The 56,046-nt window shown below is 69.2% G+C and carries 50 protein-coding genes and 6 pseudogenes (2 of these 56 only partly in view); 34 read left to right on the top strand and 22 right to left on the bottom strand.

The window, feature by feature from the left end; translation table 11 throughout:
• On the bottom strand, positions 1-360 hold the 5' portion of the coding sequence (locus ACZ6I1_RS08565; RefSeq protein WP_469284648.1) for a GNAT family N-acetyltransferase. It extends 171 nt beyond the left edge of the window; the window shows 360 of its 531 coding nt (coding positions 1-360); the start codon lies at positions 358-360; the stop codon falls past the left edge of the window.
• A 147-nt stretch (positions 361-507) separates the two neighbouring features.
• On the opposite strand from ACZ6I1_RS08565, the gene ACZ6I1_RS08570 reads away from it, so the two are divergent.
• Positions 508-1,128, top strand: coding sequence for a hypothetical protein (locus ACZ6I1_RS08570; RefSeq protein WP_469284649.1), 621 nt, complete (start codon positions 508-510; stop codon positions 1,126-1,128).
• 564 nt (positions 1,129-1,692) lie between these two features.
• Here ACZ6I1_RS08570 and ACZ6I1_RS08575 read toward each other — a convergent pair.
• Positions 1,693-2,400, bottom strand: a complete 708-nt coding sequence (locus ACZ6I1_RS08575) for a 2OG-Fe dioxygenase family protein (RefSeq protein ID WP_469284650.1) — start codon at positions 2,398-2,400, stop codon at positions 1,693-1,695.
• Between the two features lie 477 nt (positions 2,401-2,877).
• Here ACZ6I1_RS08575 and ACZ6I1_RS08580 point away from each other — a divergent pair, with 477 nt between their 5' ends.
• Complete coding sequence (locus ACZ6I1_RS08580; RefSeq protein WP_469284651.1) at positions 2,878-5,259, top strand: ATP/GTP-binding protein; 2,382 nt, start codon at positions 2,878-2,880, stop codon at positions 5,257-5,259.
• Between the two features lie 844 nt (positions 5,260-6,103).
• Entirely contained in the window at positions 6,104-6,697 is a 594-nt protein-coding gene (locus ACZ6I1_RS08585) for a hypothetical protein (RefSeq protein WP_469284652.1), read from the top strand.
• 377 nt (positions 6,698-7,074) lie between these two features.
• Here ACZ6I1_RS08585 and ACZ6I1_RS08590 read toward each other — a convergent pair whose 3' ends face one another.
• Positions 7,075-7,341, bottom strand: a complete 267-nt coding sequence (locus ACZ6I1_RS08590; protein WP_469284654.1) for a hypothetical protein — start codon at positions 7,339-7,341, stop codon at positions 7,075-7,077.
• A 287-nt stretch (positions 7,342-7,628) separates the two neighbouring features.
• On the opposite strand from ACZ6I1_RS08590, the gene ACZ6I1_RS08595 reads away from it, so the two are divergent.
• The 5 genes from ACZ6I1_RS08595 (at position 7,629) to ACZ6I1_RS08615 (ending at position 11,837) form a co-directional block, all read left to right on the top strand.
• Positions 7,629-8,060: a CAP domain-containing protein gene (locus ACZ6I1_RS08595; RefSeq protein ID WP_469284656.1), complete on the top strand. Its 432-nt coding sequence runs from the start codon at positions 7,629-7,631 to the stop codon at positions 8,058-8,060.
• Positions 8,061-8,900: 840 nt separating this feature from the next.
• Positions 8,901-10,124, top strand: a complete 1,224-nt coding sequence (locus ACZ6I1_RS08600) for an alpha/beta hydrolase family protein (RefSeq protein WP_469284658.1) — start codon at positions 8,901-8,903, stop codon at positions 10,122-10,124.
• 177 nt (positions 10,125-10,301) lie between these two features.
• A complete protein-coding gene (locus ACZ6I1_RS08605; RefSeq protein WP_469284660.1) occupies positions 10,302-10,607 on the top strand; it encodes a DUF6247 family protein in 306 nt (101 codons plus the stop codon).
• Positions 10,604-10,864 carry a hypothetical protein gene (locus ACZ6I1_RS08610; RefSeq protein WP_469284663.1) on the top strand — a complete coding sequence of 87 codons (261 nt, stop codon included), beginning with the start codon at positions 10,604-10,606 and terminating at the stop codon, positions 10,862-10,864. The genes ACZ6I1_RS08605 and ACZ6I1_RS08610 overlap by 4 nt, the downstream gene beginning before the upstream one ends.
• A gap of 349 nt (positions 10,865-11,213) precedes the next feature.
• Complete coding sequence (locus ACZ6I1_RS08615) at positions 11,214-11,837, top strand: hypothetical protein (RefSeq protein ID WP_469284665.1); 624 nt, start codon at positions 11,214-11,216, stop codon at positions 11,835-11,837.
• A gap of 377 nt (positions 11,838-12,214) precedes the next feature.
• Here the strand turns inward: ACZ6I1_RS08615 and ACZ6I1_RS08620 are convergent, their stop codons facing one another.
• Positions 12,215-12,571, bottom strand: a complete 357-nt coding sequence (locus tag ACZ6I1_RS08620; protein WP_469284667.1) for a hypothetical protein — start codon at positions 12,569-12,571, stop codon at positions 12,215-12,217.
• 669 nt (positions 12,572-13,240) lie between these two features.
• On the opposite strand from ACZ6I1_RS08620, the pseudogene ACZ6I1_RS08625 reads away from it, so the two are divergent.
• The 3 genes and pseudogenes from ACZ6I1_RS08625 to ACZ6I1_RS08635 form a co-directional block, all read left to right on the top strand.
• Positions 13,241-14,179, top strand: a pseudogene (locus ACZ6I1_RS08625) (transposase); the annotation flags it as partial.
• Positions 14,180-14,200: 21 nt separating this feature from the next.
• On the top strand, positions 14,201-14,629 hold the full coding sequence (locus tag ACZ6I1_RS08630) for an ester cyclase (protein ID WP_469284669.1): 429 nt from the start codon (positions 14,201-14,203) through the stop codon (positions 14,627-14,629).
• A gap of 687 nt (positions 14,630-15,316) precedes the next feature.
• The gene (locus ACZ6I1_RS08635) at positions 15,317-16,177 is read left to right on the top strand and encodes an MBL fold metallo-hydrolase (RefSeq protein WP_469284671.1); all 861 of its coding nucleotides are present in this window, start codon (positions 15,317-15,319) and stop codon (positions 16,175-16,177) included.
• A 278-nt stretch (positions 16,178-16,455) separates the two neighbouring features.
• Here the strand turns inward: ACZ6I1_RS08635 and ACZ6I1_RS08640 are convergent, their stop codons facing one another.
• Positions 16,456-17,130 carry a TetR/AcrR family transcriptional regulator gene (locus ACZ6I1_RS08640; protein ID WP_469284958.1) on the bottom strand — a complete coding sequence of 225 codons (675 nt, stop codon included), beginning with the start codon at positions 17,128-17,130 and terminating at the stop codon, positions 16,456-16,458.
• A 245-nt stretch (positions 17,131-17,375) separates the two neighbouring features.
• Here ACZ6I1_RS08640 and ACZ6I1_RS08645 point away from each other — a divergent pair, with 245 nt between their 5' ends.
• The 4 genes and pseudogenes from ACZ6I1_RS08645 to ACZ6I1_RS08660 all read left to right on the top strand — a co-directional run bounded on the left by ACZ6I1_RS08645 (position 17,376) and on the right by ACZ6I1_RS08660 (position 20,115).
• Positions 17,376-18,431 (top strand): serine hydrolase domain-containing protein, encoded by a 1,056-nt coding sequence (locus tag ACZ6I1_RS08645; RefSeq protein ID WP_469284959.1) that lies wholly within the window; start codon positions 17,376-17,378, stop codon positions 18,429-18,431.
• Positions 18,432-18,571: 140 nt separating this feature from the next.
• The gene (locus ACZ6I1_RS08650) at positions 18,572-18,763 is read left to right on the top strand and encodes a hypothetical protein (RefSeq protein ID WP_469284970.1); all 192 of its coding nucleotides are present in this window, start codon (positions 18,572-18,574) and stop codon (positions 18,761-18,763) included.
• A pseudogene (locus ACZ6I1_RS08655) lies at positions 18,757-19,185 on the top strand (LuxR C-terminal-related transcriptional regulator); the annotation flags it as partial. The gene ACZ6I1_RS08650 and the pseudogene ACZ6I1_RS08655, both read left to right, overlap by 7 nt.
• Positions 19,186-19,488: 303 nt before the next feature.
• Entirely contained in the window at positions 19,489-20,115 is a 627-nt protein-coding gene (locus tag ACZ6I1_RS08660) for a hypothetical protein (RefSeq protein ID WP_469284673.1), read from the top strand.
• 832 nt (positions 20,116-20,947) lie between these two features.
• On the opposite strand, the gene ACZ6I1_RS08665 is transcribed toward ACZ6I1_RS08660, so the two are convergent.
• A complete protein-coding gene (locus tag ACZ6I1_RS08665) occupies positions 20,948-21,181 on the bottom strand; it encodes a hypothetical protein (protein ID WP_469284674.1) in 234 nt (77 codons plus the stop codon).
• Between the two features lie 747 nt (positions 21,182-21,928).
• Between ACZ6I1_RS08665 and ACZ6I1_RS08670 the strand changes: the two genes are divergently transcribed.
• Positions 21,929-22,534, top strand: coding sequence for a dihydrofolate reductase family protein (locus ACZ6I1_RS08670; RefSeq protein ID WP_469284676.1), 606 nt, complete (start codon positions 21,929-21,931; stop codon positions 22,532-22,534).
• 189 nt (positions 22,535-22,723) lie between these two features.
• Here ACZ6I1_RS08670 and ACZ6I1_RS08675 read toward each other — a convergent pair whose 3' ends face one another.
• Positions 22,724-23,227 carry a hypothetical protein gene (locus ACZ6I1_RS08675; RefSeq protein ID WP_469284678.1) on the bottom strand — a complete coding sequence of 168 codons (504 nt, stop codon included), beginning with the start codon at positions 23,225-23,227 and terminating at the stop codon, positions 22,724-22,726.
• A 208-nt stretch (positions 23,228-23,435) separates the two neighbouring features.
• Here ACZ6I1_RS08675 and ACZ6I1_RS08680 point away from each other — a divergent pair, with 208 nt between their 5' ends.
• Entirely contained in the window at positions 23,436-23,759 is a 324-nt protein-coding gene (locus ACZ6I1_RS08680) for a hypothetical protein (RefSeq protein ID WP_469284679.1), read from the top strand.
• A 314-nt stretch (positions 23,760-24,073) separates the two neighbouring features.
• On the opposite strand, the gene ACZ6I1_RS08685 is transcribed toward ACZ6I1_RS08680, so the two are convergent.
• Together ACZ6I1_RS08685 and ACZ6I1_RS08690 are read right to left on the bottom strand one after the other, a co-directional pair.
• On the bottom strand, positions 24,074-25,381 hold the full coding sequence (locus ACZ6I1_RS08685; RefSeq protein ID WP_469284681.1) for a M48 family metalloprotease: 1,308 nt from the start codon (positions 25,379-25,381) through the stop codon (positions 24,074-24,076).
• A 1,242-nt stretch (positions 25,382-26,623) separates the two neighbouring features.
• A pseudogene (locus ACZ6I1_RS08690) lies at positions 26,624-27,385 on the bottom strand (collagenase); the annotation flags it as partial.
• Between the two features lie 411 nt (positions 27,386-27,796).
• On the opposite strand from ACZ6I1_RS08690, the gene ACZ6I1_RS08695 reads away from it, so the two are divergent.
• The 3 genes from ACZ6I1_RS08695 (at position 27,797) to ACZ6I1_RS08705 (ending at position 29,666) form a co-directional block, all read left to right on the top strand.
• On the top strand, positions 27,797-27,988 hold the full coding sequence (locus ACZ6I1_RS08695) for a hypothetical protein (RefSeq protein WP_469284683.1): 192 nt from the start codon (positions 27,797-27,799) through the stop codon (positions 27,986-27,988).
• Between the two features lie 416 nt (positions 27,989-28,404).
• Positions 28,405-28,674 carry a barstar family protein gene (locus ACZ6I1_RS08700; RefSeq protein ID WP_469284686.1) on the top strand — a complete coding sequence of 90 codons (270 nt, stop codon included), beginning with the start codon at positions 28,405-28,407 and terminating at the stop codon, positions 28,672-28,674.
• 470 nt (positions 28,675-29,144) lie between these two features.
• The gene (locus ACZ6I1_RS08705) at positions 29,145-29,666 is read left to right on the top strand and encodes a hypothetical protein (protein WP_469284688.1); all 522 of its coding nucleotides are present in this window, start codon (positions 29,145-29,147) and stop codon (positions 29,664-29,666) included.
• 52 nt (positions 29,667-29,718) lie between these two features.
• On the opposite strand, the pseudogene ACZ6I1_RS08710 reads toward ACZ6I1_RS08705, so the two are convergent.
• Positions 29,719-29,840: pseudogene (locus ACZ6I1_RS08710) on the bottom strand (IS5/IS1182 family transposase); the annotation flags it as partial.
• A gap of 113 nt (positions 29,841-29,953) precedes the next feature.
• On the opposite strand from ACZ6I1_RS08710, the pseudogene ACZ6I1_RS08715 reads away from it, so the two are divergent.
• The 3 genes and pseudogenes from ACZ6I1_RS08715 to ACZ6I1_RS08725 form a co-directional block, all read left to right on the top strand.
• Positions 29,954-30,282, top strand: a pseudogene (locus ACZ6I1_RS08715) (hypothetical protein); the annotation flags it as partial.
• Between the two features lie 155 nt (positions 30,283-30,437).
• Positions 30,438-31,112: a hypothetical protein gene (locus ACZ6I1_RS08720; RefSeq protein WP_469284690.1), complete on the top strand. Its 675-nt coding sequence runs from the start codon at positions 30,438-30,440 to the stop codon at positions 31,110-31,112.
• Between the two features lie 728 nt (positions 31,113-31,840).
• The gene (locus ACZ6I1_RS08725) at positions 31,841-31,990 is read left to right on the top strand and encodes a hypothetical protein (protein WP_469284692.1); all 150 of its coding nucleotides are present in this window, start codon (positions 31,841-31,843) and stop codon (positions 31,988-31,990) included.
• 451 nt (positions 31,991-32,441) lie between these two features.
• On the opposite strand, the gene ACZ6I1_RS08730 is transcribed toward ACZ6I1_RS08725, so the two are convergent.
• The gene (locus ACZ6I1_RS08730) at positions 32,442-33,761 is read right to left on the bottom strand and encodes a hypothetical protein (RefSeq protein ID WP_469284694.1); all 1,320 of its coding nucleotides are present in this window, start codon (positions 33,759-33,761) and stop codon (positions 32,442-32,444) included.
• A 553-nt stretch (positions 33,762-34,314) separates the two neighbouring features.
• On the opposite strand from ACZ6I1_RS08730, the gene ACZ6I1_RS08735 reads away from it, so the two are divergent.
• Positions 34,315-34,956, top strand: coding sequence for a carbonic anhydrase (locus ACZ6I1_RS08735; RefSeq protein ID WP_469284696.1), 642 nt, complete (start codon positions 34,315-34,317; stop codon positions 34,954-34,956).
• A 223-nt stretch (positions 34,957-35,179) separates the two neighbouring features.
• Here ACZ6I1_RS08735 and ACZ6I1_RS08740 read toward each other — a convergent pair whose 3' ends face one another.
• Positions 35,180-36,178, bottom strand: a complete 999-nt coding sequence (locus ACZ6I1_RS08740; RefSeq protein WP_469284698.1) for an L-threonylcarbamoyladenylate synthase — start codon at positions 36,176-36,178, stop codon at positions 35,180-35,182.
• Positions 36,179-36,536: 358 nt separating this feature from the next.
• Here ACZ6I1_RS08740 and ACZ6I1_RS08745 point away from each other — a divergent pair, with 358 nt between their 5' ends.
• The gene (locus ACZ6I1_RS08745) at positions 36,537-36,821 is read left to right on the top strand and encodes a hypothetical protein (protein ID WP_469284701.1); all 285 of its coding nucleotides are present in this window, start codon (positions 36,537-36,539) and stop codon (positions 36,819-36,821) included.
• Positions 36,822-36,958: 137 nt separating this feature from the next.
• Here ACZ6I1_RS08745 and ACZ6I1_RS08750 read toward each other — a convergent pair whose 3' ends face one another.
• Positions 36,959-37,399, bottom strand: coding sequence for an ATP-binding protein (locus ACZ6I1_RS08750; protein WP_469284703.1), 441 nt, complete (start codon positions 37,397-37,399; stop codon positions 36,959-36,961).
• A 906-nt stretch (positions 37,400-38,305) separates the two neighbouring features.
• On the opposite strand from ACZ6I1_RS08750, the gene ACZ6I1_RS08755 reads away from it, so the two are divergent.
• Positions 38,306-39,034 carry a YqjF family protein gene (locus tag ACZ6I1_RS08755; RefSeq protein WP_469284705.1) on the top strand — a complete coding sequence of 243 codons (729 nt, stop codon included), beginning with the start codon at positions 38,306-38,308 and terminating at the stop codon, positions 39,032-39,034.
• A gap of 511 nt (positions 39,035-39,545) precedes the next feature.
• Here ACZ6I1_RS08755 and ACZ6I1_RS08760 read toward each other — a convergent pair.
• Positions 39,546-40,979, bottom strand: a complete 1,434-nt coding sequence (locus ACZ6I1_RS08760) for a hypothetical protein (RefSeq protein ID WP_469284707.1) — start codon at positions 40,977-40,979, stop codon at positions 39,546-39,548.
• 137 nt (positions 40,980-41,116) lie between these two features.
• Here ACZ6I1_RS08760 and ACZ6I1_RS08765 point away from each other — a divergent pair, with 137 nt between their 5' ends.
• Positions 41,117-41,440 carry a chitin binding peritrophin-A domain-containing protein gene (locus ACZ6I1_RS08765; RefSeq protein ID WP_469284708.1) on the top strand — a complete coding sequence of 108 codons (324 nt, stop codon included), beginning with the start codon at positions 41,117-41,119 and terminating at the stop codon, positions 41,438-41,440.
• 133 nt (positions 41,441-41,573) lie between these two features.
• On the top strand, positions 41,574-41,783 hold the full coding sequence (locus tag ACZ6I1_RS08770; protein ID WP_469284710.1) for a hypothetical protein: 210 nt from the start codon (positions 41,574-41,576) through the stop codon (positions 41,781-41,783).
• A 580-nt stretch (positions 41,784-42,363) separates the two neighbouring features.
• Here the strand turns inward: ACZ6I1_RS08770 and ACZ6I1_RS08775 are convergent.
• Together ACZ6I1_RS08775 and ACZ6I1_RS08780 are read right to left on the bottom strand one after the other, a co-directional pair.
• Entirely contained in the window at positions 42,364-42,615 is a 252-nt protein-coding gene (locus tag ACZ6I1_RS08775) for a hypothetical protein (RefSeq protein WP_469284713.1), read from the bottom strand.
• Positions 42,612-43,490, bottom strand: a complete 879-nt coding sequence (locus ACZ6I1_RS08780) for an isocitrate lyase/PEP mutase family protein (RefSeq protein WP_469284715.1) — start codon at positions 43,488-43,490, stop codon at positions 42,612-42,614. Before ACZ6I1_RS08780 ends, ACZ6I1_RS08775 begins: the two co-directional genes overlap by 4 nt.
• A gap of 1,151 nt (positions 43,491-44,641) precedes the next feature.
• Here ACZ6I1_RS08780 and ACZ6I1_RS08785 point away from each other — a divergent pair.
• The 3 genes and pseudogenes from ACZ6I1_RS08785 to ACZ6I1_RS08795 all read left to right on the top strand — a co-directional run.
• Complete coding sequence (locus tag ACZ6I1_RS08785) at positions 44,642-44,980, top strand: hypothetical protein (protein ID WP_469284718.1); 339 nt, start codon at positions 44,642-44,644, stop codon at positions 44,978-44,980.
• 351 nt (positions 44,981-45,331) lie between these two features.
• The gene (locus ACZ6I1_RS08790; protein ID WP_469284720.1) at positions 45,332-45,889 is read left to right on the top strand and encodes a hypothetical protein; all 558 of its coding nucleotides are present in this window, start codon (positions 45,332-45,334) and stop codon (positions 45,887-45,889) included.
• A 70-nt stretch (positions 45,890-45,959) separates the two neighbouring features.
• A pseudogene (locus tag ACZ6I1_RS08795) lies at positions 45,960-46,091 on the top strand (HNH endonuclease); the annotation flags it as partial.
• Positions 46,092-46,403: 312 nt separating this feature from the next.
• Here the strand turns inward: ACZ6I1_RS08795 and ACZ6I1_RS08800 are convergent.
• Positions 46,404-47,243 (bottom strand): hypothetical protein, encoded by an 840-nt coding sequence (locus ACZ6I1_RS08800; RefSeq protein ID WP_469284722.1) that lies wholly within the window; start codon positions 47,241-47,243, stop codon positions 46,404-46,406.
• Between the two features lie 906 nt (positions 47,244-48,149).
• Here ACZ6I1_RS08800 and ACZ6I1_RS08805 point away from each other — a divergent pair.
• Positions 48,150-48,719: an SMI1/KNR4 family protein gene (locus ACZ6I1_RS08805; protein ID WP_469284724.1), complete on the top strand. Its 570-nt coding sequence runs from the start codon at positions 48,150-48,152 to the stop codon at positions 48,717-48,719.
• Positions 48,720-49,236: 517 nt separating this feature from the next.
• Here the strand turns inward: ACZ6I1_RS08805 and ACZ6I1_RS08810 are convergent.
• The 3 genes from ACZ6I1_RS08810 to ACZ6I1_RS08820 form a co-directional block, all read right to left on the bottom strand.
• Entirely contained in the window at positions 49,237-49,416 is a 180-nt protein-coding gene (locus ACZ6I1_RS08810; protein WP_469284726.1) for a hypothetical protein, read from the bottom strand.
• A 105-nt stretch (positions 49,417-49,521) separates the two neighbouring features.
• Positions 49,522-50,037 carry a putative immunity protein gene (locus ACZ6I1_RS08815; protein WP_469284728.1) on the bottom strand — a complete coding sequence of 172 codons (516 nt, stop codon included), beginning with the start codon at positions 50,035-50,037 and terminating at the stop codon, positions 49,522-49,524.
• 1,141 nt (positions 50,038-51,178) lie between these two features.
• The gene (locus tag ACZ6I1_RS08820) at positions 51,179-51,541 is read right to left on the bottom strand and encodes a hypothetical protein (RefSeq protein ID WP_469284730.1); all 363 of its coding nucleotides are present in this window, start codon (positions 51,539-51,541) and stop codon (positions 51,179-51,181) included.
• Between the two features lie 1,010 nt (positions 51,542-52,551).
• Here ACZ6I1_RS08820 and ACZ6I1_RS08825 point away from each other — a divergent pair.
• The gene (locus ACZ6I1_RS08825) at positions 52,552-53,220 is read left to right on the top strand and encodes an HAD family hydrolase (protein WP_469284732.1); all 669 of its coding nucleotides are present in this window, start codon (positions 52,552-52,554) and stop codon (positions 53,218-53,220) included.
• 87 nt (positions 53,221-53,307) lie between these two features.
• Positions 53,308-53,784: a GNAT family N-acetyltransferase gene (locus ACZ6I1_RS08830; protein ID WP_469284734.1), complete on the top strand. Its 477-nt coding sequence runs from the start codon at positions 53,308-53,310 to the stop codon at positions 53,782-53,784.
• 135 nt (positions 53,785-53,919) lie between these two features.
• On the opposite strand, the gene ACZ6I1_RS08835 is transcribed toward ACZ6I1_RS08830, so the two are convergent.
• Together ACZ6I1_RS08835 and ACZ6I1_RS08840 are read right to left on the bottom strand one after the other, a co-directional pair.
• Positions 53,920-54,192, bottom strand: a complete 273-nt coding sequence (locus tag ACZ6I1_RS08835; protein ID WP_469284972.1) for a hypothetical protein — start codon at positions 54,190-54,192, stop codon at positions 53,920-53,922.
• A gap of 543 nt (positions 54,193-54,735) precedes the next feature.
• Positions 54,736-56,046, bottom strand: the 3' portion of a protein-coding gene (locus ACZ6I1_RS08840) for an FG-GAP repeat domain-containing protein (RefSeq protein ID WP_469284736.1). Its footprint extends 672 nt past the window's final position; 1,311 of the gene's 1,983 nt are visible here — the last part of the coding sequence; the start codon falls outside the window, past its right edge — the gene reads right to left on this strand; its stop codon occupies positions 54,736-54,738.

Consider the following 56,046-nt stretch of genomic DNA (forward strand, 5'->3'; position numbering starts at 1 on the left):
CCAGCCCCAGTCGCACAGGGCCCGAGCGGCCTCCACCGAGTAGCCACGTCCGCGCTGTTCCTTGACCGCCCAGTAACCGAGTTCCCAGACGCCGCGGCTGATGAGGGTCAGGCAGTACGAGCCGACCAGAGCGCCGGTGTCCTTGCGGAACGCGCCGAGGGTGTAGTCCCTGTCTTCGGCCCACTGAGCGGGCAGCTTCTCGCCGACGAGCTTTGCCGCGTCCGCACGCCGAAACGGCACCGACACCGGGGTGTAGAACTGGATGTCCTCGTCCTGGCAGGCTTCGTACACCGCATCCACGTCGGCAGGCGTGAAGGCCCTCAGCACCAGACGGTCGGTCTCAAGAGTCACGGGATCCATCGCGGCAGTATGACCACCATGACAAGCGGCGACCATCGAATATCCGCCTACGGCACGGTCCGGTAGGCGTGTACGATCCGCGGTTCACGATCCTTGACATCCACAAGCGCGCGGCGGAGCGGCGCCGGGGTAGACCCGCGAGGCACCATGTCGTACGACGGCGCGTTCCTGTGGGGTCCGGCGAACTTCTCCGGACGGCCGCCCGCCCGGCTGGTGGTGGAGGGTGGCGTCCTGGGCGTTGTGACCGCCGGGCTGGTGGAGGGTGCCGTGGTGACGGGCACGCTGACCGGTTTCGACACGGTGGGCTCAGTGGTCGGTGTCGTGGTGGGTCTGGCTGCCGCCTGGTATCTCCTCTCGACGAACGCGGGACGTGCCCTGGTCTGTGCAGTCGCCGTGCTCGGCGGTGTCCTCGCCTGGTGGATACCGGGCCAGACCGCGCAGGCTGTCCTCGCGGCGCGCGGCGAGAGCCGTACGGTCGTGGTGACCGAGGTCCACGTCCACCGCTACGAGGGACGGGATTACGTCAGGAACTCCTGCTCGGTACGCCTTCTCGACGGAACCCCGGTCGCGACCGAAGCCTGGCGCACGTGCGATGCCGCCGCGCGCCCGGGTCGACACCTCACGATGGTCTTCGACCCCAGGGAAGCCGTCCCGCCAACCGACCGGCCCCTGCCTGCCACCACCATTGAGCCCCTCGCGGGAATGGCGGCGGCGACTCTCGCCTTCGCGGCATTGTGCTGCGTCGCGGTGATCCGATCCCAACCGTGACCCGGCAATCACGGCCGACCTGCGACCGCGGACACGGTGACTTCCGAGGGCGTACCGCACCCTTTTCATGCCCAGCCGCGGCATCGACAGCCGGCGGCAGCGCGCGCCATGCCCTACCTTCTGTGCCAGGTGCGGCCAGCCCGCTGGCCGCACCGACGCCGGCGCCGTGTGGGCGGTCGACACCCTCTCGTACGCTGTGGCGGCCGCCCGGGGCTCCGAAGTCGGGTTGAGGGAGCCGCCGGTCTGCCTCCCTGCGCCCGTTCTGCTGTCAGGTTTGTCCTGCCCTTTACGCCTGGGCCGAGCCGGTCGTACAGGAGATGGTCTCCGCCATAGCCGCCATCGCCCACGAGCTGTTGTCCGAGTCGGCGCCGCCGAACTGTCCGCGAGCCGCGCCCTCTACGAGCGACCTGGACCGCCTCACCGAGACCGCACCCCGGCCCGCCAGGGCCCCCGGAAGCGCCACGCACCAGACAAGACATGGGCATCGCGGGTGCGCGGCGTCGTACCGCCACCACGGCCGACCCGCCGCGCCCGATCGTCGCGTCGGTCCTGAACGCGGGCTGGTCAGTAGCGGGCTTCGTAGCTCATCAGGAGCATGTCCCGGTGGCCACCACTGCCCTGGCCGTCCCACGTGACGGGCGTGACGTCGTGGAGGACGCGTGCGTCATCGGCATACAGGGTGTCCAGAGGCTGCGTGAACGTACGACGAGTGAGGAGCGCTCCGCCGGCGCTCCGAATCTCCGTGCAACCACCACCGATGTTCTTCCGGGAGATGTGGTGTACGGCGATGAAGTCGAAGCCGTCCCGGTGTAAACCTTCCGGCGAGGGAAGGCCGACGGTCCCGCGTGATGCGGTGGTGCGCATCATGTGAACGTTGATCGTCCATTCGACAGGCGGCGAACTCAAGCAACTGTCGAACAGTGCCGCATTGCGGTACATGAGGCCGTGCAAGAAGCGATTGCGTACCTGATCCTCCTCGAAAGGGGCGAAGTACCGCACGACGCCTCCCGCCAATTGATTGGCTTCGGCCGATTGGAAGTATCCGGTCACATCGTCCTGCCGGATCCCACCTTCGTCGTTCAACAGGAAGCGTGCGTGTCGCCGTTGCCGGTAGGCCGCGCCGTGCGGGAGATAGAGATCCGTCGGCAAGGCGCTCCAGGCATCGCAGAGCATGCCCATTGCCTGTGCGCACGTGTCGTCCAGGAGAAAGTCGGCCCCGTCGACGAACAGGAACCCCTCGGACCGGATACCGCCCGGCACGTCGGCCTTCACGTGAACACCCGAAGAAGACACCAGCGCAGCCCCCAACCGCTCCCGGACCGCAGAGAATGACAGGCGTGACGCCGCTGCGCAAGGCTCTGTTTTCGGCCTGCCGGCGGCAGAGTTCACAGCGACCTTTGCCGGGACTATCGTGTCCGCAGAGCGGATGCGTCGCCCGGACAGGACGGGGGAAAGATCATTTCTGACAGGGACTTACGCGCGCTGTTCACGTCGAACTCCATCCACCTGGATGCAGTGCAGGTCTTCACCAATCGACAGGACGAACGGCACAGCTTCGACACGGCACTCGCACGCTATCTGTCCCTGATCGACGGATCCTTCCTCGACCCTCAGGACCTGACCAGTCCCCGACGGAACGTGCTCACGTACTACGGCGTCGGAGGTGTCGGGAAGAGCGCCCTCTCACGCCAGTTCGAGCACCGGTGCAGCGGGACGGAGGGTGCGTCCACCGAGTGGCCTCGATCCACCGTGGACTCCGATCGGCTGCACACGGTACGGATCGACCTGTCGCGTGAGCACGGACTCGACTTCGAGACGGTCATGCTCCTGGTCCGTTCGTCACTGTGCTCCATCGGGCAGCCGATGGTGGCTTTCGACCTCGCGTTCGCACGCTACTGGGAGATCGTTCATCCGAACCAGCCGATCGAGAGCCACATCCAGCAGCACGGCATCCTGCGCACGTCCTCGAATGTCCGCAGGCTCCCCGAGCAGTTGCGCGGCGCGCTGACCGAAGCCGTTTCATCGCTCGGCATCCCCGGCCTGAGCACCCTGGCCGGCGGCAGCGTCGAGATCGTCACCGCCTTGCGGGACCGTTCACGGCAGCGCAGCGCATTGGCCCGATGCGCCCGGCTTCCCCATCTCCTGGAAGCGGAAGCCGACCTTGAGACCCTGAGCTACTTTCCGCATCTTCTCGCCTGGGACCTGCACGAGTTGCAGCGCAAGGCGCGCACGGGAGTCGTCGTGTTCATCGACACCTTCGAGGATGCGGCAACCCGGCGCCACCGCGAGGTGGAACGGCTGATGCAGCGGCTGGTCTGGCTCATGCCGAACGTGCTGTTCGTGATCACAGGCCGGAACAGGCTCGACTGGGACGACCCCCACCTCCTCCACCAACTCGACTGGGTGGGCCCTGTCAGCTGGCCGGGTCTCGCCGAGGGACAGACGGCGGAACCCCGACAGCATCTGGTCGGGAACCTCTCCTCCGAGGACTCCGACCGCTATCTGCTGAACCGGGTACGGCAAGGCGGAAACCCCGCCATACCCGAGGACATCAGGAACATGATCAAAGAGCGGTCGCACGGCCTGCCGCTCTACCTGGACCTGTCCGTGATGCGTTTCATCCACCTCTCCAGTGGCACGACCGCACCGACCACCGAGGATTTCGACGCGAGCTTCCCGGCGATAGTCTCCAGGCTCTTCAGGGACCTGCGCGGCGACGAACGGCAGGCCATGCGCGCGGCAAGCATGCTCGACGGGTTCAGCATCGAGATCGTCACCGCAGGCGCCGGCCTGAGCAGCGAAGCAGCCGCACTGCGCCTGACGAACCGCCCCTTCGTCCAATTCGACTCCGCGGCCCAGTGGCCCTTCCACATGCACGCGCTGGTCCGCTCCCTCGTGCGGGATGCCGATCGGGGACTGGACGACTCCTGGAGTACCCGCGACTGGCGCAACGCCGCGCAGCGCATGCTCGACCAGCTCGCCGACACGGCGCGGACGGCACAACGCGCGCACGACAGACGTACCCTCATCAGCTGCCTGAACCAAGGCATGTTGCTGGCCCATGAACACGGTCTTCCGCTCGGCTGGCTCGTCGAAGGGGCCTTCTGGTACGTCGACGACATGACCTGGGAGCCCACGCTCCGCCCACGCATCAGCGGCGTCGATGCCGCCGATCCGGCGATCCCCACGACCCCCGCCCAGGCTCTGGCCAGTGGGCTGGCGGCCGTCGGCGCACGGCAGCGGCAGCCTCGGCAAGCCAGTGCGGAAGCGATCGAGCGGGTTCTGTCGGCAGAACTGCTCGACGGAGACCTTCGTGATCTCCTCCAGTACTTCCATGCCGAATGCCTGCGTGAGCTGCGGCGCCCGGACGAGTCCGAGCAGGCCATGTACGCACTCATGTCCTCCGGTCGGCGGATCGCCAAGACCGCGCTGCGCGGTTACCTGCACATGCTCCGGCAGACCGGCCGGTTCGGGGAGGTGCGGGACCACATCGACGCGCAGGAGCAGGGCGGCGTCTGGCCGCGCATGCTGGCCGACATCTGGTGGCTGCACGCCAGGTTCGACGAGGCGATCCGGGACTTCGACGCTTCGTTGCGGTGGGCGCTCGAGCAGAAGGTTCCCGGGGAGATCGCCATCTCGGCCTCCTCGCTCCACTTCGTGCACGCCTTCGGGGCAGGCACGGTGATCCCCGAGAGCTTCACGGTGGCACGCGGTGTCCTGGAGACGACCAATGTGAGCTGGGCGCGGAGGTTCTCGGCCTGCGCCGGAATTCTGGCGGCAGCAGGTGACGCCTCCGCTGTGCGGGAACGTACCGAGGCGGTCGTGGCCGACTGCGAGCAGTACGGCGTCAACTCCTCGGCGGCCCACGCGGAATTCGCGCGGGCCTTCCACTACGCGGTCGTCGGCGACGAGTCCGGACTCCTGCTGGCCCGGAGCAACGTGCGGGAACGCGTCACCGGGACGGAGTTCGCCTACCTGTGCGAGATCATCGACCTCTGGCTGGGGGAAGCTGCACCGGACGACGGCCTCGCCCGCGCCGACTGGATCGGGGGCGTCGACGCCGTACGGCAGCGATGGCTCGACCTGATTGCGCGCCGCCGAACGAGCACACGGGCCCCCGAGACGCCCTGACCTCGCGGGGCCGGGGCCGCACAACCGGAGCGTCACCGCGCCGTTCCACAGAGCCTTCACGGCCCAGGACCAGGAGTCCGGTCCGGTGCCCTCCCCATCAAAGAAGACATCGCCGGTCAGATCGCGTCCTCGGCGTCGACCGTGCTTGTCCGGTAAAGGAACTCACCGAACGTCCCGCTCGCTGGTTGCACGGCGGAGTTCCTCGCGCCGATACGTCACCAGGCGGCGCCCCGGATCGCAGTCAACCCCGTTGAACGCGAGCGTCTGCCGCCGGAGCAGAAAAATCCGGGGAGGCAAAGTCATACTCCACGACAACGGTACGGCGACCGTCACCGGCCCATAGGCCCAGACGCCGTCGGTGAGAGCCGGTTCACCACTTCCCTGCTCGGCAGGCCGGGCCGGCGGCAGGTCCGGGTGTCGGACGCGCCCCACGGGGATCTCCTCGCGCCGTCGACATCGCCATCAGTGCCGAGACGCTGTGACAGAGCGCAATCCGCGTCGACGAGAGCCCGCACCGGGCGAGCGCATACCCCGGTGTCGCCCTGCACGGTGCGGACCATGTCGAGAGGGAGGATGCTGTCTTCCGTCGCAGAGCGCCTGCGTACACCTCGCGCGTTCGAACGCGTACTGGTCGATTGGGACAACCAGGATGCCCACGCCCGGCGCGACCGGGGCACCCGAGTCCTTGTCCCGGCACACCGCATACAGGCCGGGTCACCTGTGTTGTGATCTCTCGATGGATGTCATCGGACACCAAGGGCAGCACGACCAGCCCGCTCGGCAGCTACCGCTACGGGGTGGTGCCTCCTGCCGCCTCCAGGAGACCGTGGTCCAGAATCAACGCATGGACGTACCCGAACTGCTGGAAGCCGCTTCCCTGCTGGTTCCCGAAAAGATCGCCACTGAGAACGACATCACGGTGAGCGACGTCTGGGACTGCCTCATTCACGACGAGTGGGAAGTGGCCCTCGATCTGCTGGAAGAACTGGGCGACGTCCACACACTTCCGGTCAGCTTCTGGGAAGCCCTGGCCACCGCGGCCGAACAGATGCGGATGGAGAAAAGCGCGGCCTGGTGCCACTGGCGCGGCCACGAGACCCGTCACGGTACTTTCCGTGCTGACCTCACCCTCCGCCCGGCCACCGAAGCGCGACGACAGACGCCGATCTCCGGTGCCGGCGTCCTACGACCGATGTGGAACATCGGTAACCGGACCTCGACCGGCGAACCAACTCTCAACATTGCCCGGCTCTGGGTGGAGGCCACACCCTTCCTGGAGCCGGGTGGACGAGCTTCGGTACGACTCGCACCCCTCGACGCTTCGCAGTGGCAGCACCTTCAGCCCGGCCAGGTGATCACCATGCACGAGGATCGATCCGTGGCAGGCACAGCAGTCGTCCTGGAAGTCCAGCGACCTCCGACCCCGTTCACCACATAAGAACGAGTACGGTCGACTCGCGCCGTTGGTGCAGGTACTCGGTGCCTCGCCGCCGACGTTACGGACGACGGTTGCGTGAGTTTGACGGTACTTGTTCTGACGAGCGCTCGGGCATGGCCAGTCTCTCCTTCGGAAACGCCGCCCGCGTCACCCGGTGCCCGCCCCTTTTCCGGGATCCACGGCCTGCACGCGGGAGACGCGACGGCCTGACGCACCGTGCACCGCGCCCAGCAGGCCGCGTACGAGACGGTCCTCGCCCCTGTCTGGTCCGTCGTACAGGATCTGCACCGTGAGGAGTTCACCCGCGTGCCCTGAGAGTCGCCGAGCACGGCGTGGCCGCCACGCTGACCGGCCTGGCCCCGGCCAGCCGACTCCACCTACGCGGCGGCGCTCAGATCGGCAGGCATGGCGACGACGACCCGCACAGGCCGCTCGGTCACCCACCAGCGCACGGCCTTCGGCACGCTGGTGGCGGGCGCCTGGGCGCCGTAGTTCGCCACACGCTGCTGCCGCCGGTCCGCCGTCCACCCGAGCGCGCCAGGGTTCCAGTCCTGGTCGATCGCGGCAAGGGCGGAGGCCCGCCGCCCGGCGTGTACGAGTTTCTTGCCGACTGTCCTGCGCGGTCGCGTGCCGGGCCCTGGCACATTCGTCTTCCCAGAGGGCCGTTCCTCCTCCGGCGGCGGCCGGACCGGCCTCCGATGGCGATCGGGTGGTCCGGATGGCAGCCTGGAAAGGACGTCGAAGCGAAAGCGACTGGTCGCCTCACCCAAGCACTCGAAACCACTGATCGTGGTTGCGGGAGGTGTACCTCGTGCAATGCACTGCTTCACGGACCCGGAGACTCATCGGTCCGGCCGTTGCCGCCATCCTGGCGGCGACGCTGGTACCCGCTGCCGCGTCCCCGGACGCAGCTGCCCAGCCCGGGGATGTCGTGGGCTTGATCAACGCGGAGCGTACGCAGCGCGGGCTGCCGGCGCTAACCGTCAACTCCGCCCTGAACACCGCGGCCCAGCAGCACGCCGCTGCGGCCGTGCAGCTGAAGTGGTGGGGGCCGGGCAAGGATTCGCACACCAACCCACAGACGGGCTCGACACCGCAGAGCCGCATCATGGGGGCTGGCTACTGCCCGAACCCCCGGTCGTGGCAGGTCGCTGAGATCACGTACACCGGCTGGGGCACCTCGGGCACGCCGAGCGCCGCCGTCAGATGGTGGATGAACAGTCCGGGCCACCGCGCGAACATCCTCAACGGGACGCTGCGCGACATCGGCAGCGCGGCGCTCGCCGGCGCCGCGGACCGGGCCGGAGCCGGCGCGAGCGGCGCCGCGACCTACGTGGTGACGTTCGGGCGGTGCCAGCGGTAACGTCCTGCTCCCACGGCAGTCCTCCTTCGGCTCCTTTCCGAACGTTGCAACGCCTCGTGCTCAGCGGCTAGTACACCCCCTCGAGAGGCCTCCGAGGCCCGGACCCCGCCGGTCGTCTCGGCCCCGGCAGGTCTCAGAAGCCTGCCGTCTTGAGCCGCTTGCGGTAGGTCCCTGGCGCCGATCCGAAGTGTCGTGTGAAGGCCGTCCACCCCGGGTCCGCTCCCTTCGACATTTCGGCGTACCACGAGCGGAGGGTGTACAGCAGAGTTGTTGCTTGCGCCGCCCCGTACCGGCCTCGTGTCGGCGCTGACGATAGGTGGCCAGCAGCCCGGTCGAAGGCTTTCAGCGCCGAGCCCTGCTGAGCGAACTGCGCGCTGCTGACCTCTATCGTTTCGACCACGTCCGCGACGGACTCGAACACCTACGCGGTGACCGCCCCGGGTCGATTTGCCCACCCCGGCCGGGCCCCGCACGGTGGAACGGAAACTGAGCCGCCTCCTCCGGAGACTGTCTAAGGGCGTCGCGGAACGCGTCGCCGACCTCGCCCTGCCGCCCGATGAATCCCGCCTGTACCCGTCTCAGTCGATCCGGCAGAGGACTCCTCCGCCGTCGGCTGGCCCGCGCCGGGCCGCTTCTGCCCAGTCGGCGCTGCTACATCTGCTGTGGTGCGGAGAGATGGCTGCTGGCCTGACACGCAGAGGACGGCATCGTCGACCGCATCAGCCCCGGGATGTAAACCCGTGGGCCGATGCCGTGCGGGAGGGACACGTGACAGCGTTCCGTTGTGCCCACGGACCGGCCGTGGATGCACAATTGACGATTCGTCACACGGAGGGTCCCATGACCGTCTCGCCGTTCACCGCCGCCCACAGGAGCCTGACACGCCGCCGCATGCTGGGAGCCGCGCTGGCCGCCGGGGCCGCCGTGCCGCTCGCCGCCATCGCAAGCCCCGCGTGGGCGGACCAGGACAGGCCCGCCCCCGCCCCGGAGCGGCTCACGCTGCCCGCGCCCACCGGGCCGCACCCCGTAGGCACGGTTCCACTGCACCTCGTCGACCGGTCACGCCCGGACGGCATCGCGGGCCCCGGACGCTTCCGGGAGCTGATGGCCAGCGTCTGGTACCCCGCCCGGGACGTCGAGCACTACCCGGTGGCGCCCTGGATGCCGGCCGGCGCCCTTCGGGCGTTCCTCACCGACGCCGGGTTCAGCGGCCTGGTCACCCTGGCGCCGCTCACTGCCGGCCACATAGGCGCTCCGGTGCGGCGGTCGGGCCGACGGTTGCCCGTCGTCGTGTTCGCGCACGGCGCGCACAGCCACCAGGGCGACCACACCGTCATGGTCCAGGAGCTCGCCAGCCACGGGTACGCGGTGGTGACGGTGGCTCACCAGTACGATACCTACACGGAGTTCCCCGACGGCCGGGTCGCCGTCCCGCTCTACGACCGGAAAGCACCGACGCTGCCCGCAGACTTCGCCGCCGACCTGCGCTTCGTCCTCGACTGCGTCGAGCAGCTCGCCGCCGGGTGCAATCCGGACGTCGACCAGCGAGAGCTGCCGGCCGGGCTGCTCGGCTCCCTCGACCCGCGGCGCATCGGCGCGTTCGGCTGGTCGAAGGGCGGGACAGCCACCGCCTGCGCCACGCTCGCGGACGACCGCATCCGGGCCGGTCTGAGCCTCGACGGTCCGATGCAGATGAACCCGCCGCTCGCCGGTGACCTGGACCGGCCGTTCATGATGATGTCCGCCGAGTTCGCCCGGGCCACGAATCCCGCGGCCGCCGCGTTCTGGTCGCATCTGCGGGGCTGGCGCCTGGACATCCAGGCCCAGGGCGCCGTCCATATCTCGTACGGCGACAACGAGGCGCTGTTCCCCCAGGTGGCGAAGCTGTTCGGATGGAGCAGCCAGCAGCTCCAGGAGGTGATCGGCACCCTGGATCCCGGCCAGGCGGTGAAGATCCAGCAGGCGTACCCGCTCGCGTTCTTCGACGCACACCTGCGCCACCGCCGGGGACACCTGCTCGACGGACCGTCCCCGGCCTTCCCCGCCGTGACGTTCCTCCCCTGAGACCCCGGGGCCGTGGCGCCGCGGCCCGTCACAGGCGTCTGGGGGAGGGTGGCGCCGCCGGCAACCTGACTGCCGGGCCGCTGTACCGGACGGCTGCCGCTGTCACATCCGTCGGAACCGCCACGGCCGGGTCCGCGTCGTTCTACGGTTGCCGGTAGCACCCGCGAGGAGGAGCCGATGAGCGCCCAACCCGATCACACCCCCACCACCCCGTACGCGCCCTCCCCGGGCGCGCCGGCCGAACTCCTCGCCCAGCTGCGCGCCGACCGGCGTGCGAAGACGTGGGTGCCGGCGTTCGAGCGGGACTGGGCCAAGGCTCTGGACGACGCCCGCCACGCCTTCAGCCTGACTCCTCTGCACGAGGTGGTGCGCACCTGGCAGCTGCGCGTGGCCGCGGCCCCCGACGTCGACGCCTTCATGGACTCCGGCCAGGACGACTCCGACTTCGTGGACCTCGACGACGTCCTCGGCCGCCGCCCGTGACCGAACAGCCGTGGGCGGTGCGCCTGTCCCCGCAGGCCGCGAAGACGATCACCGAGCTGCCCGAGACCGCCCGGGAAATGGTCCGTGACGTTCTCGACATCGCGGTGCGCTCCCCGTGGGGCTGGCCCCAGTGGAACATCGGCGACCCGGAGGGCGAGGACGTCCGGGCCGCGTCCGTCGGACAGCTGTCCGCCGTCTACGCCGTCAACCGCCTCACCCGGCGCCTCTCCGTCCTGGGCATTGTCTGGCTGGGCTAGGTCATCAGTGCGGGTCGGTGTCGGCGATGGCCTCACGCAGGTGGGTTGGTGCTCGGTAGCGTTGGCCCGGCGGGTTGTTGCACGCCCGGCTCGGCGAGCGCGTCGCGCTGCGCCCGGTCGAGCGGCGCGGCACTGTTTCCGGTTGGCCGGCAGCACCCCCGTGCGGTGGGCGGACCCGTCCGGGGGCTCGACGTGAGAAGTCCCGGGAGCGTGGCGGAATTCGCAGGCGCTCGGCGGGCCCGCACGACGCACACGGCGGCGCACCCCCTAGGCTGTGCGCCGGTCGGCTCCACGCGCGGAGTCTCAAGGGGCGGGGAACAGGGTGTCCGTAGAACGTCATATAGCGGGAATGCTCCAGCAGATCGCCCATCAGCAGGACATCGTCGAGATCGCTCCCCAGGGCTCCACGCCGAAGGCGGCCGCCCTGGCGCACGTGGCGGAGCAGTACGGCTACACGTACGGCATGGCGTACAAGACCGGGTTCAAGAACTCGCTCGTCCAGGTCCGGATGTACCGGGACCCGCAGCCCGACGCCCGCGTCCGCGAGGCGGCCACCATCAGCGCCCATCCGCAGGCGGGCAACGGCGGGACAGTGCCGGGGCTGGAGCAGGGCTCGCTGAAGCCGCTCCCCGAAGCGGCCGGTGCCGTGGCCGTGCTGAAGGACCTCATCGCCTTCGACGTCATGGCCCTGTACGTAGCCGACCGGAGCCAGAAGGTGAAGGGCTACCTTGCCTGCGTGGTCCTGACCGTCCTCTTGCTCATCGACAGGTCGCCGGTCGAAGCAGTCGCCTCCGGCGGGGCGGTCGCGCTGCTCTTCACCGTGGCGTTCAAGGTGGGCACGATCCGCCGCGGGAAGATCGCACAGCGGCTGACGGACGCCGGGTTCGTCTCGGTGCGCGACGAACAGGGCGCCCAGCGGTTCCTGCGCCCGGGGCAGCAGTTGCCCGGCCACACCAACCCGTTCGCCGCCTGAGACCCTGACCTGCGGCTGCGACTGCGGCGCAGGCAGGACTGGGACATCGCGCCCGCGTCGCCGTGGCCGACGAGGACCGCGATGATCTTGTGTGGATGAGCAGGATCGCGAGGTGTCACCTGGTCGAACGGCCGCGTAATTCCCACAGCAGCGACGGCCGACCGGCCCGCCAGGGTCAGTCGATGATCCGCAAGAAACGGCCGAGGCCGGTAACCCCGATCGGCCACTCGTGAGCAGCGGTCGGGACGGCCGAACAGGGTCTCGGGTGACGTGGACCCCGCGCCGGTACGGGTGAGCCCCGTTCGGGCTGGAACCGGCGTGAGGGCCGGGGGCGGTTGGCCGCCCCCGGCGCTCACCTGCTTCGAACACTGCTGCCCCTAGCCGGGGTTGACCTCGAAGCGTACGGACCGGACCAGGAGGTCGTCGCGCGCCGGGCTGCCGTGCGCGCGCAGCTTCCACTCCGGGCCCTCGCAGTTGGCGTCGGCGTAGACGACCACGGCGGAGTCCGTGTCGTTGTGCGGGCCGTAGCCGGGCTGCTCGTCGTCGTCGCTGACCGCGTGGAGGTTGACGCACTTGCCGCTGTGCGGGTCGTGCAGGGTGACGTGCTGCTCCTGCCCGTATCCGTCGACGTACTTGTAGTGGAAGTAGCCTTCGGCGGACAGGGCCGAACCGGGCAGCGAGAGGACCAGGGCGAAGGCCGCCAGGGCAGCGGCGGCGGTGGTGCGGAGCTTCATCAGGGAGGGAATCCCTTTCCGTAAGGCGGGTCGGGCATTGCGGGCACGACCCTAGGGGGGCTCCGACCGGCGAATCGATCCTCCGTGATCCCTCGGCGTGGCGGGCTCCGTGCCGCCGGACCTTCCCGTCACCGCGCCAGTCGGACAGCCACGCCCGTGCTTCCTTCACCGAGCCGGTCTGTGGGACGCCCCGCGGCGCGGCCGGACGGCGGACGAGGATCTCGCCTTCGCCAAGACCGAAGCCCGCATACGGGGCGCCGCGCTCGCCTCGCCTCCCCCAGGCCCCTGGCCTGTGACCGTGATCGGAACCACCCGTGAGCAGCGGGCAGGAGGTCCTCGGCCGCCACGACCAGGAGGGCGAGTTGAGTGCGGTCGGCCGCAAGGTACCCCTGCGCCCGGATCTCTCCGGGCAGGTCGCCGAGCACTTGGCCGCCGCTGCCCCGGGGCATCCGTGGACCGGAGTCCGGTTCGCCGCGTCCTGGGGGTTTCAGGAGTCCAGGACGTCGTCCTGGTCCGCGGGGCGGGCCCGGCGGCAGCCGCCTGCTGAGTGGCCGGACGGGCCCCGACCCGAGCAAGGCTCAAGTTCTGTGGATCGGACTCGGGTGGGGCGCGAAGGGCGTACCTTCCCGAGTGATCGATTGATGGTCACCGAGTAGGCCCGCGGACCAGTACATAACCGAGCTCACCGGCCAGAAGGACGAGCGGGGCCGCCGCCTGGTGGTCCGCAACGGTCACCACCATCCGCGTCGACACCGAGACCGGCGAGCGTCAGCGGTCCTCCTCCGAGATCCTTGCGCCATGGTGCCGCAAGTCCCCCGAAGCTCTCCGAGATCCTCCCGCTGCTCTACCTGCACGGCCTCTCCGGCAGGGACTTCGTGCCCGCGCTCGAGCAGTTCCTCGGCTCGGCCGCTGGGCTTTCCGGGCCGGTCGTCAACCTGCTGACCAGGCAGCGGCAGGCCGACCTCACTTCCTTCCAGGCCCGCGACCTGCCTGCGCGAGTCCACCGAGTCCTGGGCCGACCTGCTGCGCGACTGCCGACGGCGCGGCATGCGCGATCCCGCGCTGGTGGCCGGGGACGGTGCGATGGGCCTGTGGAACGCGCTTGCCGAGGTCTTCCCCGCCGCCCGCCACCAGCGTTGGGTCCACAAGACCCGCACTGTCATGAATGCGCTATCGAAGTCCGCGCAGTCCGGCACGTAGAAGGCCCTGCAGGAGATCTACAACGTCGAGGACCGCGAGCACGCCGCCAAGGCCGTGAAGGACTTCGCCAGGACCTACGGCGCGAAGTGGCCCAAGGCTGCCAAGAAGATCACCGACGACGAGGACGAACTCCTCACCTTCTACGACTTCCCGGCTGAGCACTGGATCCACTTGCGCACAACACACCCCATCGAATCGGCCTTCAGCACGGTCAAGCTCCGGACCAAGGTCACCCGCGGCGCCCGCCGGCAGCGCGGCTGCCGCCCTGGCGATGTCTTCAAACTCGCCGAGTCCGCCCAGGAACGCTGGCGCGCGATCACCGCACCCCACCTCGTCGCCCGCGTCCGCGCCGGTGACCGCTTCGAGAACGGCCACCTCGTCGAACGCCCCGACGCCGACGCCGCATGACCACGGTGCCAGAATGTGTCGATGACCAGCGCAAAAGAAGTAGTCCACCAGTTCCTTCTGCAGGTGCGGTCGGGACTGCACCCCGACCGGGCCGACCGCTACATGGCCGACCGGGTCCGGGCCCACCAGGTCGTCTCGGAAGCACCGGTGGTCGTGGAGCGAACCCCGCAGCAGTACGCCGAGCACGTTCAGGAGATGCTTGACGCCTATGGCGCCTTCACGCTGAGCGTGGACGAACTCCTTGCTGACGGTGATCGGGTCTACGCCCGCTGGACCCAGGTCGGGCAACACATCGGAGCGATCGACCAGTACCCGCCCACCGGCACGCAAATCACCGCGGTGACCAGTGCGGTCTATCGCGTCGTGGACGGCCTGATCGTCGAGTACTGGATCCAGATCGACCGGCAGGGCATCACCACTCAGCTAGAACGAGCCGCTGCCGAGCACTGATCCACGACTCGATCCACAGATCTTGACAATTGCTCCCCCGACCCGGCTGCCCCTCTGCTAGGGCGGGGCGGCTCGGACCTTGTCGACGTCATCGTCGGCATTGGCGTGATCGAAGACATCGAAAACAGCGAGGTCTGGGCCGGTGCCGGTCCTGGTGCCATGCCTGACGTTCCGCGCTTTGCAGGAGAAGAAGAGGAGTGCAGGGGAAGGCCTATCGCCGAATGCCACAGCATCGACGGTCTCCCCGAGTGGCTGCCGCCGTCCGCTGATGCCTCGTGCCGGTACGGCGCGGGGTGGACTGCGACGAAGCTCCGCTGAGGCCTTGCGGTCGAGGAAGCCGAGCGGCGCCGGCTGCTCGATATCGCGGCCGGTTGCGGTGGGACGGACGTGGAGTACACCCTCGCCCCGTCAGCCGGGCTGCTGGCTGCCGGCTGCTGCAGTGTGCGAGGCCATCACCCGTCGGCGAAGTCCAGGGTGGCGGCCCTTGCCCGTGGCGGAGCCGGAGTCGACCTCCAGCCGACTGGTTTATGGCTGATGCCTCGCCCTGGCTCTCTGGGCTATGCCTGGAGAAGGGGTGCAGGCCCAGGAGGTGGTCCCTGGATGCCTGCCCCCTGCTGCTGCTGGTGGGGCTGATCGGCACGATCAATTCCGCTCTCCCAACGCCGAGAACATGGCAGGATCGACGTCATGTCCCTCGAAGTTCCCCGCCTGCGGGTCGGCTCGGCCGAGATCATCGCCCTCGCCGATGGCGAAGGCCCGTTCTTCTCCCCCCGCGCCGATGCCTTCCCCGAGGCCACGGCCACACAGTGGGCCGAGGCCGACCGCTACGACCCGGGCGCGGTCGACGCCGAGGGACGCTGGCGGCTCCAGTTTCGCGCGTACGCGGTCCGCAGCGACAAGGGCCTCACCGTCGTGGACGCCGGGATCGGTCCGGCGGACGGCCCGGCCGCCTCCTGGGCGCCCGTGCCCGGTGTGCTCCCCGACTCGCTCGCTGCCGCGGGCATCGACCCGGCCGAAGTCGACACCGTGGTGCTCACCCATCTGCACACCGACCACGTCGGGTGGGCGGTCGTGACCGAGGCTTCCGTCCCCTCAGCGGGCGGCAGGGCGGACGACGACGCTTCGACCGGCGGCCGCCGCCCTTACTTCCCGAACGCGGAATACCTGCTTCAACGGGCCGAGTTCGAAGCCCTCGACGCACTCAACCCGCAGCTACGCGAGACCCTCACCGACCCGCTCGCGGCTGCCGGCCGGCTCCGGCTCCTCGACGGGGACACGCGGCTTCGCACCGGGCGCGCGGTCGCCACGCCCGGTCACACCCCCGGACACCAGAGCGTGCTGATCGAGGACGGGCGCGAGGCGGCGCTCATCACCGGCGACCTCCTGGTGCACGCCCTCCAACTCCTCCACCCCGAACTCGCCTACGCGCACGAGGTCGACCCCGAGGCGGCCCGGCACTCCAGGAAGCGCATGCTCGCGACGCGCGAAGCCGCCACCACGATGCACCTGGCGACGCCACATCTGACGGAGCCGTTCCTTTCGGCGTGATCGCGGCCGTCGGCGAGGGGGATGCGGCGGCGTGGGCGTGGGCATGTGGTTGTTCAGATCTTTTCGGCGGTCTCGCCGTCGATCGGGAGCGAAGAAGCGAAGACCGTGAGGTGGCTGGCCTCTTTCGGGCGGGAGCCGCATCCGGTCGGCGTCGTGCTGACGCAGCACGCCGACCTCAACATCGCGGAGCCATTGCGGAAGGTCGTGAGGTCTCTTACGTCGGCACTGCCCGGCTGGGCGGGTTCGTGATCGCCGGGTGAGTGTCGGCAGACGTCATTTCACGACCCGGCCGGCCGGTTCGGGGGGATTGCGGCCTCGATGTGGGCGAGTTGGGCGGCGAGGATTTCTTCGAACGCGGCACGGCGATCCGCCCCCAGGGGGCGGACGTCGCGGGCGAAGTGGGCCAGGGCGGGGAAGCGTTCGGGGTCGGCGCCGAGTACGGTGACGCGGAACAGCTCCATGCCCTGTTCGTGCTCTTCCGGCGTGATGGTGCTGACTGCGGCCTCAGAGGCGATCAGCGCGGCGATGAGGACCGCGAGCCGGTGGTAGCACGCCGGGATCTCCTCGTCGGGCAGCCCCGACGCGCGCAGGGCCTGGAGTACCTCTTCCACGACCAGCCGGGAACCGGCGCCGCCTGACGCGTACCGTCCCCAGACCGCGGCGAGCTGGGGCTGCTGGCCGAACGTCTCTCTCATGCGCAGGGCCAGGGCGGTGATGCGCTGCTTCCAGTCGCCTTCGGCGCGGTAACCGTCCATGGAGGTCAGAAGGATGCGGTCGGCGAGCGCGCGCAGCAGTTCGGTCTTGCTGCGGAAATGCCGGTAGAGGCTGGAGGAATCGGTTCCGAGGGTCGCGGCGAGCTTGCGCACGCTGAACGACTCCGTGTCGCTCGTGCGCAGCAACTCCGCGGCCGCATCAAGGATTTCCTCGGTCGTCCAACGCCTTCGGCCAGCCATTTCGCCCCTCTCGTCGAACATAGCCTACCTGTGCACTTGGTGTTGCACGCACCGCGTGCATAATGAGGACATGAGCGTGGCGAGCGACCCGCAAGCAGCGGGCTCGACGAGCCACGCGTGCCTGTCACTCGGGTCGGGCGACCGATGCGGAGCTCGTCCCTGCCGATGCGAAAGGACGCACCGTGAGGAAAGCACTGGATCCGGCGGCGCTGGACGCCGCCATCGAGAACGTCCACCACGCCGGGATGCCGGGCCTGTTCGCCGAGGTGCGAGACGGCGACCAGGTATGGCGCGGCGCGGCCGGCGTCGCCGATGTCACCACCGGCCGCCCCGTCACGGCCGACATGCGGCACCGCGTCGGCAGCGTCACCAAGACCTTCACCGCCGCAGCCGTTCTCCAGCAGGCCGAGAGCGGCCGGATCGGGCTAGACACGCCGATCGGCCGGTACCTTCCGAAGCTGGTTCCCGGCGAACGCGGCAACGCGATCACGGTACGGATGCTGATCAACAACACGAGCGGCCTCGCCGAGTACCTCCCGTACGCCTACCCGTCCCTCAAGGGGATGCCCGTCGCCGCGGACACGAGTCCCCAGAGCCTGGACGACCACCGGTTCACGCGGTTCGACCCCACTGAACTGATCGAGATGGGGGTCACCGCGCCTGCTGTCGGCGTCCCGGGCGGTGCTCCGGGGGTGTACTCCAACACCAACTACCTGCTCCTCGCTCAACTCCTGGAAGAGGTGACGGGCACTGCGGCCGAGGAGTGCATCACCCGCAACGTCATCGAGCGCGCCGGGCTCCGGGACACCGGATTCCCCGCCGGACCGTACGTCGAAGGACCGCACTCACAGCTCTACGAGGCATGGTTCGGCATGATCGACCCACCGCGCGACTACAGCGTCTACGACATGTCATATGCGGGGCCGACGGCCTCCCTGATATCGACCGTCGCGGACCTCAACCGCTTCTACCGCCTGCTTCTGGCGGGAAAGATCATCAGCCCGTCGTCGCTGGCGCAGATGCAACGCATCGGCCCGGTCATCTCCCAGGAGGGAAAGATGATCGACTACGGCCTCGGCCTGTACCCGATGGAGGGTCCCGGCCAGGGCACCTTCTGGGGCCATGGCGGCACGGTCTGGGGTGGTGGTGCACTGGCGATGATCCGTGCCGACGGCAAACGGCAGATGGCGGTCGCGGTGAACCTGCAGCGGTGGAACAGGCTCGACACCTCCGGCAAGCCGCAGCCCCATCCCATCGACGACGCACTTGCGACTCTGTACCGCGTGGCGATGTACGGCTGACCGGCCGCGCCTCCGCCTCACAACTGCCTGCCGCGCCACGGCCGTTCCGTTTCGCGGTGCGGGTGACGCTGGCGTGACCGGCTGGCTTGCGGCGCGCCGCAGAAGGGTCGGCGGGCGGGGTACTCCGGCACGGGGCGCCGGTGCGCCGAGCACGGGGAGGCGGCCAGCCCGGTGCCGACCACCGCGATGCGCGCCCGGAGACGCTCAGTTGCCTGGCCGACAGCCTGCGCGACCGCAACCGCGGCTGCGCGGTGCTGGTGGCCTCCCACCTCGCCTACGACGCCAAACGCCTGGACACCCTGTACCGGCTGAAGGCCGGAACGCCGGTGTGATCACGCTGACGACCTTTCGGTCAGGGACGAGTACGTCACTCGCGCCTTGGAGGAGGGGGCGCTGACGGCTTCCTGCTGCAAGCGGACGACCCGAGGAAACTACTCAACGGGGTACGGGCGGTGGCAGCCGGCGGCGCCTACCTGTCCCCGCGGGTCGCAGCCAGGGTCATCGCCGGACTACGTGCCCACCGGGCGGCGCATCCTCACCGCTCGCTGGAGCGGCTCACGGAACGGGAGCGCCAGGCGCTGGCCGGACTCGGGACGGGGCTGTCCAACGCGGAGATCGCGAGCCGCCTGCATCGGTCGAGAGCACTGTGAAGGCGCACGTCAGCGCGGTGCTCGCGAAGCTCGGCGCCCGCAACCGGGTGGAGGCGGCCATCTCCGCGTACGAAGCCGGCCTGGGTCCGCCGCGCACCCGCTGACTCGACGTCGCCAGAGCAGTCGTGTACGTCGACCACGAGGGCTCCCGTACCGGCGCCGGGTTCCCGCCCGACGTCCTCCCTGCCGATCTCCTCACTGCACGGCGGGATATGAGGCGCGCCGGACCTGACACCGACGGCCGCGGCCACCACGGCGGCGGCCGTCGGCGCGAAGGAGACATACACCGCTTGGGCCCGGTCAGGCACCGTACACCGACTGGGCGTCGAGCGTCTCCGCATCACTACCGCACTGCGCACCGACAGTTTTCCCTGTCGCCTCGACCATTCCGCAGGTAAACTTGTCACATGGATGATGCAGTGGTGATCCCCACTCCCGACAAGAACGACGACGACTTCTGGCCCACCGTCATGACTCAGGTGGACCCCGCCTGGAGCGAGCCCACCGATGACGACGCGTTCACGATGGACGACAAGGTGCTCGACGCGGTCCGCGCACTGGCCGAACGGATCTCGACGCGTGCGCTGGCCTATCGCACCGCCGGCAAACCATTCGACACCGCACTGATGGCCGCGCCCGACGTGCAACTGGCGCTGCTACGGGCGCTGTACGAAGCCAAGCGGTCTGTCGACCGGCTGGCGGAGAGCGCTGCCACCGTCGCCGGCCGCAGCGGGGCCAGCTACACCCAGCTTGGCGCCGCCTGGGGTGGCATCAAGCGCCAGTCCGCCCGCCTCAAGTGGCCCCACGCGGTAGCCAAGAAGTCCGCCAGCGAGTCCATCCCGCTGCGCTATGCAGGCGGCGCCGCCGTCATCCACCATGACCCGGATGCCGACGCCTGGTGGTACACCGCCACCGCCGCGAACCATCAGGACGAGGAGTCCGAGGCCGTCTACAACACCTCCGCGCAGGCCATCGCGGGGGCGACCGAGTTTCTCTTGGCGCATGCCCAGCCCGCCCAGCAAGAGCCGGCGTGATGTCGCCCGGAGGACGGTCGCAGTAGCGGGGGCGGGCAGCGGCTACCGTCATCGCCGGAGGCGCGGCGCCGGTCGGCGCCGACTGGACCGCGACCCCAAATCCGCTGGAGACCAAGGGTCGCCACTCCGCCCTTCGGGGGTGGCGGCCCTGTCCTGTTGTCCGGCCTGCTCCAGCGGACCGGACAGGTGACTCCGAGCGCGGCTCGCACGGCGCGCTTTCAACTCGCCTCAGTGACCACAAGCCATGTAAGAACATGCACGGTGGTGTCCGCAGGCCGGGGTGGAGGAAGGAGCAGCGGTCGGCTTGGAGTCTTTTGTCTGGCTCTTGTCGGGTGTTCCTTGCAGCACCGGCGCTTGGGCTTGCCGCGACGCCTCAAGTCTTCGTCGTTAAGCTCATGACAGGGGCAGGTCCTGCTCCTTCTCGCCCTGCTGAAGAACTCCGAGCGCCGTGCCGAATAGGCCGTGCAGGGCAAGCTGGACGCGATCGCGGCCCCGCGCTCCCCGAGCAACGCGAGGCAAGGCGTTGCACCACGCATGACGATCTACGCTGGGCGGTCCACGCTGACCTCGCGGAAGCATCCGGCACCAGTACGCGCCCATTGCCGCTGGGCAGGCCACCTGAGATGGGCCCAGCTTCCGGCCAGGGGGCCGTCCCGACCCGGGCGCAGCACGTCGGCGTGGACGGGCCGGGCCCCTGGTTCCCCTGCATCTCGGCGCAAGGGCGGATGCCGATGCCCGAGGGCGCTCACCGTCCTTCCGTCGCTGACCATTGCGAACGCCCCGGTCAGGACAACGGTGGCGGGGCGGTCACTGAGACCTGCTTCGCTCGGTGTCAGGACTCATCGTCGACGGCTCGTGCTCGTTGTGGCCCGAAGCGGTAGTAAAGCGGAAAGACGATAAGCAGGATCACTGCTGCCACCAGGATCCGGACCCAGGGGGCGCCACCCGCCAATTCCGTGAGGTGCGATATGGCTATTGCGTAGAGCAATGCCCACAAGAGAGCGGACGCTACGGCGGCAAGCCGCCGCTTGAAGCTGATGGTGATCTGGTGATCGGCGTTGGACACGGTGTGCTCCTCCCTTTCGGCGAATTGCGGCTAAGACCCTCTGTCTATGAACTCAGAGTGACCGCCGCCGGCCGGGGTGGCCAGTCCCAGCAACCCGTGACTTGACAGACGGCACAGGAAGGGGTTCTTCCTCCTGTGAATGGGGTGTCCTGGTGGCACAGGTCGGGTGTCAGCGGGGATCGAGTTGGTTCCGCCTGATCTTTCCTTGGTGCGAGGTGTCATCTTGGCTGTCATGGGATGACAAGGCTGCTGCCATGGGGTGGCTAGCAGGGTGGTGGGTGGCTGTCATGGGTTTGCCCATTCCCGGGTGCTGGTGGGAGTGGGTGAGGACGGCCGTTGGCTCGGGGTGTGGCGGCGCGTCGGTTGTCGACGGTCGGTTCCTCCTCGTCGGTGGGATGTGCCCTCGTTGGGGACGCTGCATCGTGTCGTGCAGCGTGATGGGCCTGCCGGTGGTCGACGCGCACCCGGTGATCCCGTCGTGGCCCGGGGTGGGCGAGGAGCGGTGGCGGTGCAGCAGGCGCTGCATTTGTTGCCTGATCGGGTGCCGGTGTGGCGGGTGATGGTGGGGGTGAAGCCTGGCCTGCCGCAGATGCGTGGACCAAGTTCGCCTCGGCTCGCTCCAGTGGCTGGTAGCCGGCCTGATCGGCTGCAGCGTCATGGGTTTTTCTCGTTACTCCACAGCGCGGCCGATGAGTTTGTGGCTCCAGGCCGGTCCAAGCTGGTGACACCTTAGGAAAGGACACCGCCGTGTCGGAGCTTCTCGTCGACTTCATCACCTCCCTCGACGGTCACGCATCGGGACAGGGATGGCCCGGGTTCTGGGGCCTTGAGGGCCCGGAGTACCTCGCATGGCTCGGCGAACAGCCCGAGGCCACCTACTTGATGGGAGCGAACACCTACCGCCTGATGTCGGGCTTCGCAGCAGGCGAGGTCCCGAAAGGCCAAGACGAGTTCAGGCCCGAAGAAGAGGCGTCCGTCGACGAGCTCACGCGAGCGTCCAAGGTGGTGTTCTCCTCCTCACTCGCGGAGCCACTGACGTGGGCCAACTCCACCCTCGTCCGCGACGACGCCGTTGAGGCGGTCCGCGCCATGAAGTCGAGTGGCTCGGGGCTCCTCAGCACGATCGGCAGCCTCAGCCTGTGCCGGTCCCTGCTACGCGCGGGACTCGTCGACCGCTTCCGGGTCGTGATGTTCCCGGTGATCACGGGGGCCACGGGCGAAGAACGCATCTACGACGGCTATCCGGACGTTGCCCTCGAGATGATCGAGCACCGCACCTTCGACGGCCGCATCCAGCTGGTCGAGTACAAGCCCCGCGTACTCGAGCACCCGCCGCTCGGCGGCCCTGCGTGACGTCGCCCCGTGCGCCGGTCTGCGCCCTCCCGCGCCACTCGCTGCGTGACGGCTGCCAGGCTCCGTTCGAAAGCCTGCTGTGCCTTGCTCGGCCCACAGCCGCGCGCGCGGCTGTGGGGGCGGAAGAGGTCGCCTGGGCGGGCTGTACGCCCACTCGCGTCAAGCCGCGTCACCCGCGTCTGCTGCTGCTCAGGCGACAGGTGTGCCCAGGTGCCGGGCTGCTTCTGCCGTGCCAGCCGTTTGCCGAGGTCGTCGCCCTCCGAGAGGACGCCGGGTGCGATGTCGGGGCGGGATTCCCCCGGCCTCGGTGTCGGCCAGGTCGGCGAGGACGCGGCCGTGGCGCTGCCAGTCCAGCGGCACGGGCCAGTCCCGGTCCTGGTCGATCGCGGTGAGCTGTGCCGCGCGTTCCGCCGCCCGGTCCGGGTCCGTGCCGAGGCCGTTCTCGGCGCCTCTGCGGCGAAGGTTGGCTATGTGCTGCCCTATGGGCACCATCTCGTCGTCCCGCCCCACACCGCGTCCTGCCGGGAAGCGAGGTGTCCGGTGGCCCGCCGACAGGGCCGGAAGCGCGGCGAGCGTGGCCGCCCAAGCCTCTTCGCCGGGCTCCCACACCATGCCGGCTTCCGATGAGCCCAGCAGGGTCTTGTCCCACTCCTCGAGTTCACGGGCGCGCACGGCCTTGCGCTGCTGGTGCACCCCCCCGTCCGAACGGGAAGTTCTTCTGGCCGAAGGTTGGCGAGACCGTCCGGATCCGCCGCCTTCCTAAGAACACCGTCCACGAGCCGCGTTGAACGTGTTCAGAAAATCTGACAGCATGACTTCCGGAAGGGCCCGCCAGGCCAGGGGGAGTGGATCCGTCTGCCCTTGGCACGAGTTGGCCATGAGATCCGGAGGTCGGTACGACATGATCATCGCCTTGTTCGTCTTCTTGTTCCTGTTGTTCCTGGCCCTGATAGTGATCGTCGCACTGGGCCTGCTCGTCGGGTATGCCTTCGTCGCGGTGAGCGGCAAGCTGTCGCTCGCGGTGAGGGTTCCGTTGCTGGTGGCCCTGGCGACGGGAACGGCGGCGCTGTGGCTGTGCCTCGGGGAACCCGCCAGCGTCTTCCTGCCGTTGGCCATGTTGGTGACGTTCCTCGCAACCCTCGCCTCGGGAGCCACGTTCCTCGGGCTCGAAGCCCGCAAGCGGCGCGCACCCCGTTACCCCGGCCCGGCGTGGCAGAGCTGGTAGCCGCCGCCCCCGTTTCAATACAAGGTGTGACTACCGGGCCCGGCCGAACTCAAAGCGGCCGGGCTCACACATGAGCCGACCAGCCTCACCCGGGCCAGGGATGCCAGGGTCACGTCCAGCTGGCCGGTGGGCGACGCATGATGTGCAGTGCTGCTTGAACGCGAAGTCGTCCACGCCCACGTCCAGGACCCGCGGCGTCGTGCCGAGCTTCTTGTCCGCGAGCCTGCCCAGCAGCCTGAGCGAAGCGGAAGCGCTGCACCCTACCTCGGGGGACGACCCGGCGGACCCCGGAACCGTGTTGACGCTAGCCGCGGTCACTCGGCGAAGTCTCGGACGACCTGGCGGGCCACCACGGCCCGCGCGGCCGCCAGCTCCGCCGCTACCCCGGCCTCGCGCTGCCCCGTGAAGGAGACCAGTGCGGGGCGTGGACCTGAGGCGGCCGCGAGGCGTCGGCGCAGGTGGGTCGGCGGGTGCGTGGAGTCGACGCTGTGCCCGCGCCGGGCGGCGACGCGACGCAGCCGCTCGTACTCGTGCTCCGGTACCGCCGCGAACCGGGCTGCCACCCCTTCCCACAGCCTCTGCTCCGCGGCCTCGCGCGCTTCCCGGCCGGCCCGGCCGCCCCGCATCCCGGCTGCAACGGCCTCCCGCCGCAGCCATGCGTCGACCGAGTCCGCGATCAGGAGCCGGTCCATCAGGGCGACGGCCGCCGCTGAGGACCCGACCCGGGCTGCGCTCGCGTCGGCCAGGTACTCCGAGCGCTGCGAGGCACGCAGCGTCAGGGTGTCGAGCAGCCGCAGCAGGCCCAGCACCGCACACCGGGGCAGGAACACGATCGCGTTGACGAACCGGTCCAGCAACCCCGTCGGCGACTTCGGCTCCAGCAGGTAGTACCAGACCGACAGCGAGTGCAGCGCCCCGGCCGTCAGCCGGGCACGCCGGGTGTCACCGTGGGCGAAGTGGCCCAGCTCGTGGCCCAGCAACGCCACCCGCTCCTGCGGGCTCAGGATCTCCCACAGACCGAGCCCGAGATACAGCACCCGGTGCTGTCGCAGGCCGTACGTGGTCACGGCCGCGTTCGCCGACGGCTCCACGACCACGGCGTGCACCCCGGTCGTGCCGATGGCCCGCGCCACCTCGTCGATCATGCCGAAGAGCTGCGGGGCATCAGCCCGGTGCAGCACCGGTAGGTCCTCCGGCAGCCGCCCGGGCCGAGGCCGCAGCACCGCAGCGACGCCAAGCAGCACCGCCCCCGCCACGGGCTGCACACCGGTCTCCCAGCCCAGCACGATCAGTAGCACCCCGCCGACCAGGAGCAGCGCCGTCAGGGAATGCACCAGCACGGACACGCCCTGGGCCAGGACCGACCAGGCAGACCGGCCGCGTGGCGGACCTGCATCCGCCCCCTGCTCCAACTCCGCCGCCAGTTGTTCCCCGTAGGTGTGCGCGAGGCGCCGGCGAAAGGCCGCGATCCGGCCCGGTTCGGGGTCTGGTGCGCCCGGATCCACGTTCCAGTCGCAGACCGCGCACCACTCCACGTAGATCTCGTCCACCGGTACCGAAGCACCGCACTCCGGGCATTCCCGGAGTGCCGGCGCTGTGGTTCCCCCACTGACGACGTTCATGCTTCCCTTCTCGCCACGGCTCCCCTGGATCCGCAGTCGAGGCAGCATAGGCGGTGCTCGAGAGCCGGCCAACCCAGTTCCACCTGCGCCATCGCACGGCTGCGGCGGCGGCCCTGGAAAGCTACCCAAGCTGATCAAGGCGATGGCCGACCTGACATCGGATGACTGGTGCCGCAGGACAGCAGGATCCTCGGTGTCCGGCAGCCGGCGTGCGCTGGGCTCGCCGCAGGGTGACCTGCGGCCCGCGGGGGTGCCTGGAGTCATGACGGCAAGTCATCGTGTCCCCTTCTCGGAGCAGTGCTGTGAGGGGTGGCGGTTACGTTCGAGGTGTTGCAGGGCCCTTTCCCAGACAGGAGTGGACGACGACCGAGAGCAGTGTTCAGCCTGCGCTCAGGGTGGTTCTGACCGACGTGAACGAGCGTGTGGTGGAGGCGTAGCGGGCGGCGTTCGCGGACACGTCCGCCCGCGGGATCGAGATCCGCAGGGGCCCGATCCTCGACGAAGACGTCGACGCCTGGGCCACCCCGACCAACTCCCAGGGCCGGATGGAAGGCGGGGTCGACGCCGTCATCAAGCGGCATCTCGGATCCGGCATCCAGTCACGTGTGCGGCGGGCGATCCGCGATCGATGACATGAGTACGTCGGCGTAGCCGGGCGGCATGTTGGATGGCGAGGGTGGGGTGGCTGTGGCCGGTCAACACGCGACCCAGGTTGCGGCCGCGGACGCCGGCTACGCGACGCCGTCGATCCGGACCTCACGATCCGGCCCGCGGAGGGAACCGCCAGCCGGCGCGGGGCGGTGGCAGAGCCGGTGTCCGCGTCGCGTTCGAACCTGAGGGGAACGACGCCGTGCGATGTCGGTCCCGGGCCGCTGCCCGGGGCTGCAACGCCTCGGCGTTGGCCGCCCGTGGCCGGCCCACTTCATCGGCTTCGACGTCTTGAAGCAGGCCGGCCAGGAGCTGCTCCACTTGTCCTACCCCGAGCGCCTCGCCCGCCTGGAGAACCCTTGTCACGGAGCGCAGACTGACGGTCCCCTGGACAGTAGGACTTTCTGATCAATGGAACGACCAGCGCAGTCGGCGGTTGTAGCGCTTGGATCGGTGGTCGTTGCCGGTGCGGCAGCAGGAGCCTGCCGTGTCCCCACCGGCTTGTGGGGTGAGGCACGGCGGGCGCCCTGCGGACAGGCCGACCCCTCTCGGCTCGACCGGTCAGATGCTCCTAGACGGGCGTTCGGGTCAGGCGCCCGCCGCCACGGCCGTCAGCCAGACGTTCCAGTCGCTCTCGTAGTTCAGCGAGGTGAGGAAGGAACGTGCGGCGGTCCAGTTTCCGGCGCGGTAGTGGCCGAGCACGGTGGCGACGTCGGCCGGGTGCCTCTCGATCATGTAACGGGCGACCAAATAGCCCCAGTTGTAGGTGCGGTTGACGTCGCTGTTGGCGTAGGTGGTGTCGAACAGCGTGCGCAGGGAGTACGTGTGCTTGCCGGCTTCGGCCACCGCGCTGGCGTAGGTGGTGCCGCGGTAGGAGTACGAGATGTACTCCGCGATGCCCTCGCCCCACCACACGGTGGGGGTGGTCTGGCTGTCGCTGAAGTCGCCGTACAGGTCGAAGCGGCCGTCGAGGTAGTGCGTGTACTCGTGGTTGAGGTTCCAGATCTGCCAGCCGGGGCTCACATCCGTGCGCTCGTAACATATGAACCGCGGCTGGTTGCCCGCCCGGGAGGGGTCTCCCTCCAGGTACATCCCGCCGTTGTTGGTGTCGATGCCGTAGATCTTCCCCGCGTAGGCCTTGTAGTCGGCGCTCGAGTTGAAGACATCGACCTCCAGGGTGGTGTTGTAGTCGTTCGCGACCGGCCCCGAGTCGTTGACCACTCCGTGGAAATAGGCGTCCTGGTTGGCCAGGCTCGTGCAAGTCGCCGCCAGTTGATCGGACGTCATTTCCTGGGCGCGGATCCGCAGCGTGGGGCTGCAGTTGTGGACGATCGGCAGGATGCGCGATTCCAGCTTCCCGCCGGCGGTCCCGGTTGCGCCGGGAGCGCCTTTGGCATTGCCGTGGGCGGGGCGCTGCCCCGGGTCTGCGAAGACGTGGTCCGGCTTGGGGTCGGCCTTTGAGGCCAGGGAGGCCTGGGCGGGAGAGGCTGCGACGGCGGCTATGAGCAGGGCGGTGGCGACGGCCATGGCGCGCAAGATTCACTCCTGGGGACGGGGGAGCAGTGGGGGCCCTCGGACGGGCTGCGCTGTAAAATGGCACATGTCACATGCTCGGTTCAATGGTTTTGACAGGGTCACGGCAAATTTGTTTTGGCCGTTCCTGCGCAGCCGTGAGTGGGTGGCGTCGTGGTCGCCGTGGGTTGCCCGCGGGTGACCGGGGTCTGGCCCGTCGCCCGCCGACGTGCCCTGCACACCCACAATCCGCACATGCTGGTCACCCGGCTCACCGGAGTCACCACCAGCCCCGCCGGCGCGGCCTGCACCCGCGACAGCCTCGCACCGGTCGGCGTCCTCCCGCGGATCGTGCGCTTCACGCGGCTGTGCACCCTCACCACCGAACTCGACGTCAAGCAGCTCACTGTGGCGCTGGGCATGTCCCATGGTGGAACCGCCCATTGAGGTGACTTCTTGAGCTGCTGTCATGTTCGGGCTGCTGACTGCGACACCGCGGTTGTCGCTGAGTCGGAGCGGTAGGTGTCATTTCGGGTTGTCGCTGCTTTTGCTGCTCAGCGGTTGGTTTTCTCCTGGGGTGACCTCTTGATGGGGTGTGTTCCTGTCATCGGCGTGCGTGGTCGCTGGACAGCCGGATGCGGTTGATTTCCTCAACGTCACTGGTCAAATACGGTGTGGGCAAGGACGCCAGGACTACCCTTCCTGACTTCGCTATGACCCTTCAGGTCGCGCGCGTGATCCCGGACGCGCGCCGGACGGGCGGGGTGCGAGCATGCCGCATGAGCAGCTTCCTTCCCGCCCACCCTCACCGAACGCCGAGCGCCCCGGGTCCCCTTTACCTCCTCCGCCGACCCTGGGTGGCCGTGGCCGCGGCCGAGCTGCGGGCTCAGGGTGGGATCGTCCCGTGCCTGGGCGGTGAGGAGTTGCGCGAGGAGGGCTGCCTGTACCGGGCGTTCGCCCGTGAGCTGGGGTTCCCCGGCTACTTCGGACACGACTGGGACGCCATGGTGGACTGCCTCGGCGACTGGCACGGGCCGGGGCACGGCAAGCAAGACGTTGCGGTGCTGATCGGCGGCACGGACCGCCTGCTGGGTGCGGAGTTCCTCGGTGAGCGAGGGCGCCTGGCGGGCTGATTTCGCCGAGGCCGCTGTCAACGACGAGGACGTGGCCGAAGGCCGCCAGGTCCGACGCGTTGCATGCACGCATCGTCGGCTGCCCGCTGCGGCACCGTCAGGGACAAGCCAGTCGCCCTCTGTCGCAGCGCCGTTTCTTCTGGTGGTAGCCGAGGTTGCAGGAGGTGACGTATGCGCCGTAGCCCGACCGGTAGTCCAGGCATGCCTTGGGGCCCGCGTAATTCCCGAACGATCCCACCATCGCCGCAGCGTTCGCCGGTGCGCAACTCAAGGCCAGCGCGATGCCGGACGTCATCACGACCGTCGGCCACCTCGATATCACAGCACATCCCGCCCCTCCATCTTCGCAGTCGGGTGGTCAGCTTGGATCGCCCCGACCCCCGCCAAGTAGCCCGGTTCCGGCAAACTGTGCACGGGCCTGTCCAATGGGTCCGCAGAGTGACCTTGGGCGCTCCTTAAGCTGTGGCGCTATGGAGAACCAGCTCATCCATGAAGCCAGTGCCTTCATCAATTTCAGGAACTACAACTTCCGGGATCCGAGGTCTCACGGCTACAGGTGGGTCGACATCAAGCATCTGCGGATCCCAGCTGAGTCCGGCGAAGCTCACGAACTGCTCGCGGCGCTCATCGGACATGAACAGTTCCGAGACGACTACGCGGGCGGTGGAGTCCTGCCGGAGGGATCCAGACACGGCCCGTATTGGCTGAGGCTGGTCACCCCCGACATCTACGAAGCCGTCTGCCGGGAGAAGAGCGCGCACGTCCTGCGGGGGTGGGTGAACCAGTTCGGGGACGTGCCCGCCAAGCTGGAGGCGGATCTGCAGCAGGAGGTGTTCGATCGCTTGGCGGCGGCCGACCACATCTACTACCTGAGCGGGCTCGGGGATGAGGCCACTCATGAGTGGGGGCGTGTGCACGAGTGCTTCCACGAGTTCGTGCTTATCGACCGCTCAGCTGGACGGATCACGCTCCTCGTCGCGGCCGACGACTGAGTCGATCGGCATGGCTGCTGTGGAAGGGCATTCGAGGGATCAGGGGCGGAGCCCACAGGCGAAGCGCGGCCAGAGTCACCGTCCGCGGAATACGTAGGCTCTTTTGTCGTACCGAGTCGCCACGGGCCTGGATCCGTTGAGCGCGTTGATGCACTGCTCGACCTCGTTTCTGAGGGCAAACCGGGAATGGTCGAGGGCAGGGGGGTCCCCGCATACCCAATGGCCCCGTATGACCCAGCCCTCACGCTGACCGAAGCCGAGCGTGAAGAGATTCTGCGCCAGCTGCGGCCACCCTCCGATGGCTAACGGAGCCGCCGGCCGGGGTCACGCACAAGCCGGGCCGCAAGGGCGGCTCCCTGGTGGTCTTGGTGGACGGCGAGCTGACCCTGTACATGGAGCGCGGCGGCAAGACCCTCCTGGCCTGGCCGGAGGCGGCCGCCCCCCCGCCTGGCCGCCGCCGTGGCCGCGCTCGCCGAGGGGCCGCGCGCGGACACGCTCCCGGTCGCTGACGGTGGAGCGGACCAACACGGCCGCTTCCCTGACCTCCCCGCTCGGCTCCGCCTCGGAGCCGGCAGGTTTCCACGCCACCCCGAGGGGCCCGCGCCTGCGCTCCTGACTACGGCAAACGGGTACCGACTGTTCCACGGCTGTCTTGGGCATGTCACAGGACTGTCGCCGAAGGCCTCTGAGCTGGATCGCGCACTTATTCATCCCTTATCAAGAGTGCACAGGCGTCACATTGTTGATGCACAGTCATGGGGGAGCAGAAAAGTGAGCACCATCAGCATGCGCAAGAACACCCTGGTCGCGGTCGCTGTCGCGGTCGCCGGCACCATGGCCCTGACCGGATGCAAGAACGGCAACGAGGAGCTGTCCCCGGCCCAGCCGACCTCCTCCGCTCCGGGCGGTGCCCCGGCCAGTCCGAGCGCGGCGGCCAGCCCCTCGACCGGCGGCGGCGAGGCCCCCGCCGGGGCGGCGGGCACGGCGAAGTCCGGCCAGGCCTTCAAGCTCGGAGAGACCGCCACGGTCCCGTTCGACTACGGAAACAACAAGGGCGGCACCATCGCTCTGACGATCACCACCATCGAGCAGGGCAACCCCGCCGACCTGGACTCGCTCAACCTCGGCGACAAGGTGAAGGGGATGATCCCCTACTACGTCCGCTACACGGTCAAGAACGTCGGCACCACGGACCTGTCGTTCTCCACCGTGGGCCACATCAAGGGCCTGCTCCCGGACGGCAGCGAGGCCCAGGGCGTCTCGGTCATCGGCAAGTTTGAGAAGTGCAAGGGCGATTCGCTGCCGAAGGGCTTCACCAACGGCCAGACGCAGAACGGCTGCGCGATCGCGCTGGCCCCGTCCGCGCAGACGAAGGTGGCCGGCGCCCAGTACTGGGGCAAGCCCTACAACAACCTGAGCGACGGCAAGCCCCTCACCTGGAAGTAGCGGGCGGGCCACCAGGCCCCCTCTCCGCCACCGAGCCCCCGCGAGGGTCTCCTGCCGCAGCAGAGCCCACTGTTTCTGACGCCCGTCTCGGCGGCCGCCGGCGCCTGAGTCCGACGACGTGCACACGGACTGGACAGGCCCGGCTCTGGCACGTGCCGCTCCCGCCCAGGGAACATCGCCATCCTGTCCCCGGGCTTGTGTCTGGCCAGCGGGGTGGGACGGCTGCGGCGGTCGGGGCAAGACGGCGCGCGATGGGCACCATGGTGGTCGGCTTCCCGGCTCGGTTCGGACGAGAGAGGCCGGCAGGCGACGCTGGTGCTGACCCAGGCCGGCGTGCTGCACCAGAGCACCGCCGTTCTCGGGATTGCGCCCCGGCCGCCGAAGCCTTTCGCGCCGATCGGCCCGGACCCTCATCCGGGAAGCGGTGGAATAGCCGCCGCGGGGAGCCACACATGCAGGACCGCTCCCAGCCCCTTGGCGGCTGCCGGCTCCGGGCACCTCCGGCAGCCGTCACACGTCGCCGGTCACCGCCCCGGTCGGCAGCATCCGATCCGACCCCCGATCTGCCTGACCGTTGGGCGGAGGCAGCATCATCCGCCCGACGGCCAGGTTTCGTCGAGTCAGAGGGCGGGGCGCTCCTCGCTGCTCTCGTACTACCCCGGGGTCCCCAGCGGGCCGTCATCGCCGGGGCTGCGCTGACAGCGGCGGCCGCACGCGCCCTCTTCTACATGCGCCAACAGCTCGGCCTCGACGGCGCGGACCAGATGCTGGTCGTCGCCCTCAGCAGCTGCGGGATGGGCGCGGTGTTCGGCAACACCGATGCGGCTTCGCAGCCGTCAGCTATGCCGCACTCCAACGACTGCTCTCGTACGCCGTAGCTGGCATCGCGAAACGCTCTTCGGATGAGTGGCGCTCAGGCAGGGCCATCGTCGGCATCACCGGTACCGTCGGTTACGCGCAGCCTCGCCTGCACCGCTTTCTCGCACGCTCAGTGCGCGGAGCACGGCACTCACAGGCGGAGAAGCCCACCAGCCGTTGCCCCATCTCAAAGGAGCCGGGTTCGGCGACCTTCCGTTCCGGAGTACGCAAAAACGCATTACGGCGGATGCCTGCTCACGCTGCCGAATCGCTCCCAGCTTCCTCGGTCCACTTCCCGAGCCCCGTGTTCGCCGCGAGCTGCGCCCTGGTCAACTCCCCGTGGCCTGGCCGACGTGGCGGTCTTGGGCGAGTACCGCCGCCTTGGTCCTGCCCGGGTCGTAGTTGCGCGTCTTCGACGGCATGCGGCGAGTCTGGCCGATCAGCCGATCAGCCGATCAGCCGATCAGCCGATCAGTCGCCGCCCCCGCAGCCACCGCCACAACTGCTGCCGCAGGAGCTGCCGCAGCCGCCGGAGGAGGAGCTGCCGCAGCTCGAACCCGAGCTGGAGGAGGTCGAGGAGGTCGAGGAGGCCCGGCGGTCGCGGCGTTCCTCCGCCCGTTTGCGTTCCGCGGCCTCGCGCCGGAGCCGGTCCGCCTTCAGTTGCAGCTGATACGAGGACTTGGCCGGGCTCCACGAAGTCCGGCGCGGCAGGCGCCGGCAGCTCAGCGGGGTGGCCGTGGCCCGCTCCTCGATGGTGTTGTGGGAGCTGCCGTAGACGGCGAAGGCGAGGACGACCTCGGCGCCGTCGTACGGGATCCCGTACAGGATGGCCTCGAACGGCTCCCGGCGCGGGTTGACGTCGCGGTGCCTGCGGCGCAGGGACGACTGCTCGCCGCCGACCAGGGTGCGGCCGTCCCAGCCCTCGTTGGGCCGGTGCCGCCGGAAGGAGGCCATGCCCTGCGCCGACCAGGTACGGGCGTCCGGGTAGATCCAGAAGCGATCGCCGGATTCCATGTACCGGAGGCCGACCCGCAGGGTGGGCTGCGGTCCCCGGTGCAGCCGGCGGGCGGTCCGGCGGGCGGAGACGCCGTCGGCGAGCACCGGGATGCCCGGAACGAGCAGCAGCAGGGCGGCGATCTGTTGGCCGGCCGCATCGTACGGCCGGCCGGTGCCGTGCGCCTGGACATCGTGGGCGATGGCCACGCCGAGCGCCGTGGCGCCGAGCAGGCAGAGCGCGCCGCCCGCGAGGACCCGCCGCAGACCGCGGCGCCGGTGGGCGTCGCGCAGCCCGTCCGGAAGCGGGTGGCGAGCCGTCCCCGCGGCGCCCAGCGCAAGGTGCCGCTGGCGGCGGCGGGACCACAGGCGCAGTGCGCTCCCGGCGCAGGCGAGGCCGCAGAGACCGATCAACAGCCACTCCGCGGCCCGGCCCACGGCGTCCGGTGGCACGGCACGCGCACCGGCCAGGCTGAGCGCGGACCACAGCGCGAGCAGCGGGGCCGCCACGAGGGTCGCCATCGGCATCCGCCAGTACCAGAGCGGCAGGCTGAGCAGCAGGACCGATTCCGGGTAGCCGTCCCACACGGTGCCCACGAAGGTTTCCTCCGGGCCGCTCACGGCGATGAGCACAACGGCCGTGAGCACCAGCGCCGTCAGCACCCAGGCGCCGACGGCCGGTGCGAGCGCGGCGGGCAGCGAAGCCTTGCGCCAGCGCTCGGCGTCGGCGACGGTCCAGTCGGCCACTCCGCCCTCGGGTAGCGCCGCGGCGGGCAGGTATTTCACGTAGGAGTACACGGGGTCAGTATCCGGATCCCTCCCGTACGTCGACAGGTGCGCGTGTGACAGCTCGGCAACAGCCCCGGGACACATGGCGACAGCCGCTGCTCCCCCTACCGGGCTGCTGCTCCGGCTGGACGGGTGCCGCACTCGTCTCGACCCGACGACTGACCACCGCACCACCGCCTTGGACGCGCTGGCCGAGACCATGGCCAGGGACGGCTCCGTCCAGATCGGGTGGGGCCGAATACGCGTCAACGGGCGACGGGATGATCTTGGAGCCCGGAAGGTCGGCCGGAGTGCGGCGGAAGCGTGTCGTACGTTCGGGTGGCGGGGCTCGCACCCTCGCTGGGGCGGTGGTCGTTGGTCGGCCGGGGGCCGATCAGCGAGGAGGCCCCCGCCGTGGAGCGGATCAACGGGCAGCGCGTACAGCCGCACCGGGGTGAGCCGCTCCGCCGCGCTTTGCGAGTCCGGGCTGAGACCTCCCTTGCCCGGCGTCTTGGACTGCCGATGGGCAGCGCGGCTCACCCCTCATGGCGCGGTGATCTGGGCCTGGTCGTAGTCTGCGACCATGAATGACACCTCGACGCTGACTCCCGCACACGCCTTCGAGATGCTGCTGGCCGGCAACCAGCGATTCGTCTCCGGAACACCGGAGCACCCCAACCAGGACGCCGCACGCCGTTCCGAGATCGCACCGGCCCAGAACCCCTTCGCGGTGCTCTTCGGCTGCTCCGACTCCCGCCTGGCCGCCGAGATCATCTTCGACCAGGGGCTCGGCGACCTGTTCGTCGTCCGCACCGCGGGCCACGTCACCGGGCCGGAGGTACTGGGCAGCATCGAGTACGGGGCGAGCGTGCTGAACTGCCCCCTGGTGGTGGTCCTCGGCCACGACTCGTGCGGCGCGGTAGCGGCCACCCGCGCCGCTGTGGAGGACGGAGTGGCAGCGCCCGGGTACGTACGGGACGTCATCGAGCGGGTCACGCCCAGCGTGCTGGCCGCCCGCGCCGCCGGCCTCACCCAGGACAGCGACATCATCGCCGAGCACGTACGGCACACCGTCGACCTGCTGCTGGACCGCTCCCGGGTGCTCGCCGACCAGGTGAAGGCCGGACAGACCGCCGTGGTCGGCCTGTCCTACCGGCTGGCCGACGGCAGCGCCCACCTGGTCACCACCCGCGGCCTCGACGTCACCGCCGGCTCCGCGGCGTAACCGGAGACCGGCCAGCCCTTGCACAGCCGCGTCAGGCCGCGCAGGGCCCACCACCGAGCCGGTCATGCTGCCTACCCCGTACCCCGCACCCCCGTACCCCGTACCCCCGTACCCCGCACCCCCGTACCCCGTACCCCCGTACCCCGTACCCCCGTACCCCGTACCCCGTGCCGGTCTGGCCCTGGCGGCGGACTGTGAGGGTGCCACGGGTGGGGAATCGTGATCAGTGGCGAGGGGCGTTGTCGGTGGCGGGGGGCCGGGGTCCGGCGGCGCGGCGGAGCCGGTTGGCGATCGCCAGTCCCAGCCCCTCCTCCACCGGCAAGGACGCGACGATGAGGTCGCATCCCTGCTGGTCGAGTTCGCGCAGGAACCCGTACAGCCCCCGTGCGTAGGCGGCCATCGAACCGGGGACCGCCACCACGGCGTGCGCCTTCACCGGAGCGTCGGCGAAGGAGACAGGGAGGAAGACGCCGACCTGGTGCCCCAGCTCCTGCGCGAGCTCCGCTTCGGCGACGACCTTCTCGGGCTCGACGAGGACGACCCGCGCCCGCGGCGCGTAATGGGAAGGATGCTGGCCCGGAACCCGCACACGGCTCGTCGCCGGGACCGCAAGCGGGTACCCCAGCACCGCTTCGATGTCCTCGCGCGTCACCCCGCCGGGCCGAAGGACGCTCGGGATCTCGCCCGTGAGATCGACGATGGTGGACTCGACGCCGACCTCGCAGGGCCCGCCGTCCAGCACGAAGTCGACGGCATCGCCGAGCTCCGCGCGGACGTGGTCCGCCGTGGTGGGGCTGACCGAGCCGAAGCGGTTGGCGGACGGTGCTGTGACACCGCCGCCGAAGGCCGACAGCAGCATGAGGGCGACGGGGTGGTCGGGCACGCGCACCGCCACCGTCTCCAGGCCACCGGTCGCTTCGAGGGGCACCCGGCGACCGCGCCGCAGGACCAGCGTCAGCGGCCCCGGCCAGAACCGTTCGGCCAGCAGGCGCGCCGTCGCCGGCACGTCCGCAACCCAGTCGCCCAGCTGCTCCGCACCGCCGATGTGGACGATCAGAGGGTGGGAGGGCGGTCGCCCCTTGACCTGGAAGATCCGCGCGACCGCGGCGGGATCCTCGGCGTTGGCGCCCAGGCCGTAGACGGTTTCGGTCGGGAAGGCCACCAGGCCTCCGGCGCGCAGCACACCGGCTGCCTTTTCGATGTCACTGGTTCTTGCCGTCACCCTCGCAATCCTCTCACTGATCCCGCACTCCCCTTTCCGTGGGCTCGTCGGCGCGTGACACAACGAACCAAGGCCGGCGCACCGCGCGAGTCCGGACGCACGAGAGCCGTCACGGCTGCGCGCGGGGGGATACCGCCAGGACGGCCCCGGACTCCGTCTCGCCTATCCCGGACACGACCGGCAAAGTAGTCGGGTGTGTTGATCATTGCCCCTTTGACCTCTATCTCTCGGCCAGTGCCCATCCCTGAGCCGTTCATGACATTTCCTGGCTCGTGGCCGGAACGTGCTCGGCTCCTCTATGGGACAAGTGGGACTGGAGTTTGCGTCACCGGGGTTCATGGCCGGTCGTTGTCTGGGTATGACCGATTTCATGGTGAAGGTCCCGGCTGACTGGCTTGCCCGGGCGTTTCTCTCGCTTCGTCGCTGCGCGTCGGAGGAGGCTCAGGCTGCAGCGTCGGAGTTGCAGCCGTTCACGGAGAAGCCGGGGCAGCGGGTGCCGGTTCCCAGAGCGACTGTGCTGCGTACCGAGCTCGCTCTGCGTGTGGAACTCGAGTGGGTCGAGGACCTGGAACGGCGTGCGCGGCTGTCGGAAGAGGCTGAGCAGTTGATCAATGCCCGTCTGGGGGGTCTCGGGTGCCACTGATGCCTGGGTGGGTCGCTTGCCTGGGCGGTCTCACTGCGGGTGGAGCCGGGTGTTCCCGCGTTGGGTGCTGCGTCGGGTCATCAGGGTGATGGCGGCCCAAGACCGCGAAGACCACCCAGCCCCCACCGGCTCTCTGATCACCCCGCCTGGTGGCCGCCCATGCCCGTGCCCCAATCGTCGGCCAGGGCGACAGCCGCCTTGATGCGCTTGCCTACCGGTTCGCGGTGCACCTCGAAGCTCCGGCACACGGCCATGACGATCTCCAGACCGTGCTGGCCCACCCGGTGCGGGTCAGTGGCCTGAACCGCCGGCAACCTCGGCTCACTGTCCCAGACAGTCACCTCGACAGCGCCCTCGCACGCCTCCAACGCCAGCAAGTACGGGCCCGGAGCATATTTGCGGGCATTGGTCACCAGCTCACTCACCACCAACTCCACCATGCCCATCACCCGCTCGGACACCGGCAGCCCGTGCACCGCCTGCACATCCGACAGAAACGACAGAGCCAGTCTGCGGGCATCGGCAATGTCCTGACCGGCCTCGAACGCAGCGGTCACCACCGGCGAACGGGCTGCCATCAGCGCCGGCCCTCTCCCTGCACAGCCTGATCCATACAGCCGCCCTTGCCCGAACACCCTCACCGACTCCAGCGCTACCCGTAAAGTCCATCACAGTCACTGACGACAGGTGAAGTCAAAGTCACTCCGGGTGTCCGACTTCCGGAATCCGAAAAAAAACCGTACCCAAGCGACCTGTCTGATGCCCGGTGGGAAACACGGCGGGATAGAACGCGGACTCCCGGCACCGCTTCCGGCGAGGTGTCCGGTGCCCGGCGGGACCATCACGTACAGGGCGCCGCGGATGTGATCGGCGAGGACGGGGTACCGGCGCTGCGGGCTGATCCGCAGAACCCGGCGACCCGGTCTACGACCTCCTCGTCCACGTCACGCGCTGCCCAGGCGCAGCCCCGCCCTTGCGGCCTTCCCGGTGCCGGAGTCCACTTCTCCGTGGTGACGATGGCAACCGGATTCCACCCCCACCTGCCCAACGCCGTCCCGGGGCGCCACCGTGCGCGGAGCCCCACAGTTCGACCCACGCCTCTCCCCGGCGTCGGCCCGGACGAAGCCCGGGGCGCACCCGGGGCGTTGCCGCACCCGAGCATCGCCGGTCCGCGCCCGCCCTACGAAGCGTCAGCGATACGGCCGGTCGCGGCGCGGCCCACGAGCGGCTGGTCAGCATGGCGAGATCGCGTCCGCATCAGCGAAGGTCAGCTCTTCGATGAAGAAGTGCTCCTCTGACAGGTCCTGTGCCTGACGCGGAGCCCTCCGACTCCATGATCCGCCGTACAGAACACAGCATGCATTACACGCAAATGCGCCACTCCCAGGCTACCTGCTGGCATTCTGCCAAGGAGAACCGTCCTCCTCGCCTCGAGGGCAAGAGCCGACCACCGCAACAGAGCCTGCAGCCGAGGATGGGCGTCGATGAACACCACGGATACTGGGACGCCGCCACCCGAGTGGGCTCCGCCTGCGGTGGGCTTGCCGATCCTCACGATGCACTGGCGCTACCAGGCGATGGTGCACTGGCCCTGCCGCCGCGAGTCCGTCGAGGCGCTGCTGCCGCCCGGGTTGCGCGCCGACATTTTCGACGGCTCGGCCTGGATCAGCATCACGCCGTTCGTCATGAGCCGGGTCAAGCTCTTTGGCTTGGCGCCGTTGCCGCGCCCGCAGTTCGCTGAGACGAACCTGCGCACGTACGTGCGGCGACCTGATGGCGGCAGAGGCCTGTGGTTCCTCAGCCTTGACGTCGCCAACCCGCTGATGCTGGCGGCCCGTGGCGTCGGCGTGCCGTATCACCTGGGAGATCTCACTGTACGGGCGGATGGGGAGAGTCTGTTCTACGGCGGCGTGCGCAGGAACGGGCAGGCCGCGTACCAGATCCGGGTGCGGACAGGCTCGCCGGTCAGCGAGGGAAACCCGCTGGCGCGGTGGCTGACCTCCAGGTGGCGCGCGTATTCGGTGTGCGCGGGCCGGCTTTGGCAGACGCCGGTGGAACACGAGCCCTGGAACCTGCACCACGGCACCCTCCTGGAGCTCGAGGAGTCGTTGACCAACAGCGCCGGACTCCCTGGCCCGACGGGTCCTCCTGTGGTCCACACCTCGCCCGGCGTCGGACCGGTTCGCATCGGGCCCTCCAGGCCCGCCTGGTGAGCACCGGCAATCCCGCAGGAGGGATGAGCCAGTACCCAGTCCGCTTGCTGCCCTACAGCTGCCGGGGGCGCGGGGCGCCTTCCCCCGATCCTGGAGCCGCAGGCTCCCCTTCGGGCCCGCCGCCCGCGCCGCGCCGTCAGGCCTTACGGGGCGCAGGCTTCGGCGATCGACAGGCTGTTCTCGTAGAGGTGGTGCCGGCTGCCGGTGTCCCGGCCACGGGCGATCCCCATGTGGGATCGTGTCGCGATCTTCTCGTCAGATGGGGCAAGCAGATGCTCCACCGTACTGGAGACGGTGTCTTGCGGCGCTCCAACCGATCTTCTCCCCAGCCGGCGATCTGTTGGGCGCGGCTCCGATGGCTGCGCAGGTGAGAAGGGAGAACGTTTGTAGACGAGTTGCAGGAGCAGTCGCTCGTTGCTGATGTCCGGAATGTTGCTGGGATTTGGAAACGCCTGTCTGATGTGTCGACGTCAGTCGATGGGGTCCACGGAGGTTGCCATGCCTGCGATCGCTACGTGGGCGTCGTCTGTCCGCGCTGGACGGCCCCCGGCAGGGTGGCGGTGCCGTTCAGGCAGCGGTCGAGGAGTGCCTGCATGCGCAGTACGGGCAGGGCCGGATTGGCCGCAGCGCCCTCGGCGGTACAAGGGTCGGCGAGGAGGGCCTCCAGGGCTTCCCGTGACAGGCTCGGGTTGGCGGCCGCTGCCCGGCGCACCGACGTGTTGGGGTCGTCCACCGGGGGTTCGGGCAAGGCGGGATCTGCTGCGGCCAGGGCCCTCACCTGCGGATCCGAGTGGCCGATGAGGTGGGCATGCCCGGTACGGGGAAACGCGGGCAGGGCCAGCAGGTGCGGACGGTGGGCCGGGCGGGTGACGAACACGTCGGCGAGAAGCCGTGGCGGTGCCAGCGGGTGGTGACAAGCCAGGCGGATCCTCACCTCCTCGTCGTCATCCTGGGCGAGCGTCTCGACGAGTTCCGCCGACAGGCCCGGCCAACTCGCCGCGACCCGGCGGAGCACCGGTTCCTCGGACACCGCACAGGTGGCGAACCAGTCGGGCGACGGCCCGACGTCCGGCTCGATATCCGACTTGGTGAACGGCTCGCCGATCGGGCAGGTGCAGTCAGGACCGTGCCCGATGACCTGGTCGATCGCCGAGTACTCCGCCCAGGTACGGGGGAAGGGGTGGACGCGCGCGCACATCCGCACGTACTCATCCGGGTCCTCCCTCAACTCCGCCACCAGGTCCGGTCCCACGTCGGGCCGGGCGGCGACCGACGCGCGGACCTCCGTGTCGGGGTGGCGGGCGAGCCGGGCGAGGGCGTAGGCCGGGGCGTGCGGGTTCCGGGCCAAGGGGAGCACCGTGCCGTCCGCGAAACACTGCTCGACGAGCGCGGGGGACAGAGCACACGTGGCGAACACCCATCCGTTGCGCGAACCGAAGGACGGCAGCTGGGCCTCCACCCGTTCCGGGTCCAGCGCCCAGTTCCTGTCCTGCGCCGCTTCACGGACCGCGGGGTCCGGATCGTCGAGCAGCCCTGCCCGCTGCGCCGGGGTGAGGGACTGCCACCTCCAAGTGGCCACTATCCGGAGTTCGGGGTTCTCGTGGCCGGCGATGGAGCGGAAGAAGGACAGCGGGATCTGCCGGGACGAATCGAGCTCCCCGATGATCTCCTTCGCGGTGACCTTGCCGTCCTCGCCCCCGTCCTGGGCCATCAGGAGGGTGACGAGGATGTCGTCCGGCAGCGGTCGGACCCATCGGGGGTAGTGACGGGGACGGGGGCCGGAGGCGAGCCACCCGCGGACGACCCCTGACGGGTCCGTCGCCAAGGGGGCGAGCCGCGCCGGGTCGACGTACCGGTTGCGGGCGAGCGCGCGGCGGATGACGTAGTCCGGATGGCGCAGGATCGTGTCGATGACGGCGTCAGGCAGGTCACGACCCTCGCACATGAGCAGGCCTGCCTCACCGGCCACTCGATCCAATAGGCGTACGAGAACGTCGGAGGGCGCCGCCGGATTGAAGGCGATGCCGCGCAGCCACGGTTGATGCAGAGAATCGAACACCGTGTCATCCTGCCACCTCGCCCATGGAACCGGGCCGCCCGACTACGACCGCGGCGGCCCCATGCGCTGCGCTGGTACTCGCCGGGGTCGTCGCCCCTGCGCTGGTGCAGACAGCGCTCGCCGCGCCCACCATGCAGAGCAACGGCTGCACCGAGGAGGGATGGTTCCCCAACGAAAATGACGTCAAGAAGTTCTACCGCTGCTACGAGGAGGACGGCGTCATGAAGCGCGCCGACTTCGACTGCCCGCCCGGCACCGTCTACGACACCGACCTGCCGCCGGGACACTGCAACCATCCCTGGGCTCTCAGCCCGGACAACAGGGCGTACGAGCCCTTCCCCGACTGACCCCCCAGCAGTCATTCCGGGGGCTCAGGTCTGCGGACCGGCGGTTCGCATGGCGATGCCGGAGGCGCGGGCCTTGGCCGGCGTGAGGCAGTCGCCGCGGTTCGTCTCCCCAGCATGGACGGGAAGACCTGTCATGCCCCACCAGGTAGTTCGAGGGAACGTCAGCGCTGACGGCAAGCGCACCGCGGGCCGCGGTTTCAAGGTGCTGCACATGGCCCCGGGCACGTACGCCGTCATGTTCAGCGGGGAGTTCCCCGAGACGCCGACGGTCACCGCGACCATCACCGGTGGCGACTGGAACCACGTCGGAACTACGTCGACAACATCCACGTGGCGGAAGTGACCAGCGAGCAGGCCGTCATCGTCACCGGCGACTACTACGGCGCGCCCTCTGCCCGGCCGTTCGGCTTCATCGCCATCGACTGAAGCGGTCGGCACAACTGATACAGAGGGGCCCCGGCAGGGAAAGTGCCGGGGCCCCTTCGCCCACACTACGACAGGGGTACGGGCGGCCAAGGCCTGCCTGTCGGGACCGCCGCACAGCATTTGCGTCCGAATGCTCAGCCAGCCGAAAGCCCCCACCGCGAACCCCGCCCGGACCTGGCGGCAGACGGCCCCGAATCAGGCAAGGGCGTGAGCAGACCTGCGCGGAGCTGGAGCTGGTGCAACAGCCCTGCAGGGCCGAGGCCGTCATCGGTCAGGGCCGCTCGCCCCCGCTCGTTCGTGGCCTGCGGGTCCGCACGACCGGCGAGGCCGGCGGAGGCCACGCGGGCTGAGGGGTACCGGACATGTGAGGGAAAGATGGTCCCTCGTCGTGGAGCCGATTCGGCTGTTGGCCGGTCCCGGGAACTCCAGATACCCCAGGGCGGCCGGGAACCCCCGCGCTGACGTGGTCTCGGCCGTGCCTGCTGGTGACGTGTGGCTCAGTCTCGGGTTTCGGAGTGGAGGGCTTGGACGAGTGTGGCGAGTATGTCGACGGCGCTGCCGTCGTGGTCGCTGCCGGCGGTCCCGCTGCCGCTCTGGACGTTGGCAGTTCGGTCGATTTCCAGGACGGAGTCGGCGTGAGAGTTGTCGATGACAGTGATCAGGCTGTCGCTCGCAGCCGCGGGGACCGCGCTGCCGCCGAGGCTGGTCAAGACGAGGAAGGCGCAGGCTCGCACTCGTGCGCCGGTCACACGTGCACGCTCGCGTTCTCCCTGGCAGCGGGGAGGGTGCGGTGGCGGGTGATGTTCTTCGCCACCAGCCGGGTGGACTCGGCCACGCCGATCTCTTCACCGTCTTCGGCGGCGGGCAGGCGTCCGTCAGCGAGCCGGAGCTCGGCCAGGGCGGTGTCCATGGCCTTGTGCGCGGCGAAGAGGCACGGGGTGCTGTAGATCGCGACGTCGACGCCGAGGTCGGTCAACTCGCCCAGGGACAGGCGTGGCGACTTGCCGCCGGCGATCTGGTTGAACAGCAGCGGCTTTCCGCCGACCACCGTCCGGATCCGCTCGATCCACTCCACGCTGCGGACCCCGTCGACCAGGACGACGTCGGCGTCCGTGGCGGCCAGAGCCTCGGCACGGCGCAGGATGTCCTCCTCTTCCGTCGCGTCGGTTCGGGCAACCACGACCAGGTCCCGCCGGGTCGCCAGTACCATCTCCAGCTTCTCCAGGTACTCCGCCAGCGGCAGCACCAGTTTCCCCTCCGCGTGCCCGCACCGCCGCGGACGCTTCTGGTCCTCGAGGATGACGCCGGAGGCACCGATCCGCTCCAGGCCTTCCACGACGTGGCAGGCCACCTCGGGGTCGACGTAGCCGTCGTCGATGTCGACGAGGAGGTGGTGGCCCGGGAAGGCGCCGCGCAGGCGCTGGACGAAGGCCATCATGTCGGGCCAGGCGATGAACCCGATGTCGGGCAGCCCGTAGTACGAGGCCGCGAAGCCGAAGCCGGAGACGAACATCCCGTCGTAGTGCTGGGCCGCCACGGACGCCGAGTACATGTCGTACACGCCGATCAAGGGTGTGGTGCCAGGCTTCGCGATCGCTTCCCGCAGGGTGTTTCCGTAACTCATGGTCAGACCTCCAGAGACGCGGCTCACATGGAAATGGGATAGCTGCGGTGACACGGCAGCGCTTTACCCAAAACAGATCTTTTCCTGACCGTTTCTAGAGGAATGGTTCCGGCGCGGATACCCTCACGCCAATGGAGTAGCCCGTTCACCGCAGAAACGTCACTTGGCTGACGGCCGGTTTGTCCCTTCGAGCGTCATCCGCCCCCTCGCTTGCTACTCGCCACCCTCGCCCCGGTCGTCGCGGGCCGGGACAGGGTGCTGCTGGTGGAGGTGGGGCGGATGGCTCGGGCAAGCCGCGCTGCGGTGGTGAACGGGCGCCGCCGGTGGGCCGGCTGACTGCGCCGGGAACCGGGACCGTTGGCGGTGCTGGGGGAGGTGCGGGTGATCGAGCGGTTCGGTTCGGGATCGGGTGGCCTGAGGGTGACGCCGGCGTGACCGGCCGGCCTGCCGGGTTCTGCCGCGGAGGGGTCGGGGGGCGGGGTGGTCCGGCACGGCGTCCCGTACACCGGTCGGGGGAGGGGTGCGAGCGCCGTCGGTACGACTGCGGCGGGCATGGCCCCGGTCGACTGGTGCGCCGGACACAGGGCCCCCCTGAGCCGCCGGCTCGCAGGTCCGCTTCATCGATGCCCACCAGAGACAGTGGGCCTTCATCGACAAGTGGCCCGCCTTTACCGGCGGCGACCTGACCCCTGGCTCCCATTATCCCGTCGAGGTCGGCATCCTCTGCGACATCCTGACCACCAGCAACACCACGGACCTTCTGGACACGGTCACGATCTCCGTTGCCCCATGGGGGATCGAATCACTCGACGGACTCGACGAGTTCGAAGTGCGAGCCGATCAATTGACCGGCAGCTGAAGGTCACGATTGGCCCCGCTTCGGAGTGCTGCCGACCGGGCACAGCACGCGAGGGGAACTTCGTGTGCTCCGAATGACGCTCCCCGCCGGCTTGAGAGGCGGGATCGGCGGCCGCTTCGTTCCGGGATTGTGGCTGAGGGTTGTGCTGCATCCGTGGCAGAGGAGCCTGGTGCTTGTGGTGACTGAACCCCTTGGCTGTGTCGGCTGTGGCTTGTGTCGGTGTGCTGGGACATGCCTAGAGTGAGCTGCGGGATCACGGCGGGGGAGTGAAGTGGTGGATGTGGATGGGCGCGTGAGCGGTGTGGTGGAGTCTCCTCTGGTCGCCGCTGCTCAGGTCGGGGACACGCTCCGTGTGAAGCAGCTTCTGGAGGAGGACGGGGACTACGGGGACTACGGCGAGCGGACCGCCGCGTTCGCCGTGGCTATCCAGGCGTTCCACGGGCACATCGCTGATCTGCTGCTCATGGGTGGGGCCGATGCCAGCCAGTGCGCGCCGGAGGAGCTGCTGTCCCTGCGCGAGGCGGTTGATTCGGGTTCGCCTGCGCTGGTCGGGGCCCTTCTGGACCGCAGCATCCGGGACAGGTACCCGGCGTCCGAGCTGATGGAGATGCGGGATCTCGCGCGCAGCTAGTACGAGGCGGGGACCGAAGCCGAACTGCGGCGCCGCACCGGCTCCCAAGACGATCTTGTCTGTACCCGGGTCCAGGACGATGAGTACTACACCGTCGGCGAGCTCACGCTCCGCGGAATCAGCGTGCGGGACGGGCACGGGGCGATCCTTACAGACCTGGAGGAACAGCTCGGCATCCGTGCCTCGTGCGAGGAACTCGTCACACGCGCCTTGGACAGCGACCAGGACCACACAGCGTGGGGACGGGCCGCGATTCTGCTGTCTCACCGACGTGATCAGGAGACCTGGACGGCCGCCGAGACCTTGCGCGCTGATGCGGATCCGTCCCGCCGGTTGTTCGGTGCCGAGCTGATGCGGCTGATCGAGCTCTTCGCTGACAGCCACGAGGAAGAGTTCTGCCTCCTCGCCGTGAACGCCCTCACCGACTGGTCGGGCCAGGAGACGGACAACGCCGTCCTCACAACGGTGCTAGACGGACTTGGTTCGTACGCCGGACCGCGTGCCGAAGCGGCCCTCCTGGCGCACGTCGCCCACCACGACGCCGGCGTCCGGCGAGCCGTGGCCGGCGGCCTCGGCACGCGTCTGGACTCCACGGACCTGTCCGAGGATGCTCGTGAGGCACTGCTGGTGCTGATGACGGACGTGGCCGCGGCGGTACGGCGGGCAGCCTGTCGTGCGGCCGGGCAGGCCAGAGACCTCGATCCCGTCCTTGTCGAAGCCATGGCCGCGCTGCTGGACGACACGGACCGCCAGGTCCAGGTCCTCGCCGTGTACGGGCTCGCCCTCCACGACGACGAGCGGTGCGTGGAAGCGGCACGCCGCCTTGGCCCGCCACAGCCCGGCTACCCGGACTGGGAGGACTACCGCGACGCGGTGTGGCGCTACGAGTGGCGTCGCGACGGCCGCTGACATTACCGCCTGGGCTTGTCCACGTTCATGAGCCGCGAATACCGCACGGTTCGAATGGCGCTCCCCGCCAGCTGGGGCCTCGGCGTGGACGCCGGCCCGGCGGGAGGCGTACGCGCACGACCAGGGCCAGCCGGCGTCGCCGGTGGCGGTCACGGCCCGGTCGAACCGGCAGAAGGCGGATCAGGATCCGGCGCAGTGGCTTCGGAGGCCCGGGGGCATGGGTGTGGCTGAACGGCGCTCCTGCCGAAGGTGTGGCTCTGACTGATCGGCCGCCCAGTGCCCCGCGACGACACGGCCACTCATGGGGATGAGGGAACAGAGATCGCTTCGTAAGGACACGTCGGCGTGGTCGTCTGCAGGGTCCAGTCAACCGATCGACGAAGGAGGCTCGGGTGCCCGAGCTATGGGCGGGGACGCATGCCGGCAAGGCCGCGCATCACTGCACGATCATCGACACAGATGGGACGAATGTGCTCACGGACCGTCGGCACTCCAGGTGTGCTGGGCCGGCCCGTCAGGGAGTGCCCTCCTGAGTCACCGTGATGTTGCTCCAGTAGCCGAACTGTCCGGCCGGAAAGTGCTTCAGGTGCGTGTAGCCGCCGCCGTCATCGAGTTCGCCCGATGCCGCGGCCTGCGTGTCCTGGTCGTAGAAGAAGATCTTGCGACGAGCCGGCACGATGTGGGTCCAGTTCCCGAACTGTCCGGCCGGGAAGCTCTGTAGGTGCACGTAGTCGCCGTCCGCGTCGAGTTTCCCCGATCCGGCCTCCCGCGTGTCCCGGTTGTAGAAGAAGAGCTTGGAGGAACCCTCGTCGAAGGTGACGTTGGTCCACTTCCCGAACTGTCCGGCCGGGAAGTCGTTCAGGTGGGCGTAGTCGCCGTCGTCCTGGAGATCGCCGGATCCGGCGGCCCCCGTGCCCTGGTTGTAGAAGAAGTAGCGGGGGGAGAAATCGCCGCCGGCGGAGACGATGTGGCTCCAGTCCCCGAACTGTGCAGGCGGGAAGTCCTTCAGGTTGACGTAGTCGCCGTCGGCGGTGAGCCGGCCCGATGCGGCGGCCCGCGTGTCCCGGTCATAGAAGAAGACCAGGACACCGCCCGCCACGATGCGATCCCAGTCCCCGAACTGTCCGGCCGGAAAGTCCTTCAGGTTGACGTAGTCGCCGTCGGCGGCGAGCCTGCCCGTTCCTGCGGCTCGTGTTTCACTGCTGTAGAAGAACAGCTCTCCGCCGCCGGGCACGATGTGCGTCCAGTGGCCGAACTGTCCGGCCGGAAAGTCCTTCAGGTTGACATAGTCGCCCGATGCGTCGAGCTCGCCCGTTCCGGCGGCTCCTGTGGTCTGGTCGTAGAAGAACAACATGGTGGTGCGCCTCCTGTTTTCTCCTGGGGTGGCCGCGTTCGGGCCGGTGCAGGGACTCCGACCGGACGGGCCGGACATGGCGTCCGGCACGAGCCCCACGGGGCCATCCTGCGCAGGGCGACCACCTCCGCGCGCGCGGGCGGGGCCATGTGGGGGCTCGCGTGCCGAGGAAGGCGGCATAAGCGAGGAGGCTCTGGCCACCAGCCACCCCGCGGGCGGAGCGTGCTGCAGCCCCGTCGGGCTCGTCCGCCGCCGCGCTAGTGCACGCGGACCCATCACGGACAGCCCGCACGGCCCACGTGGAGCCCTACTCGATGAGCGTTCCCGGCGCCCCGGCCGCCCCGGCGCCGGGTGCCTCCGTCGGCCGCAAGTGGGCACCCACGTGACCTCGGCCTGATTCGAGGCCAGAGCAGTCGGGATCCCGACGCCCCTCCGGCGGAGAGACAGCGTGGAGCCGACCAGCTCCACGATGCGCCTCACCATCCCTCTGTCCGGGAAAGCCAAGGTCTCCCGCGGCGAGTCCGCCACGGTCCACAACCTCCCCGCCCCGGGAAGGCTCCGGCGAAGAAGACCGCGGCGAAGGAGACGGCCGCCACGAAGACGACGCCGGCGAAGCGGAAACCGCGCAGCGCCCGACGTGCAGGAGCAGCCGCCGGGCGCCCGGGCCGCCCCGCATGACGGGCAGCTCAGCCGACCTTGCCGCAGCTGCCGTTCCACCACCAGGACGTCGTTGTCGACGATCAGCACCCAACAGTCTCCGCAAACCACGATGTGCTCCTGCTCCGAGCACGACGAAATACCGCCAGCTTGCCCGAACGTCAAAAGATCACGGTTGCTCAAGGCGTCGTTGGTCGAACGTAGGAGGTCAGTGAAGGCTCGTGATCTGTGCTCTGGCACGCTGTCCCGGTGGACGCTCTCATCGGCACTCAAGTACCTCGTCAGCGACTGACTGATCCGGCCTCGGCAGTCGCGCTTCTGGAGCAGGCCGTCCCTGGCCTCGCCCTCCTTCGACGTACGGCTCCAGCCGGCATCGACTGGTCAACGGTCGAGGAGTGCCTGACCACGGAGCTGCCCTCCGACTTCAAGCTGCTTGCCGAGAGCTACCCGTCCTTGGCTTTCGGGGACTTCCTTTGCGTCGGCTTCCCGAACCCCGGGCAGGAAACGGCCTGGTCAGAGGACTCCGAAGATCTTGAGATCCTCGCTGAGTGGTGTGCGGACGCAGAGATGTCGGTTCCTCTGCACGCCTTTCCTGCCCCTGGAGGCCTGCCGCCGTGGGCCACCTCGAACCAGGGCGACTACTTCCTCTGGAACACGACGGGGCCTGGTCCTGACGGCTGGACCGTCACCGTGGCCTCACGCAACGGCGGCTGGTGGCACTACACCGGAGGCGCGGTCCAGTTCCTCGCCGACCTGATCAGCGGAGCCTTGGAACTGTGGGAGCTGCCGTCGGTACGGCCTCAGGTCGAGGCCTTCTGAGGGAACGACGGCTCCACGACTCGCTCGTGTTCACCGCGTCGTCACACACGAAGGGACAGCCCGGAACCGGAGACAACTACATCCCGTGCCCAAGGCGAGTGTCGCCGTTACCCCGCTTCATCACCACGCTGACAGTCGTCTGACACTCTCGGGCACGGGTGCGTATAAGGGCTGCCCTTCGGGCAGGTCGCTTCGCTACCGGGCCCCCTTTTTGATGGGGCTCGACGAATCTCCTCACCGGACACTCGGGGTGGGACAGACTTGCTCGCTCACTTTCCCCACCATCGGGACTACGGTCGGGCGCCACCGCGGAGGCGCTGTCTGATGGCCTGGCCAGTCGTGTCCAGGGGCCGGCTTGGTAGAACCGCCTCGGACGCGAGAGGCGGTTTTGGCGTGAAGGGCGCAGTGGAAAGTTGCCTGCGACGGCCGTCGTTCCTGGAGATTGAGACAAGGCCCCGATCTCAGCCGAGACGGGGCCCGTGTTCTCGTCGGCCGGTGGGAGGCCGATATTGCCGGTTTACGGGATATCGTTGACCATCTCGCACCGCAGGGCGGTGTCGCCTGCTTCGCCGTCACAGTCGTCGGTGGTGCGGTCGCCGAAGCTGAGTGCGACAGTGTGACCGCCGCAGAACGGGAGATCCTCCGTGCCTCGCCGCGCCCACGGCAACTCGCCGGCTTCCCACTCACTGTCTGCCATCTAGACACCCCCTTGAGCGCCTCGCGGTGTGGATGGCGACTCGGCCCCGGCCCAGCCGCCTTGCGAAGACCCTATGCCCAGCCAATGCCAGTGGATCAGCCTCGGTCAGCAGTCAAACACCGACCAGCAGATGTCGTTCCGCAAGAGCTGGTCGTCAAGTACGAGCTCACGAATCGCCTCTGGGAGCTGGTCGCGCTGCCACTGGCACTCGAGTCGCCCTGCGGCCTCACTCTCGCCTTTTGGCGCGGCGGCGCGTGCGGCCTTGATCGCATAGGCAGCCGCACCGAGCTCGTGTGCGGCGACGTGTGCGACGACCCCGGCCTGGCCGGCGGCGTAGGCGGCATGCCGTGCTGCGCCACGTAGGTCTCGGGCCGCGCCCATTGCGTGGCCGCCCGCCGCGCGGGCTTGCATCATCTTCACCTCGCCACGCACCCAGGCGCGGACATGATCGATCGCCTGGCGCGGCCGTGGGTCCTCAGGCTGAGCCGACTCGAAAAGATCAAGGACGTGCTCCGCGCAAGCTGCCGCCCATAGGGCGAGGAGATGGTGATCCGAATCAGTGAGGGTCCCACCGCGGCGGATCGTCACGAAGCGAGGGTCTCTGACCTTCGGGAGGATCACGGTTGGGGCATTCCTTCCTGCTGGTATGAAGCGAAGCCTGCAAACCCGGTGGTCGGTTCGCAAGCCCGGCTGCTGTCTCCCGGCCAGACGAGACGAGCTCTCAGTCGCCGACCACCTCGCTCACGGACGTGCGGGCGGCGGCGGCCTTGTCGACGAGGTTCTTGCCAGTGGCGAACGCGGCGACGAGGGCCTGCGGACGGCCCGGCGCGGCGGGGACGCGTAAGCGAAGACCGGGGGCAGGGGCCAGCCTGGAGGCGGTGTCGGCCCGGTCGAACCGGTCGAAAGCGGCTCAGCATCCGGCGCAGTGGCTGCCGCCGCCGGCGGAGGCGGTGTGCAGGTACGGCGCACGGAGTGGACCGCGACGAAGCTGCGGTGGGGCCTGGCGGTGGATGAGGCCGAGCGGAACCGGCTGTCCGCGATCGCGGCTGTCTGCGGCGGCACGGATGTGAAGTTCTGGAGGGCCAGACCGTGATAGAGCAGCAGACCGTCCAGCGGGCCGCCCACCACGACGGGGGAGCAGAGGAACAGGGGCCTGCGGGGACCTCGTTCGCGCTGCGTCCCTGAAGAGCGGTCTCTCCAATCAAGTTGCGGGACCGGACATCTTCCACTTCGAGAAACGCCGTCCCGTACCGGTGGTTCTCGAGACTGAATCGTGGGTGTTCGGCCCCGTAAGTTCTCTTGGCTGTGAAGTGGCCAGACTCGCCTGAGTTCACTTGAGCGGTTTCTGCGGGCTGACATCCGGACCGATCTTGCTGCCGAGGGCGGCGGTGTTTCCGGAAGAGCTTGTTCTGCGGAGTCGATGCGCGAGGCCGTCGGTGAAGTTCCTTCGCCGGAGCGCCTTATGACGTCCGGCGGTCAGAGAACGGGCGGCCTGTCTGGTCACAGCCGGGAATCGGACTTCATATGGCTGTGTGCGGGAAGCTGTCCTGACGGGCAACGTCCAACGTCCTCCGCGTCTCCCTCGATCCTGAAGCATTGGAAGATCTGGGTCCGGCCCGAAGACCTCATCACGCTCCGACAAGTCCTCACCCAGGTGCTCGGCTACGGACGTGCGGACGCCGTACCCACGCGTGCAGGCATCTGACCGGCCTCTCCTTCGCCTTGAGGCTCGGAGCCGCCCGCGCAGCCACACGTTTGACCTCTACTGCCCGCTTCGTATGGCCATCACCAGCCACACGACCGGTCCCGCTGCCAGAACGATCAGCAGCAGACAGCACGGCACCGGGGACGGCCCCTTGAGGGGTGGCTGGGCTGCTATCTGCGGGGCCACTCGGCGCACGTCGTCGGCGTGGTACCACATCTTGCCGGCATAGCCCGTAGTGGTCATCCAGCTCTCCGAACGGACCCGCACCCCATGGGCCAGCGCATTCACATACACCGAGCGAATACCCACGCCCGGCCACAAGGTGCTCACCTGGCGCTCCGTCAGCCAGCCGTCCCCCTCGTCCGCCATATTCCGCCCTTTCCCCAGCAGTCGGTGATGCCTCATCATGAACAGTCCCATAGCCAGGCATAGTTCGTCCCTCCATCGCTCCTCGGGGATCCGACGCGGCGATCCGCTTCCCGGGCCCCGAATGCCTGGCGCGGGCGGGTGTGGCCCTCGTCATTCGAGAACGGGCGGTCAGGGTCTGACCCCGCCCGCCCTGCCCCGAATCGCGGCGCCACCCGCCGTGGTCGGCGCCGAGCCGGTCGCGGCGCTGCTTTTGGTTGACGATCCACACCCCGGTGCGGTGTTGCCCGTCGGAGAGGTGCTCGACGTGTGTTGCCCGTCCGGCAATGCCGCCGCCATCCGTTCGAAGTACTGGGCGAGAGCCCGGACGCCTTTGGGGAACGCCCCCGCGCCCCGCCCGCATCCCTGGACGCCGCGCCGGTCGTCGAGGCCGCCGTATGGGCTCGCACGGCCCGCGCCGGCTTCCCCCCGAGCTCTGCGAGGCAGCGCGGCTGTTCCTCGTTGAGCGAGTGGAAGTCGCGGCGCTGTGTGGCGAGCCACCGGCCGATGTCCTCGCCCTGCCGCGTCACCGACGGTGCGACGTTGGCCAGGCGCGTACCGCCCGCCAGTAGGGGCCGCAGTTTCCTTCCGTCCCCGGTGAGAAGCGTGCGCATCAACGGACAGCGTGGCGCCGGCGACCGTCCGAGAGACGCCGGGCACACCGTTCCGTGCGGCTTTTCCCCGTTCGGCGTCAGCCCGACACCCAGCGTCTTCCTCCGGAAGCGTTGGTGCCTCGCCGGGGCACCGGGCGAGATGACAGCAGGCGTCCGCGACGGCGCACCCATCGGCGGGCACCCGTATCCGCGTGCTGTCAGACACTCCTGTCCCCTCAGTCCAGGACCGCTGCCAGCTCGCCGACATTCGTCCTTACATCTCACCTGCGCAGCCACCACATCACTTACGACCCCGGGGAAATTGAGGTCCGGACGTGCCGGCCTGCCGCGATGTAGAACCCGCTGAATGTAGCCAGTGTTTGGGAAGTGGCCCTGGCGTCGAACACGACGACGTAGGCAGGATCGTGAGTCATGCGTGCAGTTGTGTTCGACATGGATGGGACGCTTCTGGACAGCGTCCCCACGGTATCCCGCGCGTACGCCGACGCGATTCGTTCGCTCGGCGGCCCGCCGGTCTCCCCGGATGAGGTGGTCGCCAGCTGGCATGTCGGCCACACAGAGCTGGTTCTTGCACACTTCCTCGGCCGCACCTGCGGCCCCGCCGAGGTCGAGTGCTTCCACGCCCACCTGGATCCGGCCGTCGCCGAGCTGCGGCCATTCCCTGGCATACCGGCCCTGCTCGACGAAATCGCCGATGCGGGCCTGCGGCTGGGCGTATTCACGGCGGCCACCCGGCGAGTGGCTTTGAGTATGCTCGCTGCCGCAGGAATCGACGCTCGATTTAGCGTGGTCGTCGCAGGCGACGAGGTTGACAGGCCCAAGCCGGCGCCGGACGGGTTGTTGCTGGCACTGCGGCAGCTCGGGGTCCCGGCCGAGGCAACCACCTATGTGGGTGACGCTGAAGTGGACCTCGACTGTGCCAACGCCGCGGGATCGCTGGGAGTGCACGCCAGGTGGGGTGCACGCGCCGGTGTCCGTCCCGGGGCTCACCCGGTCGCGGCGCGTCCGTACGACGTCCTCAGCCTTGGCGGCGCCTTGCAGCCGCACAGGCAACGGCACGGCCCGCCAGGGCGACTCTGACAGTGTTCGGCAGATCGGCAGATCGGCAGTTCGGCAGTTGGGCAGTTGGGCAGACCAGCTGAGGCTCTCGGGTGAGGATGGGCAGTCGTGATCAACATTGGTTCGTTGCGTGATGAGGATCGCGCCGCCTGGGAAGTGCTGGCGCGCGGTTACAAGGCGTTCTACGGCACCGCGGTGCCGGACGAGGGCTACGAGGAGACGTGGCAGCGGCTACGGGGCGGTACCGAGTTCCACGGCATCGGCGCCTGGTCGGAAGGGAAGCTGGTCGGCATCGCGCACTATCTGTTCCACCCGACGTTCTGGATGGAAGACAGCTGCTACCTCCAAGACCTCTTCGTCGACGAGGCGGCACGCGGCCGAGGGGCGGCGCGGATGCTGATCGAGAAGGTGGCCGATGCATCGCGGGAACGGGGGGCATCCCGCTTCTACTGGACCACTCAGGAGGACAACACCGCCGCCCGCGCACTGTACGACAAGGTGGCGAGCTTCAAGGGGTTCATACGCTATGACTACCCCATTGACTTGCGACCTGGGGGAAGTGCCGGCGGGGCCGGTCGGCAGTGACATGAGAAGACCGCGCGGGTTAGGCACTGTCCGGCCGATCACGCCGTGGATGGGGCTGCTGAGGCTCAACTGACCTCACTGGAATCGCGGCGTGTTCGAATACCACGGCTGGATCACCGCCTGCCGAGGACAGTTTTAGATCTCGCTGTCGAAGCCGGTGAGCCGGCCGCCCTTGCTGCCGCGCCGTTGGCGGTCGGCCCGCTGGTCCTTCGGTTCGGGGATGGTGTGTTGAGCTGTGTCCATCAGCACGCGGCCCGGGGTCCGCACCGCGCCGTCCTTGTACTGGGAGGCCACGGCCTCGGACGCGCTCTCGTGCTGATCACGCTCCTCGTCGTCCTGGACTTGCGACCGGGCCCGAGTCACCCCGTAGAGCACCTTGAGCTCGTCGCTCGGCGACGGCTCCCTCAACCAGCACGAGCGGACCGGGGTACGGGCCGGTGCCCTCTTCCGCGGCGGGGCCGGGGTCGAGCAGGTGGAGCCGGGTCTTCCAGCCCGGCGCCATCTGCGCCACGCACAGCAGGCGGTTGATGCCGGCCTCCGCGAGCGCGTCCTGCACCGGCTGCGCCGCGCGCACCCCGGCCTGCATCTAGGCGAAGCCGGCCGCTCCGCCGGAAGCGGGAAGGCGCCGCACGGGCAGGGTCCACCCGCGCTGCGCCACGTATCCGGCCACGTAGCCTCCCGGCGCGGCGAGGCGATCTGCGTTGGCGGCCCGCAGGAGCCGCAGCACGGGTTCATAGAGGCGCTGTGGGTGTTCGTAAAGCGGATGCTGCGAGCGTGTCCGACGACACCTCAGGAGAGATCAAACGCCGGACCGCCAGCCGGATCCCAAAGCCCTGCTCAGCGAGCGGAAGTTCCTTCGGCCTGTGCTGGTAGCGGTCGTGGACTCGGTCAACACTGTCGTCAAGTTCGGAAAGACGACAGCCACTTGAGAGGCAAGGCAGTAAAATCTGCCTACCAGTTCGAGCCGATCTGCGTCCGGGCGCCGAGCCTGCCGGATCCGGCCCCGGGGTACAGGTACAGGGGCCCGCCGGCGGTGGCCGGGGCCTGTACGGCCGCGAGGTCGCCCGTGCCGTCGTTGTCGAGGTCGCCGCCGACGAGGCCGCGCATCGTGTGCCAGCTCGTGCCGGCCTGGATCCGGTTGTCGAAGCCGCCCGTGCCGTTGCCGGGGTACACCCAGAGCGTGCCGGCGCGGTCGACCGCAGCCAGGTCGGCCCGGCCGTCACCGGTCATGTCGCCGGAGGCGGTCAGCTCGTTCATGGCGTCCCATCCGCTGCCGATCTGCTGCCCCTCGCCCAGCGTCCCGTTCCCGGCCCCCGGATACGCGCGCAGCGTGCCGTCCGGGTCGATGGCGACCAGGTCCGTCTTCCCGTTCCGGTCGACGTCGAGCGAGGTGAGGTCCCGCCGGCCGCCCCAGTCCCGGCCGACCACGACGCGGGCGCCCAGGGTGCCCGTACCGGTGCCGGGGTACGCGTAGAGGGTTCCGGTCGCCTTCTCGACCGCGAGCAGGTCGGCCCGGCCGTCGCCCGTGTAGTCGCCGCCGGTGAGCCGCGTCATGGCGTTCCAGCCCACCCCGATCTGGCTGCGGCTCCCCAGAGTTCCGTCACCTCTGCCGGGGTAGAGCCAGAGCTTTCCGGTGGCTGCCTCCACTCCCACGACGTCCTGCCGGCGGTCGCCGTCGAAGTCCGCGGACGTGAGGTGGGTCATGCCGGAGAGGGCCGGCGGAGTCGGCCAGGACGTGCGGGTGACCATCCGGGCGCCGGGACGCTCGTTGACCGTCCAGAGCTCGTTCGTACCGGTGAGGAAGGAGATGTTCTCGCCGTAGATCCCGGTCCGCGACATGAGCCAGACGGGCTCGTCGGGTGTGCCGTGGTAGAGGCAGCTCGGCAGGTGCTCCGGACCGTTCTGTACGTACTCCGGGCAGGGAGCCGAGATCACGAAGCGGCCGCCGTCCATGGCGATGCCCTGGGCCCCGCCGATCGGTGACCGGTAGGCGGCCGACGCGCGGGCGACGCCGGTGGCGTCCGTCTTGAGCAGGCCGGTGGCCGGGTCGACCGGCCAGCGCACGATCGGGGAGTCGGCCTGGTCGAACCGGTCGCCCACCCGCGTGGCGTCCATCTCTACGGTGACGAGGGCTGGTTCGGAACCCGACAGATCGAGCGACGCGCCCGTGATGCAGGGGCGTTCTGGGACGGTGGCGGTGCCGCAGCCCGTCCCGGCCCCGGTGGAGGCGTAACTGGCGATCCGGGGCAGTACGTACGCGCC

Source organism: Streptomyces sp. NPDC046303, from assembly GCF_055588085.1.

Coding starts and splice junctions, on each gene's coding strand:
- ACZ6I1_RS08750 (WP_469284703.1), bottom strand. CDS start 37,399: ATGGCAGCCCGTTCGCCGGTGGTGACCGCTGCGTTCGAGGCCGGTCAG.
- ACZ6I1_RS08725 (WP_469284692.1), top strand. CDS start 31,841: ATGCGCCAACAGCTCGGCCTCGACGGCGCGGACCAGATGCTGGTCGTC.
- ACZ6I1_RS08825 (WP_469284732.1), top strand. CDS start 52,552: ATGCGTGCAGTTGTGTTCGACATGGATGGGACGCTTCTGGACAGCGTC.
- ACZ6I1_RS08790 (WP_469284720.1), top strand. CDS start 45,332: ATGCGGCTGATCGAGCTCTTCGCTGACAGCCACGAGGAAGAGTTCTGC.
- ACZ6I1_RS08600 (WP_469284658.1), top strand. CDS start 8,901: ATGACCGTCTCGCCGTTCACCGCCGCCCACAGGAGCCTGACACGCCGC.
- ACZ6I1_RS08620 (WP_469284667.1), bottom strand. CDS start 12,571: ATGAAGCTCCGCACCACCGCCGCCGCTGCCCTGGCGGCCTTCGCCCTG.
- ACZ6I1_RS08660 (WP_469284673.1), top strand. CDS start 19,489: ATGGATGATGCAGTGGTGATCCCCACTCCCGACAAGAACGACGACGAC.
- ACZ6I1_RS08695 (WP_469284683.1), top strand. CDS start 27,797: ATGCTGGTCACCCGGCTCACCGGAGTCACCACCAGCCCCGCCGGCGCG.
- ACZ6I1_RS08570 (WP_469284649.1), top strand. CDS start 508: ATGTCGTACGACGGCGCGTTCCTGTGGGGTCCGGCGAACTTCTCCGGA.
- ACZ6I1_RS08755 (WP_469284705.1), top strand. CDS start 38,306: ATGAACACCACGGATACTGGGACGCCGCCACCCGAGTGGGCTCCGCCT.
- ACZ6I1_RS08640 (WP_469284958.1), bottom strand. CDS start 17,130: ATGGCTGGCCGAAGGCGTTGGACGACCGAGGAAATCCTTGATGCGGCC.
- ACZ6I1_RS08630 (WP_469284669.1), top strand. CDS start 14,201: ATGACCAGCGCAAAAGAAGTAGTCCACCAGTTCCTTCTGCAGGTGCGG.
- ACZ6I1_RS08705 (WP_469284688.1), top strand. CDS start 29,145: ATGGAGAACCAGCTCATCCATGAAGCCAGTGCCTTCATCAATTTCAGG.
- ACZ6I1_RS08760 (WP_469284707.1), bottom strand. CDS start 40,979: ATGTGCGAGGGTCGTGACCTGCCTGACGCCGTCATCGACACGATCCTG.
- ACZ6I1_RS08680 (WP_469284679.1), top strand. CDS start 23,436: ATGATCATCGCCTTGTTCGTCTTCTTGTTCCTGTTGTTCCTGGCCCTG.
- ACZ6I1_RS08745 (WP_469284701.1), top strand. CDS start 36,537: ATGACCGATTTCATGGTGAAGGTCCCGGCTGACTGGCTTGCCCGGGCG.
- ACZ6I1_RS08820 (WP_469284730.1), bottom strand. CDS start 51,541: ATGGGACTGTTCATGATGAGGCATCACCGACTGCTGGGGAAAGGGCGG.
- ACZ6I1_RS08685 (WP_469284681.1), bottom strand. CDS start 25,381: ATGAACGTCGTCAGTGGGGGAACCACAGCGCCGGCACTCCGGGAATGC.
- ACZ6I1_RS08735 (WP_469284696.1), top strand. CDS start 34,315: ATGAATGACACCTCGACGCTGACTCCCGCACACGCCTTCGAGATGCTG.
- ACZ6I1_RS08645 (WP_469284959.1), top strand. CDS start 17,376: ATGCCGGGCCTGTTCGCCGAGGTGCGAGACGGCGACCAGGTATGGCGC.
- ACZ6I1_RS08615 (WP_469284665.1), top strand. CDS start 11,214: ATGCTCCAGCAGATCGCCCATCAGCAGGACATCGTCGAGATCGCTCCC.
- ACZ6I1_RS08810 (WP_469284726.1), bottom strand. CDS start 49,416: ATGGCAGACAGTGAGTGGGAAGCCGGCGAGTTGCCGTGGGCGCGGCGA.
- ACZ6I1_RS08765 (WP_469284708.1), top strand. CDS start 41,117: ATGGAACCGGGCCGCCCGACTACGACCGCGGCGGCCCCATGCGCTGCG.
- ACZ6I1_RS08800 (WP_469284722.1), bottom strand. CDS start 47,243: ATGTTGTTCTTCTACGACCAGACCACAGGAGCCGCCGGAACGGGCGAG.
- ACZ6I1_RS08770 (WP_469284710.1), top strand. CDS start 41,574: ATGCCCCACCAGGTAGTTCGAGGGAACGTCAGCGCTGACGGCAAGCGC.
- ACZ6I1_RS08635 (WP_469284671.1), top strand. CDS start 15,317: ATGTCCCTCGAAGTTCCCCGCCTGCGGGTCGGCTCGGCCGAGATCATC.
- ACZ6I1_RS08780 (WP_469284715.1), bottom strand. CDS start 43,490: ATGAGTTACGGAAACACCCTGCGGGAAGCGATCGCGAAGCCTGGCACC.
- ACZ6I1_RS08605 (WP_469284660.1), top strand. CDS start 10,302: ATGAGCGCCCAACCCGATCACACCCCCACCACCCCGTACGCGCCCTCC.
- ACZ6I1_RS08585 (WP_469284652.1), top strand. CDS start 6,104: ATGGACGTACCCGAACTGCTGGAAGCCGCTTCCCTGCTGGTTCCCGAA.